Origin of the sequence: Caballeronia sordidicola (genome assembly GCF_001544455.2) — a bacterium.
GTDB classification, from domain to species: domain Bacteria; phylum Pseudomonadota; class Gammaproteobacteria; order Burkholderiales; family Burkholderiaceae; genus Caballeronia; species Caballeronia sordidicola.
In genome coordinates, this window is record NZ_FCOC02000015.1 from 57,672 (window position 1) to 115,342 (window position 57,671).

Here is a 57,671-nt window from a genome sequence, read left to right on the forward strand (position 1 = left end):
TGACGATCAACACCACGCAGGACACGAGCGAGAGCAGCACATTCCACGAGGAGAAGAAGTCGGGCTTGGGCGCGTTAAGCGGCGGCGGCATGAGCTACGGCAACAGCGAACAGAAGGACGCGGCGCGCGATAGTTCGGTTACTAACAACGCGAGTCTGGTGGGCAGCACCAACGGCAGCGTGAGCCTTGCGGCCGGCAACGATTTGCATGTGACGGGCAGTGATCTGATCGCGGCGAAGGACATCACCGGGAGCGGTGCGAACGTGACCATCGATGCGGCGACCGGCGCGACGCACCACGACGAGACGCACGAGCGTAAACAAAGCGGCTTCACGGCGGGCTTGGCGGGCGGCGTAGGCGATGCGTTGAACAATGCGGTGTCGCAATCGGAAGGCGTGAGCCGCGATTCGGGGAGCGGCGATAGTCGCGCAGCAGCGCTGCACAGCATCGCAGCGGCGAGCGATGCGTATACGGTTGGCAGCGCCGCGGTGGGTGCAGCCAAGGGCAAAGGCATGCCGGACATTGGCGTGCAGGTGTCGTTCGGCTCGGGTAAAAGCCGCAGCGCGTACAGCGAAGATCAGACACTCAACAGCGGATCGACGGTGCAGGCGGGCGGCACGGCGGCGTTCGTGGCAACGGGCGGGAGTGCGCCGGGATCGGGCAATCTGACAATTGCCGGATCGAACGTGAGCGCAAACGATGTGGTGCTGGCGGCAAACAACCAGGTGAACATCGTCAACACAACCGATACCGATTCAACGCGCAGTTCGAACAGTTCCAGGAGTGCGAGCGTGGGGCTATCGGCGACGACCGGTGGCGGCGCTGGTATCTCGGCCTCAATGCAAAACGCCCACGGCGATGCGAACAGCGACGCGGCGATACAAAACGCCTCGCATGTGACGGGCGCAAACAGCGTCACCATCGTGTCGGGTGGCGATACGAACATCACCGGTTCGCAGGTCAATGGACGCCAGATCACCGCCGACGTAGGGGGTGACCTGAACATGAGGTCGGTTCAGGACACGACCACGAGCGCCGCGCATCAGAGCAGCGCTGGCGGCGGCATCGGGATCAATCAGCATGGCGGCGGTGCCAGCTTCAGCGCGCAAAACGGCCATGGCGATGCGAACTACGCGGGTGTGAACGAACAAGCCGGTATCCACGCGGGCGAAGGCGGCTTTGACATCAATGTGAAGGGCAATACGGACCTCAAGGGCGCGGTGATCGCGAGCGATGCCACGCCCGATAAGAACAGCCTGACGACCGGCACACTCTCCTTCTCGGATATCCAGAACGAGTCGCACTACAGCGCGGCAAGTAACGGCGTGAGCGCGGGTATCGCAATGGGATTCAGTGGCAAGACGGTGGGGCCTGCCTCGGGCACCAATGGCGGCGGTATCTCGCCGATGCTGCCACAGGATGCGAACGGCGATGAAAGCGCCACGACGCGCAGTGCCGTGAGCGCAGGCACGATCACGATCACGGACGGCGCGCACCAGACGCAGGACGTGGCGAGCCTGAGCCGCGATACGACGAATGCAAACGGCGCGGTATCGAAGACGCCGGACGTGAATGCGTTGCTCGACAAGCAGGCCGACATGATGAATGCGGCGCAGGCCGCAGGCCAGGCAGTGGCGCAGCGCATCGGCGACTATGCGGACGCGCAGGCGAAGGCTACGGGCGATCCTGAGTGGCGCGAAGGTGGCGACAAGCGCGCTGCAATGCAAGCGGCGGGTGCGGCAGTCGTGGCGGGCTTGGGCGGTGGCGTCGGAAGCGCTGCGGGCGGTGCGGCAGGTGCAGCCGTCGGCTCGAAGATGGGTGATGCGCTCAACTCGCTGAGCGATTCGATTGCGGCGTCGAGCCCAACCGGGAATGCGGATATCGATAAGACCTTGGGCAACATCGTAGCGAACGTGGTGGCGACCGGTGCGGGCGCAGTCGGTGGTGGCGCGGGTGCGTTCTCTAGCTATGATGTGGACCGGTTCAATCGACAACTTCACCCTGACGAATACGCGATGGCGAAGAAGAATGCGCCGATCGTTGCCAAGGCACTTGGGATCAGCGTTCAAGAAGCCGAGGGCCGGATTGTGGCGGAGATATTGAGAAATTCGGATCAACAGACAGCGGCTGCGTCTGGCGGCAAGCACGATTACGAAGTGCGCAGTATTGTTGGATGCCAGAATCTGAATTGCGACGGCTACAAAACCGATCCGAACTTCGCTAATCACGACTACAACAGTCAGTACATCACGAGCAATCAGTCGGCGTATAACGAGGGGAAAAATCAGATTGGCATTGGCCAGACATATAACGATCTAGTGAAGGCCAACATGAAGAATGACCCTTTCGGCGCGACACTAGCTGGAGTAGGAATGATTGGCCTAGGTGTAGCCGCCGGAGGCGGGTTAGCTACCGCAGCGACAATGGCAACGGGCTCGACCATTAGTCTTGCGGCCAACGGCGGAGTACAAGCGGCCGGTGGTCAACCTTTCGAATGGACGAGCTTCGCCTTCGCTGGTGTGACCGGTGCCGTATCGTCAGGGATGGGCTTTGGTCCGGCGTTGCTGGTCAACGTGGGTGGGGCATTAGCTGGTTCTGCCGCCACCGGTCAAAACCCGAACGCCTCCATGGCTGGCGCTACCGCTGGAACGGCCATCGGTTATCCAATTGGCGCGAAGCTAGAAGGCAGTTTAAATAGCGTATTGAATCCGTGGTATCGCCAAGAATGGAAGGACGTCGGCATGGGAATCTCCGCATCTGTGCCTAAGAACGCTGTGCCTTCATGGTTTGGAGGATTTGGTGGCGGCGTCGTGCAAGAAAAAATTGGCGGAGCCACGCAAAACAAATTCGAGGGGAAAAAATGAAACCCAAAACTAGGTCTGATTTGTTCCGCTGGATTTATTTTGCATTGCTCTGGCTCGTCGGAGCGACCGCTATCGTAGTCCTGAGCGAATTCGCGGTGGGTCCCGCGTTGCAATGGTTGCTATATAACATGCCCTATCAGTTTCCAACGTGTGAGCGGGTTGGTCGAATGGCTCTGTTTATAATTTTTATGGGCTTCTTTGCCGGCACGATCACTTGGTTCTACGAGAAAAAGACTTCGAACCGCTAGGTGCTTTAAAACGATAAAACAGGATGAATTTAAATGAACCGAACGACATTTGACGAGATCACTATCAAAGACAACTTCGCCGTCGCACAGGTAGCACTTTATTTATTTGCGATCCTGCAAGTAGTGATGGCGCTGATGACGGCCACCGGATCAATTCCTCTTGGCATCGCTCCACAGGCCTTGACGATACAGCGCATATCGATAACCACAAACGCAGTAGTCAACATTCTGTGCTTTACGGTGGGATACGTGCTTTTAGCGCGATGCCTGACTCACTGCACAACGCTTGTCTGGCGCATCGCACTTGGCATATTCCTGCTCAACACCGGCATCGCCGTACTAGCGATCGCCGCCCAACCTAATCTCTATCCAGTGCTGACATGCGGTCTTTCTGTCGCCGGTGCGACCTCGGTATGGAACGGACGCGGTGCGATCAAAGACCATGCGGCGTCACTGCCGGTTGACTGACAGATTTAATCGCCAGTTGCATCCCCAGGAAAGGACGCTCGCCAAGCAACTTGCTGACAAGAGCGGTGGAAAATACACGCAAGCACAGGTCGAAGATCAGATGCGCATTATGGGTGGGTTGATCGGCGATTCGCGTGAATCGGGCGCGCCTTCAACATTGATTGGCCAAACGCCAAGCGATTCAGGCGCGCAGTGGCAGTACGCTGGTAAAACAGATGACGGAAAACCAATTCTGACGCAGATTACGGCGCAGCCCGATCAAGGATTGCAGAGCTACATTCTGACGAACGCTGGATCGATGCCGGGCGGTGACGTGCCGAATATTGTGTATGACCAGATCGGTAAAAAAGGCTTTAGCGTGGACTTACGGGGGCCGTTCACGAAGTTCGATCAGTCGGACGCGGATTATGTGCGCGATACGGCAGCGGGCGCGGCCTCAATGATTTCTACGAATGCGGGACGCATTGGTTCAGCAGCTGCAACGGCAGCAGTGCTACCAACACCTTATACGCCAATCTTCGAGGGATTAGCCTTTGGAGCAACTATTACAGGATGGGCCGCGGATTTCGCGGCGCAAATGGCTCGGCCCAATCCTGGCGCTTATGTGGCCGGGGGTATCGTGGACCTTACACTCGGTGGCATGGCGAATAAGTACCCGTTGGCGGGAACTTTCTTTACTGAATCTGGAAACTGGATCAAGAACACTACAGCGTTTAATGATGCCAGTAAAAAACTTAACGACGCGGCCAAAAACAAAAAATGAAAATCATAAGCAATGGCAATTTCACGGCTTGGTTCCGTATCCTCTTGTGGGCCGTTGGCATAGTAATAGCAGCGAGCTCTTATTTCTTTTTTACTGGTTTAGTCATGTTCATCGGTGTCGTGATTGGGATGCTTGTCCTAGCAACGGGTACGTATGCAGAGCGCGCCAGTTTGCTTCACATTAAGCCTTTCGACAACAGCTACGAGAAAGCTCGTAGGAGCTACGAAGCGAAGGATAGCGATCAAAGCAAGCCCTAATGACCACCATTTATCTGACGCACAGCGGCGCGCTCGTTGCAGGAAACGCGGTGAGCGTGCTGCGTCGTTATTAGTTTATGGAGTAGGCAAGATTGCAGACGCTGCGTTCACTGGCTTGGTGCGGTATATCCAAATCAAAAAGAACCCATAGCAAAACACCCAGTCTTGCGCAAAGTCCGTTGTTTGTGGTGGGTGGTTCAAGCTGGCGTGACGACAAGTTAGACCATCAAGCTTTTGGCGAGATCCAAGTGTCTCCACACTTTAGTTGTGTTATCACCCGCGTCCATCCTCCAAGATCGACGCCATATAACGCTCTGAAGGCCTTAACAAATTTGATCGACGTGCCTATCCAAGTCAGCCGATAGGCACGTCCGGCTACGCATTCAACCACTGGTCTCTTCTGCACGCATGCGCGGAAGAGACCTTACATAAAGAGGAATAAGGATGTCCAGTTCAAAAAACCTGCGTAAGAGCGTCGCACGCAAAGGCGCATCGACCGCGATTTTAATGCTCGTCGCCGCGCTGACTGCATGCGGTGGTAGTGGCAATGATGAAGCGTCGCGCAGCGCGAATGCTGCCGCCACGCCGCCTGACTCATCGACCACTCCCGCATCGGATTTACCATCGGCAAATGCAAACTTCTTTGACAGTATCTTTTTAGATGCCAGCGGTGCGGGCTACTATGAGTTCGGTGCGAACTATGCGAAGGGGTTTTATCCGACCGCAACTGGACGGACGCGATTGTATGTAACAGGAGACACTGACACGAATTTCAGTTTGTCCTCCACAGATATTTTTGGCCCTTATGCAGCGAATAGCGAAGATGGCTACCTCACGGCAGAGGGTGCGTTCATGTCGATTAATGCCAGACCGAGTGATATTGGCGATAATTCGCGTATTTTTCAGCGGTTGCCACAGGGCTACCAGTTAGGCGTAAATGGTATGTCGGGTCCGCTTTATGAAATCACGCTAACCGTGAACGATGTCGCGGAAGAAGCGGTTAATTCCGTGGTGGCACGCGACGAAGCCGGCGGCAACGGCTTGACTTTACTGCTTGGGAACGACACGACAGCAATGCCCGCGGGTGCGCAGACTTATCGGCAAATTGCCAAGACCCTGGTTTCCCATGTGGCCTTCAGCGCGTTCATTAGCAATCAAGGTTTCACTTCGCTAGAACAGGCTCAGGCGAGAAACGGCGGAGTAATCCAGACGCTGGGTGGTTATCGTTATCTTTCCTATAGCAAGCACGGCGCATTGGTTGAATACAACGGCACAATTTACGGCGGCCAAAAGTACGACGCAGGCGACGTCAACGATGCAAAACCCTCTGGCTACAACCGGATCGCAGCCGACTTCCTCGCACAGGAACAGCAAAAAATCGGATTGCCTCATTAAATAAGTGCAGCGTGACTAAGTGCGGCGGCGTCATGAGCCGTTGCTGTGCGACACGCCGATTCAGGAAGCAATCTACGCATGAAAATTCGCAAGAGGCTGGCGGCGCTGCCGCTCACAGCCCTGGTATCGCTCGCGTCGAACGCGCAGCACGCGCCTACGCCAGCCGATGAAGCCGCCGCCGCTCGTGCCAACGCCGAGCAGAACCAGCAAATCCAGCAGCAACGCGACGCACAGCAGCGCGACGCAACCGTGCAAGCGCCAGCAGTACGCTCGACCCTTCCAACATCCCCGGCCTTCCCGGTTTTGCCGAAGGAGGAACCGTGCTTTCGCATCGATACATTCAAGCTCGATGTGCCCGCAACGCTCTCCGATGCCACCCGCAGCAAGGGAGCCTCGGCCCTATCACTGGACCCGTTCGCCTTCGCGCGCCAATGGCTCGATCACTACACCGGCCAGTGCATCGGCAAGGCGGGACTCGACGCCCTGACAAAGGGACTGCAGCAAGCCATCCTCTCGCGCGGCTATGTGACCACGCGCGTGCTGCTACCCGAGCAGGACCTGTCAACGGGTACGCTGAACGTGGCGCTTGTACCGGGCGTTGTGCGGCATCTGCGCTTCGCCGACCCCGACACACGCGGCGCGTTGAAATCCGCGTTCCCCACCCGCGACGGCGACCTGCTGAACTTGCGCGACCTCGAACAAGGGCTGGAGCAGATGAAGCGCGTCGCATCGCAGGACGTGGACATGAAAATCGAGCCCACCGATACCCCCGGCGAAAGCGATGTCGTCGTGACCGTGAAGCGCGCAAAACCCTGGAGCTTCGTCGCCTCCATCGATAACTCGGGGACCGATGCGACCGGCAAATGGCAAGGCAATGTGAGCCTCGGCATCGACAACCCGCTCGGCCTGAACGACGTGTTCGCAGTCGGCGCAAATCAGGACTTGTCGTTCGGCAACAAGTCGCTTGGTTCGCACGGCTTCAACGGTTCGTACTCCGTTCCATGGGGTTACTGGATGGCAACGCTTTCCGGCGACACCAACACCTATTACCAGCAGATCGCGGGCGTGAACCAGACGTTTGTATCGAGCGGCAATTCGCAGACCGCTACGCTCAGGCTCGCGCGCGTGCTGAGCCGCGGCCAGAGCGATGTATTCGGCGTGGAGTTCCAGTTATCGAAGCGCTTCGGTGAAAGCTTCATCGATGACACCGATATTCCACAGCAGCGGCGCAACAATACGTTCATCGAAGCGGGGCTAACCGACCGTCACTACTTCGGCGCATCGCAGTTCGACGGCACGCTCGCGTACCGCCAGGGCATCGGTGGGCTTGGCGCGACAGATGACCCTGTACCCGATGGTCCGACATACCGCTTCCACATGGCCGTGCTCGATGCGAATCTTTCGATGCCATTTTCCATTGCCAACCACCCATTGCGCTACGTCACGACGCTACACGCGCAGTTCACCAACGACATGCTCTTCTATCTCGACGATCTGAGCATCGGTAGTCGCTACACTGTGCGGGGCTTCGACGGTGAAACCATGCTGGCAGCGGAGCGCGGCTTCTACTGGCGCAACGAAATGCAGTGGCCCATTTTGCAGACCGGACAAACGCTGTATGCGGGGATTGACTACGGGCGCGTGTTTGGACCGAACACGGCTTTCCTTGCCGGAACACAACTCGCGGGTGCGGTGGTCGGCATTCGGGGCGGACTTCCCGCGCGCTTTCTCGGCATCTCGTATGACCTGTTTGTTGGGACGCCGATTTATAAACCGAGTGGCTTCCCAACCGCACGCGTGACGGTTGGCGTACAAGCCACCGCGCAATTCTAGCGTGCCGCGGGTAACACGCGCGATGCCGCCCATGCATAAGAGCGCGCGGAGGAGCGCGCTCAAACCCTCCCCTGATTCTCTCCCACCAGCCGCCGCGCCAATGCAACTCCGCCCGGCATATCCAGCCGCAACGAAGCAAACGCGGCGCGTTTGACATCATCGGGAAGGGCCCAATCCCACTTCTCATTCTCGATGTTCTGGATCACGCTCAACGCGCGCGTCAAATCCGAAGCCGTCCGCGCACCGACCTTCTGCAGTACGCTCGTGACAGTCTCGAACTTCGATCCGGCGATGCTCACAACCGCACCCTGATTCCAGGCATCCAGATTTTCGGCACGCAGCAAGACGACCAGCGCGTCGTTGATCCAGTCGCCGGCCCATGTGGCGAGCATGATGTGATTTCCTTCGCTGAATATCGACCTGTTGGCAAGGTCGGCCGCAATAAAATATTTGCGTGCTTCCTCCAGAAGCTTCGCCGCTTTTGTATCGATGAAAACCACCGGCTCATCACTCGCCAAGACGCGCTTCATCTCGCGGCGAACTTCGTCGTGAACCATCGCGCTTGCGCCATCGAAAACCGGCGGCGCGCCGCCCCGATCCGCCGATACGAATACCGTCTTCCTCTCGGCATCCACTTCAAGAACGCGCCAGCGCTGCCCGCCGAAGATGATGCCCTGCCCCGGAATCAACGGACGCGCCACGGGCAAGGAGCCAAGCTGCTTGCTTCCAGCAACGATACGAAATTCGTCATCGCTTGAAAACGATGCGTAGAACTCGTAGTGATTGACGAGCTTTTCGCCGCGCACGCCGTGCAGCAGCAAGCCGCTCGCCTCCTGCACGATCAGGTCGGCTTTGCCGAGGCTGCGCAAAATGGCGGCGAACGTGGGTTTGTCGATCATGTCGAAGGGACCGTCCGCAACGAGCGTCTCCCACAATCCGGTTGCCGTGGCGCCGCCGCGCTCCGCAATCACCGACAACACTTGCTGCACGAACGTGGACGCATGCAGCCCGCGCGCCCTCGGCGGTTCCACCCATTTTTTCTGCAGCAGGAAAACGCCGGCTATCGACTGCACGAGTCCTTCGCGAATGCGGTCGGAAAAATCGGAGTGCGCGTTGAGTTCCGCTTCCACGCAGTAGCTGCGGAAAATCGCCGGCTCGCCTTTTCGTCTGCCCGAGCGTCCCAGGCGCTGCATCAACGCGGCCACCGATGGCGGCGGTCCAACCTGTGCCACGCTTTTCACCGCGCCAATATCGATGCCCAGTTCAAGCGTCGATGTACACACGGCTGTCGCCGGCCGGTCGCCCGCGCGCAACGCGTTCTCCGCGTCTTCGCGCAACTCCTTTGCAAGACTGCCGTGATGCGGCCAGAACTCGTTCGGATGACCATCGCGCTCGCATGCGCGGCGCAACAGGTCGGCGTAGAGTTCAACCTGCCGGCGGCTGTTCGGAAACACCAGGTTGTTCGCGCCGCGCAGCGCAAGGTACATCTGGTTGACAATCTCGAGCGTGCTGCCGGGCACGGCGTCCTCAAGCTGCGGACTGCGGATATCCGGTTGCATTTCAACGCGCGCCGGCGTCTGCACGAAACCCTTGATGATGAGCCGTATCTCCCGCGAACTTCCCTTCGATTCAATTATCTCAACCGGCCTCCCGGCTTTCGGCCGCAGAAACTGCGCCGCCAGTTGCATGTCGCCCAACGTGGCCGACAACCCCACGCGCGGCACGAACCGTCCGCAGATAAGATCGACGCGTTTGAGCAAAGACTGCAACTGCATGCCACGCTCGGAGCCAATGAACGCGTGCAGTTCATCCACGACGATATATCGAAGCGTGCCAAAAATCGCGGCAAGCGATGATCCGCGCGTGACGAACATGGCTTCCAGCGATTCGGGTGTAATGAGCAAGATGCCCGATGGCTTCCTCAGGAAGCGCTGCTTGCGGCTTGCCGATACATCGCCATGCCAGCCGACCACGGGGACCTCCAACGTCTCGCAGAGTCCGTCGAGCCGCGACCATTGATCGTTGATGAGCGCCTTCAAGGGGCTGATGTAAAGCACGCTCGCAACTCCGGGTTCGTCGCGCAGCAGGTTCGAGAGGATCGGGAAAAATGCCGCTTCGGTCTTTCCGGCCGCCGTGGCCGCGGCGATGATCACGTCGCGATCCGCGTCGATAAGCGCCGGCACCGAGCGCTCCTGCGCATCGCGCAACTCGGTCCAGCCTTCCTCCCAGATCCATCGGCGGATGCGTTCGTCGAGCAGGTCGAAACTTCGGGAATCAGTCGAGCCGGAAGCTGGCGAGTTCATCGTCACCGTCAGTGGGTGCAGCGGGAACGTTGGACGTCATGCCGCCGTCGTCGCGCTCGATTGTCAGGACATCGATCAATTCGCGCCAGTCGCGGCCGGGATTCTGCTCCAGCACCGCGAGAAAATTGATGAACGCCGTGATAGTGGTTCGCGGCGTGCGGAAATACGCCTCGCCAAGACGCGCCGCGCAATGCGCCATGAACGCAGGGATGGCCTCTTCGGGCACGAGCGCGCGGGTTGCGTCGCCAAAAGCGTAGAGCGTGCGGATCTTGTCGAGCAGCACGTAGAAATCCTCGGGCGTCAGACTTGCCAGGCGGATAACGGGCCCACTGTAATCGACCAGACCGTTGGTTGCAAAAGCGTTTTCGGCGAGACGCGATTGCAGCGCCGGATAGCTGTAGAGGCCGCGCTTGGTATCGAGCAGGAATTCGGGCGTGCCGCCCAGCACGAAGCCCAGGCCCTCGGCGGAGCCCTGCAGCGAGTCGTTGAGAATGCGCAGGATCTGCTCGTAGTTCGAGTTGCGCGCGTGAACGTTGGACAGCTTGTAGAGGTTCACGAGTTCGTCGAGACACACCATCAGGCCGCTATATCCCGCCATGCGCACAAACCGGCCAAGCAGCTTCAACTGATCGTAGATGGTTGCATCGTCCACGATGGTGCGCACGCCCAGTGCCGCGCGGGCGTCGGTTCGCGTGGAGAATTCGCCGCGCAGCCAGCGGACTGCATCGCTCTTGAGCTGCTCGTTGCCTTCCTCGAAACCCCGGCAATACGCCGCGATCACATCCGAGAAATCGTAGCCGTTGACCATCTCGGTCAACTGGCCCAGTTGCGCCCGGATGACTTCCTCGCTGGTTCGGCCCGACGCCTTCGCTTCGGTCTTCGCCTGCCCAATGAACTTCTCCACTACGCCCGCCAGCGCGCCGCCATCGGGCTTGGTGCGCGTGGACATGTTCTTCACGAGCTCCGCGTAGAGCGAGCGCGCCTGTCCGCCGGACGCATGCAAACGGCGGTCCGGATTGAGGTCCGCGTGCAAGGTCACGAGTTTCTTTTCGAGCGCGATTGCGCGAACGAGGTTCAGGAAGAACGTCTTTCCCGCGCCATACTCGCCCACGACGATACGAAAACTCGAGCCGCCATCGGCCACCCGTTCAATGTCCTTCATCAGCGCGTCGAGTTCCCTCGCACGGCCGACCTGAATCAGATGCTGCCCAATGCGCGGCACCACGCCGGCGCGAAGGGATTGCAGGACCGCGTCGCGGTCCCTTGGGCGAATCGTTGTCATGCAGCCAGCCTTTGAGCTAATTCCTGATTGATTTCTACAGGGTCGTCCCCGTCTGTCAGCGGCTCGTCCCAGTGATCGAGCGACGCCTCGTTGAGCTGTTCGACAGCGCCATCGAGCATCAGGTCGAGCGCCGATGCCGCCTCCTGCAATTCGTCGCGCGTCCACGATGCACGCGTAAGAAGCAGGCGCAGAAAATTCGAGTGGGCGTGGTCGAGCCCGAGCACCGGCGGTTGATCCGTCTCGGGCGTTTTTGCGGGCGCTGCTGTGTGCTGCTCTTCCACGAACACGTCAGCAAGGATTGCGGACACTCGCGCAGTCTCATGCTTCAACGCCGCAATACGCGCGGGATCGAGCGTAAAGCTCGGCGCCGCTTTCGCGCTTTGCGGCTTCTGATGAAGCGCGCTGTAAAGAAGTTGAGTACTGGTATCCAGCATTCGATAAACCTTCTCCAGCGCCTTCACTTTTTCCCGCGAAACAATGCCGTCTGCATTAGCAACCTGCACGAGCAGCGAAGCCAGTTCTTGTCGAACGTCCCCGCTCAACGGCTCCAACCGTTTCCTGAACCCCGCGATGGACGCGCGACTGGCAAGCTGCACACGGCTTCTCGCTCTCAAGCGCAACTTGAGTTCTTCTGAAAACTGCTGCCACGTGTCGATCCGTGTATCGATCACGGTGATTGCAGCATTCGACGCGCTGCCGTCAGCCGTGGCCACGGCCGCAGCGAGGTCGATCGCGACCGCGGCGATTGAGTATGTGTCGTCGACCGCAAGGACTTCGTCGCCTGGAGGCGCCATGAAAAGCGCCAGCGCGTCGCCCACTTTCGGCGTACGCGCGCCGAGCCTGACATCGGGTTCGATCACAATTGCGCTCTGCGAAAGCACGGCGCAAAACGCCGTGGTCTTGTCGCGCGTCATGTTCCCCGTGAACTTGAATCTGCCGAGAAGTTCGCCGAATGTCGAGACGTGTATAGGCTTTTCCTTCACTTCGTCCGCAAGCGCATCGAGCGTGTGCTGCATGGCGTCCGGCCATAGTTCGACGGGCAGCATCAACGTGGCGTCGAGCGTTCCCGCCGCGCCCGGAAACCTGCCCAGATAGCGGCTGTACGAGTCGAGCGCGCTCGCCGCTTCGTTCATCAGCGATTGCAGCCTGCCGCGCGGTCCGTTGATCGCGCCAATGTCCGGCAAGCCGACGAGGAATCCCGGTACCGGCAAATTCCTGAGCGCAATGAACGCGGGATCGGGACGCACTTCAAGCGTGGTGCGGTTCACCGAAAGCAGCATGCCGAGCCTGAAACGCTCGGCGTACTTGCGAATGAATACCTTATCGAACTCTTCCGGACAACGCGTGACGGCTGCACGGCGCACAAGCAACGGATCCATCTTCGCCCACGCGAGCGCCCAGTCGGCGGGCACCGGGTGTTTGTCGACGGCGGCTTGCGCGAAAGCCACGCGCACGTCCATGGGCACCTGATAACCCATCGCCAGGCCGCGCGGCGCAGGTTTGTCGTACATTTTCCCGTTTCGCGACGACATCAGGCCAACCGATTCCAGCAGATTGCGCAAATGCCTCTGCCATGAATAGTTTGCATCGATATTCAGCAAACGCCGCAGTTCCCGCGCAATCTCCGCGAATTCGGTTTCCCCGACCCGACCTGCCGCGCCGTCCACAAGCACGCGCCGCTCGAGCCCGTACAAGTAGAAAAACAGGTAACCGGTGTGGATATCGGATCTCTTGCGGTCCGAGGCAAGCCATTCCAGATAGGTCCGGCGCTGCTCGCCCGTAAGCGTGCCGTAGCTCAGTTCCTTGGAACCGAGCGCAACTACGGGATTCGCGCCCGTGTCGGCAACTTCCGCACGGGCGTCGATTACGCATGCTTCGATTGAACGGGGCGTCGAGCGATGAACATCCCCAAAATAAAACATGCCACCCGAGATGGAGATATCGCCGATTTCGACGATTTTTCCCGGCGAAATCCACGCTACTGAGGATGGCGAAGCATTTCCTGACGGCTTGATCGAGTGGCCAGTCGCGCCCGGGTTGTCCGCGATGGTTACTGACACCAACGTCTCGTCGTCGCTATTGCCGTATGCGTCGCGATCGTTGTAGGCGCCGGAAGAACTCCCCATGGAATAAACAGGCTCCTCGTGAGCGATATATCAAACCGGTGAATGGTTGCCGATGGTCAAGCCCGAACTCTCGTTTGATGCTTTCCTGTTGATTATATTACTTATTCCTGGAATTCACCGCACCCGCGGCGGCTTGTAGCGAGGGAACCGGCGATGCTCAAACCTGCGGCACGATCAGTTCCTGAGCCCTCGAAAGAAACATCTTCAGAACAGGCGAAGCATTCGACTTGCTGTAGCCGATCACCAGATCCACGGTCGGCGCATCGCCTTCCAGCGGCCGGCTGACGACGGACCACGGCAGCAGGTTGTTCGCGTACTCCGGCATGAGCGCCAGCCCTCGTGTGGACGCAACCAGCGACATTGCCATGGCGAGGTTATCGACGCCATGCTCAGGCGTGATGTCAATACCGCTTTCCTGCAGATATCGCGCGACCACGTCATGGAGCACCGCCGCCTTGTTCGTTGCCATGATGAGCGTCTCGCCGGTGAAATCCTCCGGCCGGATCGCCGTGCGCGCCGTGAGCGGGTGATCGCTTGGCATCAGCACGAGCAGCTTTTCCCGGCTGACCACGCGATAGTCCAGATCAAAGCCCGGTTCCGCCCGCAGGAATGCGAGGTCGAGCTTGCCGCGCGCGAGGGCGTCCGCGAGATCGGGCGAATAGTGGCTCGACACGGTGACATCGATATTCGGCAGTTCGTCGCGCAAAACCTGCATGGCGCACGGCAACCACGTCATTTCCTGCCCCGTCAGGAAGCCGAGCGCGAAAACCTGCTTCGCGGGGCGTGCGGCGCGACGCGCGGCCTCGATGGCGGCATCGACTTGCGACAAGGCGAGCCGCGCGTGATCGAGAAACGCCCTCCCCGCCACGGTGAGCTCGACGCCCCGCGCGCTGCGGCTGAAAAGCGCCGCGCCGACTTCGTCTTCCAGATCGCGAATCTGGCGGCTGAGCGACGGCTGCGACGTGTGCAGCCGCTGCTCGGCCGCCACTGTCAGGCTGCCCGTCTCGGCAACGGCCACGAAGTACCGCAAATGTCGAAGCTCCATACGCCCTCTTGAGTTATCCATGCTTTTCAGGCATGCCCACCAGCCTACAAAGTCTTTTTACTTTACACAAGCACGGCCTAGATTACGCATCAGAGCACGCCACGGCAGCAACTAAAGCGGCTTCAGCCATGCTTCATACCTATACCGGAGAAAAAATCATGACGCTTCACACCCACCACACCGCGCCGACCCGGTTCGTCGATGCCAACGGAATCCGCTTCGCGTACCGTCGCTTTGGCAAGACGGGCGGCGTTCCGCTTGTGTTCAACATCCACTTCACCGGCACCATGGACCATTGGGACCCCGCTGTGACGGACGGTCTCGCGCGGGATCGCGAAGTCATCCTGTTCAACAACGCCGGCATCTCCAGTTCATCCGGCGAAGTGCCGCACTCGATTGAAGAGATGGCAGCGAACGCCGCTGCGTTCATCAAGGCGCTGGAGCTTGAACAAGTCGATGTTCTCGGCTTTTCGATGGGCGGCCTCATCGCGCAGCAACTTGCACTGACCGAACCACAACTCGTGCGCCGCCTGATCCTGGTTGGGACCGGCCCACGCAGTGGCGAATCAATGGAGTCGCTGACGCCCGAAGCGCAGGAAATTTTCAGCGTGGCTTACGACGAGCCGGATCATCTTTGGCTGCGCGTGCATTTTTCTCCGTCGCAAGAAAGCCAGGCCGCCGGCCGCAAATTCCTGCAGCGCTTTCGGCTGCGCAGCGAAGAACGCGATCCTGAAGCCAACGAATCGGTCGCGCCAGCACAACTCGCGGCGCTCGCAAAATGGGGCGTACCGCGCGAAAACCCCTTCGATTACCTGAAGGCGATCTCGCAGCCCACGCTGGTGGTCAACGGCGACAACGACGTGATCATCTATTCGATCAACTCCTGGATCCTGCAGCAGAACATCCCGAACGCGCAGTTGATCATCTATCCCGATGCGAATCACGGTTCGCTTTATCAGTACCCGGAACGCTTTGTCTCGCACGTCACGCAGTTCCTGGACGAAGGCATCTGAATCGTTCAATCGTTTTCAACCGGCTCAAGGAGTTTGTCATGACCCATCTCAGCGGAAAGACCGCGCTTGTCACAGGCGCTTCACGCGGCATCGGCCGCGCTACGGCGCTCACGCTTGCCCGCGAAGGCGCACAAGTGCTGGTGCATTACAGCAGCGGTGAAAAGGAAGCCGAGGCTGTCGTCGCCGAGATTCGCGCGGCCGGCGGCAACGCGCAGAAGATCGCCGCCAATCTTCGCGATGCAGATGGCCCGCATATGCTCGCCGAGCGCGTGCGGGCAGTCGTGGGACAGCGGCTGGATATCCTGGTGGCGAACGCGGGGGTATCGAAGGCGGCGAGTATCGAGGAAACGACTGTGGAGGACTTCGACAACCTCTTCGCCGTAAACGTTCGCGCGCCCTACTTTCTCGTGCAGCAACTGCTGCCGGTGATGTGCACGGGCAGCAGCGTGGTGTTGCTGTCATCGCTGGCGGCGCATGCCGTGGTAGGCAAGCTGTCCGCTTACGCAGCGACGAAAGGCGCGGTCGATACGCTCGTCAAGCACTTCGCATTGGCGCTCGGTGAACGCGGGATTCGGGTGAACGCAATCGCGCCGGGCGTCGTTGCCACCGACATGTCGAGCTTCACGAAGACCGAGGAAGGCCGCAACGCCGCGACTGGCATGCAGGCGCTCAAACGCGTCGCGCAACCTGACGACATTGCCAGCGCAGTCGTGTTTCTAGCCTCCGATGCCGCACGCTGGGTGACAGGCGAAACCTTGCATGTGGACGGCGGCTCGAAACTTTAAATCCTGTTAGTTAGTTATCCATATCCATCATAGGAACTTCTAAAATGACTTCCGCACCTGTACTTCATGAATCGAAGAGTTCGCCGAACTCGCGCCGTGTGCGCATGTTCATCGCGGAGAAAGGTATCAGCATTCCCGTCCAGCCGGTCGATCTTGGCGCGAAGGAACAGTTCTCCGATGCGTACCGCGCAATCAATCCACGCAGCCAGGTGCCGGCATTGGCGCTTGCCGACGGTCCTGTGATTGCAGAAGTCCTTGCGATCTGGCGTTATCTGGAAGAAACGTATCCGGACACGCCGTTGCTCGGGACCACGCCGCAGTCAAAGGCGCTCGTCACCATGTGGGAACGCCGTGCAGAACTGGATGGCTTCGCGCCTGTCATGGAAGGCGTGCGTAACGCCGCTGCGGGACTGAAAGACCGGGCATTGTCGGGACCCCATGACTACAAGCAGATTCCCGAACTGGTCGAGCGCAGCAAACAACGCGTGGCGAATTTTTTCAACGACTTCAACGAGCGCCTGGCAACCGTGCGCTACGTCGCGGGCGATGCTTTCTCGGCCGCCGACATCACAACGCTCGCGACGGTCGACTTTGCGGCCAACGCATTGAAGATGCCGATTCCGGAAAGCCATGACGCATTGCGCCGGTGGTACGACGAAGTATCCGCGCGGCCGAGCGCCAAGGCGTAGAGAGCCAAAAAAGCATCATTCCGCCTGATGCTCTACTGTAGACACCGCACCACCACCTCAACCCGTTTCTTCTGGAGATTCACATGTCACGCACGATCAAATTCGCAAAAGCCGGTGGTCCTGAAGTGCTCGAATTCGTCGATACAGACGTCCCCGCGCCCGGTCCCAACGAAGTCCGTATCAACGTCAAGGCAATCGGCCTCAATCGCGCGGAATCGATGTGGCGTATGGACGCGTACATCGAACCTGTCAAATTTCCGGCTGGTCTTGGCTACGAAGCGGCCGGCACCGTGGACGCCGTCGGCAGCAATGTCACGGGCCTGGCGCGCGGCGACAAGGTGAACGTGATTCCATCGTTTTCAATGAACCAGTACTTCACCTATGGCGAAACGATCATCGCGCCGGACTATGCGGTCGTGCAGCATCCGGAATCGCTTTCGTTCGCCGAGGCCGCATCTGTCTGGATGATGTTCGTCACGGCCTATGGCGCGCTGATCGAAGATGCAAAGGTGACCCAGGGCGATTTCGTGATCGTGCCGGCGGCGTCCAGCAGCGTTGGACTCGCGGCCATCCAGATCGCCAACTACGCCGGCGCCACGTCGATTGCGCTGACACGTACGGCCGAAAAGAAACAGCAATTGCTCGATGCAGGCGCGGCGCACGTGATCGTCACCGACGAAACCAGCCTGCTCGATGAAATCATGCGCATCACCGAGGGCAAGGGCGCGCGCGTGGCCTTTGATCCGGTTGGCGGCCCGAACTTCGCGAAGCTGATATCCGCGCTGTCGTTTGGCGGTATCGCGTACATCTACGGTGCATTGAGCGAGGACGTCACGCCGCTGCCCGTGCTCGAGATGATCGCGAAGGTGCTGACGGTGAAGGCGCACAACATCTGGCTCACGAGCGGCGACGAAACTCGCCGGAAGGCTGCCGTCGAATACGTGCTCAAGGGATTCGAGAGCGGCGCGCTCAAGCCGGTCATCGACCGTACTTTCACGTTCGATGAAATGGTGGACGCGCATCGCTATCTGGAAACCAACGGCCAGTTCGGAAAGATCGTGGTCACGCTTTGAACAAGTTCGTATGAGGAGTGGAAAAATGTCCAGCAAGCCTGTTGTACTCATCACCGGCGCGTTGAGCGGCATTGGGCGCGCCGCCGCCTTCGCGTTCGCGCGTGACGACGCACGCGTCGTGGTCTCCGGCCGCAGGGCGGAAGAAGGCCGGATGCTGGCGGCGGAACTCGTCGCGCTCGGCGCGCAAGCGGAATTCATTCAAGCCGACGTGCGCTTCGAAGACGATGTCCGGAGGCTCGTGGATGACGCCGTAGAACGTTTCGGGCGGCTGGACATTGCCGTCAATTCAGCCGGTTCGGAAGGCGAATCGGCGCCGGTCATGGAGCAGACGCCGGAACGCTACGCGGCTGTTTTCGACACCAACGTACTCGGCACCTTGCTCGCCATGAAACACGAACTCCGTGTGATGTCGGCCCAGGGCAGCGGCAGCATCGTGAATATTTCTTCCACAATGGGCGTGCGTGGCGCGGCGGGCGCGTCCATATATACGGCGAGCAAGCACGCGGTCGAGGGCTTGACCCGGTCCGCGGCGCTCGAAGCGGCGGCGTTCGGCGTGCGGGTCAACGCGGTCGCGCCCGGTCCGGTAGACACCGCCATGCTCGACCGCCTTACGGCAAACGCTGAACGCAAGGCGGCATTTCTCGCGGGCGTGCCGCTCAAGCGGGCTGGAACGCCGGATGAAATGGCTGACGCCATCCGGTTCGTAGCGTCGGATAAGGCGAGTTTCATGACCGGCGAGGTGCTGCGCGTGAACGGTGGTCGAACTGCTTCGTAACGTGCTGGATTGCCGCGGTCGTGAGAACATGAAAGCCGGTTGAAATTATCGACGCCTACGGGTCTTCCCTGATCCGGCCCATGTCGATAACCGCCTTGTCGAATCGTCGTCGGGGCATGTCCAACTCTTTCATTGAAAGCGAGCACACCATGACTACGGGAACCATCAACCTACAGCGCGTCCTGCGCGCCACGCCTGAACGGATCTATCGCGCATTTCTTGAAGCCGACGGGTTGGCGAAGTGGCTGCCTCCCCACGGCTTCACCTGTCAGGTTCACCACATGGACGCTCGCGTTGGCGGCACGTTCAAGATGTCGTTCCGCAACTTTGGCACAGGCAACAGCCACACGTTCGGCGGCGAGTATGTCGAGCTCGTGCCGTTCGAGAAGATCCGCTACTGGGACCGGTTCGACAACCCGGAACTGCCCGGCCAGATGAACGTCACCGTCACGTTGCGGCAGGTGTCGTGTGGAACCGAACTCACGATCGTGCAGGAAGGCGTGCCCGAAGTCATTCCTGTGGAGATGTGTTATCTCGGCTGGCAGGAGTCGCTGCTTCAGTTGGCGAAGCTGGTCGAACCCGAGATCCCCGGCTGAACGGCGCCGGCACAGGACATTTCGGGTAGCCGCGGGCTGCCCGAACGCACGTTAAAAGCGCGATTACTTCTGCGTCCACATTGTCTTGCCAAGAAACGTCAGCGTCCGGTCCCACGCCAGTTGCGCCCAGACGGGATCGAACTGCGTTCTCGCGATACGGCCCGGCCCAACCGCCGTTTCGTTGGCGAACGCGTGATGCGCGAGGTATCGATGAAACTCGACATCGACGTTCGCATCGGCCAGTTTCTTCTCCAGCAGATCAACCGTTTCGGCCGGAAAGAATTCGTCTTGCGTGGCCCAGTGCCCGAGCACCGGCGCCTTGATCTTCGATGCATCGACGTATTCCAGCGGCGGGAAGCCGTACCAGACCACGCCAGCCGCGACCTCGGGAATGTTGCTGAGCGCCAGCAGCGTCAGCGCGCCGCCCATGCAGTAGCCGGTCACGGCCACGCGCCCGGACTGCGTCTGCAAATATTGCACTGCGCCGCGAATGTCCTGGCCGGCGGCGTCGCCAAAATCAAGCTGGGTCAGCAAGTGGTTCGCCTCCGCCTCCTCGACCGTAGACTTTCCGCGAAACAGGTCCGGCACCAGCGCGATATATCCGGCCTGCGCAAACCGGTCGGCGACACCGCGAATCTGGTCGTTCAAACCCCACCATTCCTGGATCACCACAATCGCCGGCGCGCCTTCGAGCTTGTGCGGCTTCGCGAGATAACCCTGGATTTCCTGCCCGTCGGGGCGCTTAAAGCTGATCATTGATCCTGGTGTCTGTTTCATGATTGGGTCCTTGGTTGAACGGGTGAACAGGTAAGCGAAAGCGGTAGCATAGCGCCAGCAGTGGAATATTGCGTGACCGAAACGGGCCCGGATTCATACGCCGGGCTGCGGGAAAAACTGACAACAACATCCTTGAACCCTGGCGACCTCATGACAATCGATCCATCCATACGCGCCGCTTTCACTCCGGGCGGACGCCTTCGTGCTTCCATCAACCTGGGCAATCCGATACTTGCAAACATGCATCCGTCGACAGGAAAGCCGTTTGGCGTATCGGTGGATCTCGCGCGGGAATTTGGCAAGCGCTTGGGCATGGAAGTCGAGTTGATCGTCTTCGATACCGCCAGCCAGTGCGTCGATGCTCTCGCCAGCGAGCGCGCCGACTTCGGTTTTTTCGCCATCGATCCAGTGCGCGGCGCGAGCGTTGCGTTCACCGCGCCCTATGTGCTGATCGAAGGCTTCTATCTCGTGCGCGAAGCATCGCCGCTTCGGGAAAATGCCGACGTGGATCAAGCGGCAAACCGCGTGGTCGTCGGCAAAGGCAGCGCGTACGACCTGTTCCTCACACGCGAATTGAAAGCCGCACAGATCGTGCGGGCGCCGTCGTCGCAAGCGGTGGTGCGGATGTTTATCGAGCAAGGGCTGGAAGTTGCGGCCGGCGTGAAGCAGCAACTCGAAGCCGATGCCGCGCAGATCCCCGGCCTTCGTCTCTTCGATAAGCGCTTCATGGTGATACAACAGGCAATGGGAACACCGAAAAGCCGGGGTGAAAATGCGGCGCGGTATCTGGCGGCGTTTGTCGAGGAAATGAAAGCGTCGGGGTTTGTTGCGAATGCGTTGAAGCGGCACGAAATCAACGGTGCGTCGGTGGCGCCGGCCAGCGTTTAGATACAACAAGACTGTCCCACTTATAGCTCATGCTTCGATTCGAAAACCTGTGCAAACGCTACGACGATTGCGTCATCTTTTAGACCCTTTCTGATATATAGCGGGCGCGGGATGCTTGGCGCTGAACGATAAAAGCGGCAGCGGCACAACACCCTGCCCGGCCTTCTCGCTGGAACGATCGCGGCCGATCTAAGCGATGTGTGGAGAAATCGGCAAACTGATCGCCTGCCGGCACCCTGCTGCGACTCCCCAATACGCCAATCCCACAGTTATCTCAACTGGTGGAACCCTTCCAGGTCATTTAGGAAATATCTGATCCATTAAGCGGGAACGCGCCCATTAAAATTGCGCGCCGTTAAAAAGTATTTTCATTCTTGACGCACTGGACGACATCGTTGCTTCGATCGTTACTTCGCAATCAGAACAAATCCAAGATCCGATTACATGAGTTTAAGTCGCGACGCGTGCCATACACTGTTTGCCGTCGCCGCAGGACTCGCCTTCCTAAGCGCAGCTGGGTTTAGTACCGCTCAAGTCAGGGCCCCAGGCATCGACGCGCAACGGCGTCAGGACGAGCAGCGCCAGCAGACCGAGGAGCGGGCCAACGAGCGCCCGAGCGTACTCACTGAAGCGCCCTCGTTACCGGTAATTGATCTGGCTTCATTGCCACAGGAAACGCCATGCTTTCCGGTGCGCGAACTGCATCTGCTGCACAACCCGTTTAGTTGGCTCGATGCACGGTTGCAGCCAGTCATCGGTGCCTGCATTGGCAAGCAAGCGATTCGCGTCATTGGCGAAGCAGCCAACAACGCGCTGATCGAGCGCGGCTATATCACCTCGCGGGTGTTGATCCCGGAACAGAATCTGGCGACCGGCGTTCTGAACATGGACGTGGTTGCCGGACGCATCGGCGCGGTGCGCGTTGCCACATCGGATGACTGGACGAACGCGCAGGGGACGCCATCGACGTCCACCGACGCGCCCACCCTCCCCGCTTCAGCAGCTTCCACACCTAGCCCGGCCATTGGTCCCGAAATCGGCTGGTCGCGCATGGTGCTGCCCACTTATCCGGGGGCAATTTACAACCAGCGCGATGCCGACCAAGCGCTCGAATCGATACGTCGCCTGAGCGGTCAGGCCGATACCGCCTTCGATATTCAGCCCGGCAATGCCCTGGGCGAATCGGTGCTGCTTATCAAACCCGCTGCCGATCCGCTCACGAGCAAACGCTGGCACGCCACTATTGGCGCTGATAACTACGGCATCGATTCAACCGGGCGCTTCAATCTGAACGGGACTTTCACGTTCGATTCTCCGCTGCATTTATACGATCAACTCACGCTCTCAGGCAGCACGAACGCAGACTTCACGGATCACCAGAAAGCCTCGCGTTCGGGCGCGGTGAACTGGAACGTGCCGCTGGGCTACGCGTCGTTCTTCGTGAACGCAAGCACGTCGCGTTATCTGCAAACGGTGGCCGGATACATGGAGCCGCAGCAGTATCGCGGTGACAGCGCCGAAGTCAATGCGGGAATCGGGTTTGTACCCTATCGCAGCGCTTCGGCACGCACCAGCGTCCAAGCGAAGTTATATCACCGCTTCAATCACGCTTACCTTGACGATCAAACACTCGACTATCAAGCGCGTGACCTGATCGGCGTCGAAGCCACGCTTTCGCACCAGCAGTTCATCGGGCCAGCGGTGGTAAGCGGCGGTGCGGGCTGGCGGCAAACCTTGTTGGGTGTAACCAAACTTCCCGGCTCGGTGCTCGGCGAGCCCGGCTGGGACAGCAAGACAAAAATCCTGACCGGCAATCTGCAAGCGACGATTCCGTTCACCGTTGCAAGCCAGAGCCTGCGCTATAGCGGCCAGTTCAACTGGCAACACGCGTACACGCGGCTGATTCCAAACGACGACTTCACTATCGGCTCGCCTTACACGGTGCGTGGCTTTGACGGCCAAACCACGCTCGCTGCCGAAAGCGGATGGGTGTGGCGCAACGAACTGGGATTGAGCGTCGCGGGGCAAATGCCGTTCGTCGCGTTCGATACGGGGCGCGTGAGCGGACCGAATGTGGAGTATCTGCTCGGTCAGACGTTGATGGGCGCAGCGCTTGGCTTGCGCGGGCACCTTCCGGCAAGCCGGTACGCGGCAATCGATTACGAACTCACGCTCGGCTGGCCGGTAGTCAAGCCCCGTGGGTTTCCAAGCGGCCCGGCGCTGATGTTCCAGGCAAGCACGCTGTTTTAGCTTCGCGTTAGCTTGGCGCGAAACACGATAAAGCTCGATACAGAGCATCACAAAGACGAGAGAGAAAAAGAATGAATCAGGGACGTTTCCGGCTGGTATTCAACCGTTTGCGAAGCATGATGGTGGCAGTCGCCGAATTCGCAAGCGCACATGGCAAAGCGCAGGGCGAAGCCGACGCCGCGATCAATCCGGTCGCGCCCGAAAGCGGGAACGAAGCGTCTCCCTGCTCCCTCTGGTTTGCTGCTCGTGCATGCGCGTTCGCCGCGCTGTGCGTGTTCGGTCTGCAACCGCTGCTTGTGGAACCCGCGTATGCGCAGGCAAACCTCCCGGTTACGCCCGACCGTAACGCAAGCGGTGCACATCCCGCAGTGGGCGTGGCTGGAAACGGCGTTCCCGTGGTCAATATCGTCGCACCGAATGCTGCGGGTACAAGCCATAACAAATACACGGACTACAACGTCGGCCAAAAGGGCCTGATTCTCAATAACAGCGGTCAGAACAGCCAGACGCAAACCGCAGGCTGGGTGCAAGGCAACCCGTTCATGGGCAACCAGAGCGCGCGAACGATTGTGAACGAAGTCACCAGCGGCAATCGCTCGCAATTGCTCGGCATGACTGAAGTCGCGGGGCGTGCGGCCAATGTCATCATTGCCAATCCTGCGGGAATCTACTGCAACGGCTGCGGCTTTATTGCCGCGCCGCGCGTGACCTTGTCCACAGGCGTGCCGGTTCTCGATGCCAACGGTGCGCTCGCGCGCCTGAATGTCGCGCAAGGCGGCATTACTATTGACGGACAGGGGCTTGACACGCGTGGTGCCAGCCAAACAGACCTGATTGCGCGAGCCATGCAGATCAACGGCCAGATCTGGGCGCAGCAACTCAACGCTACTACGGGCGCGAATCAGGTGAGCTACGCCGATGGCAGCGCCACGCCCATTCCCGGAGCGCGCCCGCGTCCGGTAGTCGCCATCGACGTCTCTGCGCTGGGCGGCATGTATGGCAACAATGCGGTGCGGCTGGTGGGCACCGAGCTTGGCGTAGGCGTGAATCTCGGCGGCACGCTCAACTCGCTCACTGGCGACATTCAGGTCACAAACAATGGCGACGTGACGATCGCGCCCAAGGGTGCACTGCTCGCGGCAAACAATGCACAGGTCAGCGCCACATCGATTACCAATGCTGGAACGGTCGCGACCGATGGCGAGGTTGCGCTTATCGCCATGGGCGCATTGACCAATACCGGCACGGTCACCGCGCGCACGAATCTGAGCAGCACAGGCCAGAGCGTGTCAAACACGGGCACGCTGGCAGGCGGCATCGCTACCGATGGCACCGTGAACGCCAAGGGAAGCGTGAGCGCCGTTGCATCGGGCGTCGTGCAAAACAGCGGCGCGATTCAGGGCGGTGAGAATGCGTTGGTGCAAGCCGCAAGCGCCGACCTATCGAATGGCTGGATTCACGCGGGCAATGTCGCCACGCTCGCGGTTGCGGGCGACGTTCTGCACACAAACGCGACGCTGGATGCGCCCGCGCTTGACGTGCGGGTTGGCGGGACGCTTACCAATCAGCACGGCTCGATTGCGAGTCAGGCACCGTTGAACCTGGCGGTGGGCGCAGTTGATAACCGCGACGGCGCGGTGTCCTCGCAAGGCGCGCTGAATATCGATACCGCGAGCGTGCAGAACGCGGGCGGCCAGCTTGTCGCACAGCAGGATATAGCCGTGCGTGCAGCGGCTATCGGCAACCAGGGCGGCACGATCGGATCAGTGACGGGCGCGGCGGCGGTATCGGCGAATGTGCTTGATAATTCGAGCGGCACGATCAGCGCCGCGCAGGCTTCTAGTGTCACCGCGAGCAACCTGACGATGCACCAAGGCCAGATCAGCGGCGACTCGGTCAACGTGGCAGCAGATTCGCTCGACACGCAAGGCGGCAAGATCATCGCGGTTCACGATGTACGCGTTTCGGCTACGGCGAACCTGAATAATTCAGCGGGCACGATTGGCTCGCAGCAACGCGATGCAAGCATCACCGCAGGCGGCGCTTTGGCGAATGTCGGCGGCACGATTACCAGCGCGAATAACACCACGACGCTAACACAATCGCTCGATAATTCCAGCGGCATTATCAGCGCGAGTCGGACATTGAATGTCACGGCCAGTCGCGTGACCAACGCATCCGGCCAGATGAGCGGCGACCGGGTCAACGTCGCGGCCAATACGCTTGATACGCACGCTGGGCAGATCATCGCGGTCCATGACGTGACGGTATCGGCGAGTGGAGATCTCAACAATTCATCGGGCACCATCGGTTCACAGCAGGGCAACGCGAATGTCGCTGCGGGCGGTGCTTTGTCCAACGCAAACGGCACAATTGCCGGTGCCGCCAACACAGGCATCACCGCCGCCGCACTCGATAACACCAGCGGCATTATCAGCGCCGCGCAAGACGCTTCGGTCCACGCGGCAAGCGTGAACAGCGAAAATGGGCAGATCGGCGGCGATACCGTCAATGTCGTCGCAAACGCGCTTGATACACGCGGCGGCAAGATCATCGCCACGCATGACGTGAATGTGCAGAGTTCCGGCGATATCGACAATTCATCGGGCACCATCGGGTCTCAGCAGTCCGGTGCAACCATCATTGCAGGCGGTGCGCTCACCAACGTCGATGGTTTGATCACCAGCAGCGACACCACTACGATACGGGCGCAATCGTTTGACAACACGCGGCGTGATCGGCGCATCGAAAGCGACGAGCGTCGATACCGGCAGGCTCACGAATGCCGCAGGTCAAATCACGGGCGATACGGTGAACGTCGCGGCTACGTCACTCGACACACACGGCGGGAAGATTGTCGGCGTTCATGACGTGAACGTAACGGCCACAGGTGACGTGAATAACGCAGCAGGCACCATCGGTTCACAGCAATCCGGTGCAACCGTCATTGCAGGCGGCGCGCTCGCCAACGTCGATGGTTTGATCACCAGCAGCGGCAACACCACGACACGGGCGCAATCGTTTGACAACACACGCGGTGTGATCGGCGCATCGAAAGCCGCGAGCGTCGATACCGGCAGGCTCACGAATGCCGCAGGTCAAATCACTGGCGATACAGTGGCCGTGAACGCGTCCACGCTCGACACGCACGGCGGGCAGATCGTCGGCGTACATGACGTGAATGTAACTGCCACAGGTGACGTGAATAACGCAGCGGGCACCATTGGGTCTCAACAGGGCGACGCCACGATTTCCGCTGGCGGCTCGTTGTCGAATACGAGTGGCGGACTGATCGCAAGCGCGGGTAATACCACGCTCACGGCCCGCTCGATCGATAACGCCGCAGGGGTGATCAGCGCCGCGCATGCGCTTACCCTTAATGGGCCGCTTACTTCGAATGCCGGTGGCGAACTCAACGGCGACACCGTAGACCTGCACGTCGATGGCGTCTTGAACAATCGCGCGGGCCGCATTGTGGGTACGCGGGTCACGAATATCGACGGTGCAAGCAGCGTCGATAACACTGGCGGCACGTTGGGCACCGCGCTTGGCGACTTCTCGCTGGCCGTAAACGGAACGGTTGCAAATGCCGGGGGCACGATTGCCAGCGGCGGCGACACCACCGTCAGCGCGCAGGATTTCGACAACACCGATGGCACGCTTGCCGCCGCGAAACAGGCGACGCTTGCGGCCAACTCGGCCACCAACACACGCGGCCTGATCAGCGCCAACGCGGTACAGGTCGATGTCGCCCAAGCGTTGAATAACGCTTCCGGCCAGATCGCTTCCGCCAGCACAAGCAAACTCGACGCCGCCAATATCGATAACACGTCTGGCCTCATCTCCGCTCAAGATACGCGAATCAAGACAGAGACACTGACCAACGATCAAGGCGCGATCATTGCAGGCAGCACGCTTGCCCTTGATACGGCCCGCATCAGCAACCGCGCCGGCAGTCTCACCTCGGCAGGCACCGCTACGGTCAATAGTTCTGGCGATATCGATAACACGGCGGGCACGATTGCCGCGAATGACAGCGCAATAGTCAGCGCGAACAATCTGCAAAATGCGGGCGGCGTGGTGGGTTCGGTGACCGGCGCACTGTCAGTGAACACCACGGGCACGTTAAACAACGATGCGGGAACGCTCGCCTCTGCCGACGCCACCACGTTGAACGCGGACACGCTGACCAACCACGGCGGCACAATCAGCGGCCAGCGTGTGACGCTCACCACGCGGACCACCGATAACAGCAACGGCGCCATTGTCGGTACGGCAGGCGACGTATCGGTCGATACCAAGCAAGGCCTCACTAATGCGCAAGGCGTGATTCAGGCTGCCGATGCGTTGAGCGTGGATACGCAAGGCGCGTCGCTCGACAATCGCGGCGGCTTGATGACGGGCACGACACAGGTCTCCGTCAACGCAGGCCAAGTCGATAACAGCGCGCAAGGTGCAATTTCGTCGGCGGATACGTTGAACGTTCATGCGGCGAATCTGGTGAACGATACCGGCAGCATGACCGCGCAGAACGCCTTGACCGTCAGCACAGACGGCGGGCTATCGAACCGGGGCGGCACGCTCGGATCGAACGGCGCGGCAACGCTCACCGCCGACAACGTGGATAACGACGCCGGGCTGATTCACGCAGGCGGCGCGCTTGACATGAACGCGCGTGTCACTTCGAACACAAACACAAACTCGCCGGGTCAGGGCATGGAAGGCGGTACGGTTTCCATCACCACGACCGCGCTCGATAACACGCAAGGCGCGATCCGTTCCGATCAATGGACCGCCGTCAACACAGGAACCTTGGACAATTCGCAGGGCGAGATTGCATCAACCGGCGCACTCGATATTGCCGCCACGGGCGACGTGACCAACACGCAAGGCGATTTGAACGGGGGCACGCACGCCAACATCTCGGCGCTTGCCCTGACAGGCGACGGCACGATCCAATCACAGGGCGACGTGAATCTATCGTTGCAAAGCGACTTTGCCAACACAGGTTCTGTGCAGGCCGATCACGATTTGAACCTGAACACCTCAGGCGATATTGCCAATAGCGGCTCGATCACGGCGGGTAATGCACTGACCGTCTCCGGGCAGAACGTGACTAACACGTCCACGGGCGTGATCGCGGGGCAAGCCAGCACGCATGTGATCGCCGCGCAGAACGTGAACAACGACGGCCTGATCAATGGCGGCGACACGCGCATCGACGCGCAAGCCGTGACGAATACCGGGCGCATCTACGGTGATTCGATTGCCGTGGGCACAGGCACGCTCAATAACGACATAAACGCCAAAGGCACCGCGGGCGTGATTGCCTCGCGTGGCGATATCGACTTGGGCGTGGGTACGCTCACGAACCGCGAAGGCGCATACATTCTCGCGAACGACGATCTGCGCGTCGGCGGTGCGCTCGATGCAAGCGGCCATGCTACGGGGAGCGCCGCGCAAGTCACGAACGACTCCGCGACAATCGAGGCAGGCGGCAACCTGACAATCGATGCAGGCCGCATCGATAACCTGAATTCGCATTTCGCCACTGCCACGACCACCACCAGCACGTCGCCGCAGTATTACTACATGCAACCGGGCTCGGACGTGCTGCTTGCCGCAGCCGACACATGGTTCTATCTCAACGAGAGCAACCACCTGCACGCCCTGATGCCGGGCACGATCAATCCGAAGGACACGTGGCAGACGCAAACCGAATACTGGACCATGCTTCTACCCTCGACCCAGTATCCACAGGCGCGCTATGGACCACCCTTTAACTACGATGGCGACACCACGCCCAACCGTAGTGGCGAGGACGTGCAACTTGGCAAGGGTCTTCATTCGATTCCCTACCCGGTTCAGGCAGGGGGCAAATCGTGGACCACGGTGTACCCCGTGGGCTTGGCCTACGCACCCGAGACGAGCTATCCAGTCGGCGGTGGTGACAATGCGCAGATGATCACCGCGCCCGAAACCTTCGCCTACTCGGTGGACAATCCAATATGGTCCGTCTTTGGCGTGACCCCGCCGCCCGCCCTGCCGCCGGAGCCTGCGACCACATGCAAGCCGTCCGATGCCGCGTGTTTCGCCGCCTGGGAGACGGCACATACAGCGTATGTCGCGCAATACGTGGCGCTCAATGACGCCATCGCCGCATTCGATATCGACTTCAAATCGCGGCTGGTAAGCAACTTCGACATGCTCACCATCAACGCTCAGACGACGACCGAGGATAGCGTCACGTCGAGCGCGCCCGGCCAGATACTGGCGGGCGGCGATCTGTCGATCAATGGCAGTTTGAACAACGACAAAAGCCAGCTTGCAGCCGGTGGCGACTTTAACGGCACAGGGCCGCAGACGATCAATGCGGACGCATTGGGCGTGAAGCGGACTATCGCGGAAGGCACCGTCATTTCGTCACAGGCCCAAGGCGGCGGGCGCAAGTGGAGCAGCGCGCAGCCGTTCAGCAAGACGCTCGATGATCAAGTGATCAATCTGTCGATCCTGCCGACCACGGCGAGCGTCACGCCGGGAACCATGCGCAGCGTGCCGGTCGCAAGCGACAGCGCGACCGGCGTGGGCGGTGCGCTCAGCATTGCTTCTGGCAGCGCACAAGGCGCATCCTTGAGTGGCGTTGGCGGGGCAGCCAGCATCGATAGCGTAAACGTCGCAGCAGGCAACGCAGGCGCAATCAACGCGCCGGGCGCGGTCACGGTGAACGCACCGGGCGCGAGCGCACTCAATACGCCCGCGACCAGTACAACCGCCGCACCACCGCCAAGCGCAGGTCCCACGGCCAACCTTGGCGGCGAAGTCATCCGCACGATCACACCGCCCTTGCAATTGCCGAACAATGCGCTGTATCGCACGCAAAGCGATCCGGGCAGTCATTACCTGATCGAAACCGATCCGGCCTACGCGAACTTCAAGACATGGATATCGGGCGACACGATGATTCGTGCCTTGAACCAAAACCCCGATAACGTCATCAAGCGCATCGGCGACGGGTTCTATGAACAACAACTGGTCGCGCAACAAGTGCTGACGCTGACCGGGCAGCGTTTCATCGGCGACTACACCAGCAACGAAGCCGAGTACAAGGCGCTGCTGAATGGCGGCGTGCAAGCCGCGAGCGCGTTTAACCTGACGATCGGCACGGCGCTGACCGACGCACAGATGGCCGCGCTCACGAGCGATATCGTCTGGCTGGTCAAGCAAACCGTGACCCTCGCCGATGGCAGCACGCAGGACGTCCTCACCCCACAGGTGTATCTGCACGCCCACGACATGGACGTGACGGGCACGGGTGCGCTGATATCGGGCAAGAACGTGAGTATCCAGAATAGCGGCGACGTCACGAACTCGGGCACGATTGCAAGCCGTGGCGTCACCATTGTCAGCGGTGAGAACGTCAGCAACGTGAACGGCACGCTTGCTGGTTCAACGCTGATTGCACACGCGAACACGGACCTCACCAACCTCGCCGGCAAGATCGTCGCGGACAATGCGTTGATCACAGCGGGACGCGATATCACCATCGGCAGCCAAAGCTGGAGCGCAAATGGGCTGAACACGACAACGAGCGGCATCGGTGCGTTGAGCACGATCAACGCGGGCAACCTCGCCATCGGCGCTGGTCACGATCTGACGATCACCGCGAGCGCCTTGAACGCGACGGGCAACCTCGCGCTCGCCGCTCTCAACGATGTGAACCTCAAGACGCTCACGGTCAGCGACAGCATTCAATCCACATGGGACAGCAAGAACCAGCGCGGTACGTCGCAAAGTGCGGACGTAGGTGCGCAGATCGACGCGGGTGGTGACGTATCGATTGCAGCGGGGCATGACGTGAACGCGACCGCTGCAAATGTGGTTGCTGGAAACGCGCTGAACGTGACTGCGGGCAACGATATCAACCTGAGCGCAGGCACGCAAAGCCGCAGCGTGAACGAAGATCACTATTCGGAATCCCACGGCTTTCTGTCGCGCACCAAGACCACCACGCACGACGCCAATGCATCAACCGATGCCATCGGCACGACCTTGTCGGGCGATACGGTGAATGTGGCCGCAGGTCACGATCTGACAGCGAAGGCCGCAACCATTGCGGGCACAGGTGACGTGAACCTGTCGGCAGGCAATAACATCACGGTGACTACGGCCGCTACGTCATCGCTCGATGCGCACTCGAAGGAAACGAAGAAATCGGGCTTCGGTTCGGGTGGCGGCTTGTCGTTTGGCACCAGTAGCCAGAAAGATACGAGCAACGATACGGTGGCGGGTGAACAAGGCAGTCTGATTGGCAGCACAACGGGCAGCGTGCACATGCAGGCGGGCAATACGCTGCACGTGACCGGGTCGGACGTGATTGCGGCACAGGACGTAACGGGAATTGCGGCGAATGTGACCATCGATGGGTCGCAAACGAACCGCCATCACGACGAGACGCATGAATCGAGAACCACAGGCTTCTCGATTACGGCCAGCGCCCCGGTGATCGATGCCGCGCAGAACACGCTTCAGCAAGGAGGCGCGAGCGGCAGGAGCGAGGACAGCCGGGCGAGTGCCTTGCATGCGATGGCAGCGGCGAGCGGTGCCTATGATGCAGCAGGCGCGGCGCAGGACTTGGCTGCGGGCAATATTCCCGATGCGAAGATCGAGTTGAGTTGGGGAACATCCAGCAGTAAATCGACCTTTAGCGAAGATCGCACGAACAATACCGGTTCGACGGTGACCGCGGGCGGCACGGCGGCGTTCGTTGCCACGGGCCAAGGTCGGAATCAAGGCAATGTCAACATCGCCGGGTCCGATGTGAACGCCAATAACGTGATTCTGAGCGCGGCCAATCAGGTCAATCTCACGAACAGCACGGATACGGACAGCACGCGCAGCACGAACGAGTCGAAAAGCGCGGGCGTGGGGGTATCGGTCGGAACCGGGGGAGTTGGTGTCGATGCGTCGATGTCCAAAGCGCATGGGAACGCGAACTCCGATTCGACGGCGCAAAATAATACGCACGTTAATGCGGCCAATAATGTGACCATCGTCTCGGGCGGCGACACGAACATCATTGGCGCAAACGTGAACGGGAAAAGCGTCACAGCCGATATTGGCGGGAATCTGAATATCGCGAGCGTGCAAGACACAAGCACGAGCAGCGCGCAACAGAACAGTTCGGGTGGAGGCTTCGCGATCAGTTCAAGCGGTGCATCGGGCAGCTTCAACCACAGCGCGGGCAATGCGAGCGGTGACTATCGGAGTGTTGAAGAACAGTCGGGTATCCATGCGGGAGCGGATGGCTTTAATTTGAACGTGAAGGGCAACACGGATTTGCATGGTGCGGTAATCGCAAGCGATGCTACAGCCGATAAAAATACACTGACCACAGGCACCCTCACCTTCTCCGATATCGCGAACCATTCGAGCTACGATGCGAACAGCTTCGGCATCACGGCGGGCGGCGGAGTTGGCAGCGGCGGTAACAACTACGCGACGCATGGAACGGACTCGGTGCATAACTCGGGTGGACTCCTGCCGACGTTTGCAAGCGACAGCGGCAGTTCGAGCGCCACCACGCGAAGCGCGATCAGTGGCGGTACGATCAATATCACGGACCAGGATCATCAGACGCAGGACATTGCAAACCTGAGCCGTGACACGACCGGCGCGAACGGCGCGGTATCGAAGCTGCCTGACGTGAACAATCTGCTGAACCAGCAATCCGATTTAATGTCGGCGGTGGGCGCGGCAAGCGAAGCGGCATCGAAGCGTATTGGCGAGTATGCGGACGGCAAGAGGCAAGACGCGCGCGACGCAGCACAAGCCGCAAAGGACGCGGGCGATATGGCGGCCTACGCGCGTTACTCCGCCGATGCGGCTTCATGGGACGAAGGCGGCAGCAATCGCATTGCACTGCACGTCGCCAGCGGTGGGCTGGTGGGCGGCCTTGGCGGTGGCGGCGCGGGAAGTGCTGCGCAAGGCGCGGCTGGAGCGGGTCTTGCAGCGTGGACGGCGGGAGACTTGAACCGCGCAGCCAACGGCACGCGCGATGCGTTGGGCGGTGGCGACGCGGCGCAACTGGCGGGTAACGTAGCAGCGAATATCATCGCGGGCGGGCTTGGCGGGTTGGTCGGCGGAGGCACAGGGGCGACCGCCGCGAGCAATGCAGACTTCTATAATCGCAGCACGGGTAATGGCGAGGGGAGCGGCAGCACCGATAATTCTGCGTTCGGCTGGATTGGTGATCAGTTCGCAAGCGCGGGGCGTGGTGCGGCGAACCTTGCAAATCAGTTCGCGGCGTTGGTCAATGCGAATGGCGCACAAGGGCCGTATCTTGATCCGAACGACCTGAACGGCCCGGGCGGGAATTCGAAGCCACCTGCGGCGGGTGGCGCGGCAGTACCGGCTGTGGTGTGCGTGCCGCCGGTATGTACGATTGCGGTTGCGCCGACGCCGGGAACGCCGGGGTATGTGCCTGGTAATGCGACGTTTAATAGTGGCAGCGACGGAGATAATGCTCGTCAAGCAAACCCATCGAAAGCGGACAGCCCTGTTTGGCGAGAGCTTAATAGTGCTGGCAACGGTGTAAAGACAGACGGGAAGCTGTTTTATGAATGGGACCACACGCATAACGATATTGAGGTTTACAACAAACGAGGTGTGCATTTAGGCTCGATGGACCCAGTAACGGGCGATATGTATAAAGACGCCGTTCCTGGTCGAAAGCTCAACAATCGGTAATGCCATGAAAACACACGATTTACTGCAAGATCTGATTGAGGGACTCATCACTGATGAGCAGGCCGAAGAAATTTCTGATGAGGTTCTGGCAGATATGGACAGGACTATCCCGGTGCATGACGCCTTAGGTATGTCTCGAAGCGAGTGGACTGCATATGCACACGGGGTCGAGTTCCACGAAATCGCGAATTGGCGTGCTCACGGATGGCCAAATCGGTGCTTCGTCTGCGGGCAGCTAATTAATATTGAAAACTTCGGATGGCTTGCACGAGAACACGAAGGCCGAATGCAAATGAAGCACGTTGTTTGCCCCAAAACGAGCTAGTTTAGCGAAGATCGTACAAACAACACGGGTTCGACGGTGACAGCAGGTGGCACGGCGGCGTTCGTTGCCACGGGCGGAAACGTCAACATCGCCGGTTCCGACGTGAACGCCAGCAACGTGATCCTGAGCGCGGGCGTGGGCGTATCGGTGGGAACCGGTGGAATTGGTGTCGATGCGTCGATGTCCAAAGCGCATGGCCGTGCGAACTCCGATTCTCAATCTCAGAACAACACCCATGTCAATGCAGCGAACGCGGTGGTGATCGCGAGCGGTGGCGATACAAACATCATTGGCGCGAACGTGAATGGCAAAAGCGTAAACGTGGACGTGGGCGGCAATTTGAACATCGCCAGTACCCAAGACACGAGCACGAGCGCGGCGCATCAGGACAGTACCGGTGGCGGCTTCGCGATCAGTTCAAGCGGTGCATCGGGCAGCTTCAACCACAGCGCGGGCAATGCAAGCGGTGACTATCGGGGCGTTGAGGAACAGTCGGGCATTCGTGCAGGAACCGGTGGCTTTGACATTACCGTGAAGGGCAATACGGACTTGCACGGTGCGGTGATCGCAAGCGATGCCGACGCGTCGAAGAACAGCCTGACGACCGGCACCCTCTCCTTCTCCGATATCTCAAACCATTCGAGCTATGACGCGAACAGCTTCGGCATCACGGCGGGCGGTGGAGTTGGAAGCGGCGGCAACAACTATGCGACGCATGGAACGGACTCGGTGCATAACTCGGGTGGACTCCTGCCGACGTTTGCAAGCGACAGCGGCAGTTCGAGCGCCACGACGCGAAGCGCGATCAGCAGCGGTACGATCAATATCACGGACCAGGATCATCAGACGCAGGACATTGCAAACCTGAGCCGTGACACGACCGGCGCGAACGGCGCGGTGTCGAAGCTGCCTGACGTGAACAACCTGCTTGAAAAGCAATCCGACATGATGAGTGCGGTGGGCGCGGCAAGCGAAGCGACATCCAGGCGTATTGGCGAGTATGCGGATGGCAAGAGGCAAGACGCGCGCGACGCAGCACAAGCCGCAAAGGACGCGGGTGACATGGCAGGCTACGCGCGTTACTCCGCCGATGCGGCTTCGTGGGAAGAAGGCGGCACGAACCGAATCGCGTTGCACGTGGCCAGCGGTGGGCTGGTGGGCGGCCTTGGAGGCGGCGGCGCAGGAAGTGCTGCACAGGACGCCGCTGGGGCGGGTCTTGCAGCGTGGACGGCGGGAGACTTGACGATGCGCACTCGAAGGAAACGAAGAAATCGGGCTTCGGGTCGGGTGGCGGCTTAATGGTTGGGCGTCTCCAGCAGCGCCTTCGAAATCGTTGTAACGCCTGGGCCGGCAGGATCGGGATTGCCGAAGCGCGGCAGGCTGCCGTCGGTGCGAGCGCGTTCGAGTTCCGCACGAACCTGCTCGCGGCTCTTGGGGCCTTGCGGCGGTTGTATCGGTTGCATGGGTTGAGGCTCAGGCTGAATGGTCCGTTGCATGACCGGTGATGCCGCAATCACAGGCGCTGACGCTGGGGCGACCTCAGGCATGACTTTATTTACAGCATCGTCTCGGAATGTCACCGCATCCGAAGATGCGGATTTCTCGTTCTGCTCCCGAATCCGAACTACCGGTTCGACTGGTGAGTTCCTTGCTACTACAGCGCCGGCCCGGATATCGCCAGATTTGCGTGCGCGAAGTGGCACGCGGTTGGCCCGCTCGCGTGCTGGCCCGGCTCGATTAATTACGCGGGACGTCCGAGGAACGGGGCGGGATTCGGCTTGCTGAATCGTGGGCTCCCCCTTTGCAAGCGCCGCAGGTGGCGCCGTGTGCGTCAGCGGCATTCGCGCATCAAGGTCATGCTGGAGCGCGATAGCTTGCGGGTTGTTGATGTCGAGCGCGCGCGCCGCGCGCAGCAACACGTCTGCTGACGCAAGGTCGTTGCGGTGCAGGCTGTCGCGAACCGCCTGAAGAATTCGCGCTGGCGATGGATCGGGAGGCGCATCCTTTGACATGTTGCCGGACGTACGCGGCATGTCACGGATGTCCGCCGCAGAACTATCGTCGCCATCACTTGCGGACTGATCGTGATGAAGGGCGGTTTGCATCAGTCGCGGCAGATAAACGGTACCGGCAAGCGCAGCGATGAAGACGCCTGCAAGAGCCAACCTCTTTGGATGAGTAATCATGACGTATGCCCTGTAATGCGCGGACGTATTCGTCCGCGAGACCGCATCAACGCATCAACGCATCCGGTCCCCAGGAATATTTGGCAGAGACAATCTTCTTCGAGCCCGAGCAACCCGATGTCCTGCCACGAGCAACCTAATCGAGTGGTTACGCCGTTGAACGGCTTATGGATGCGCCAATCTCTAGCGCCTTTCAGACATCGATGACCTGATCATTCGCGCACTGCGCCGTGCCACTCATTGTTCCGATAAACGCCGTTGCACTGCGGGAATAACGATATTGCAACGCCGCATGCCTACACCGCTACCCTGCCGTTCAAGCGTCGTTTATCCGATTTACGCATTACCTTCGGCGTGGATGTGCTTTGTGAAAGCACCGCGCCTTGATACAGTCGCGCCGAAGCGTTTTGGCGATAATTGCCGAAAAGCGAATAATCAACAATCAAGCTTTTAAGGAGTCGCTAACATGAAAATTCTCAAGTGCCTGCTTTTGGCCGGCGTCGTACAGTTGACCGCTCTTTCAAGCGCCTTCGCGGCGGGCGACCTGGCGGGCATCAAGAGCGCCGGTGTCATCAAGATCGGCACCGAGGGGACCTATGCGCCTTTCACGTACCACGATGCATCGGGCAAGCTCACAGGCTTCGACGTTGAAATAGGCGAGGCGATCGCCAAGCGCATCGGCGTGAAGCCGGAGTTTGTGGAAGGCAAGTGGGACGGCCTGATCGCAGGGCTCGATGCCAACCGCTACGACGCCGTCATCAACGAAGTCGCCATCACCGACGCCCGCAAGGCCAAGTATGATTTCTCCACTCCGTACATTGCCTCACACGCGGCGCTGATCGTGCGTTCGGACAATACCTCCATCAAGAGCTTCGACGACCTGAAAGGCAAGAAGTCCGCCAACACGCTCACCAGCAACTTCGGGAAGATCGCCAAGGATCATGGTGCAGAGGTAGTGGGCGTGCAGGGCTTCAACGAATCGATCGACCTGCTGACCTCCGGCCGCGTGGATGCGACCGTGAACGACAGCCTGTCCTTTCTCGACTTTAAAAAACACAAGCCGGATGCGAAGGTAAAGATCGCGGCCATCAGTGATTCAGCCGACAGCGAGTATTCCGGCGTGATCATTCCGAAGGGCAACCCGCAGCTTCTGGCCGCCATCGACAAGGCGCTTGCCGATATCAAGGCAGACGGAACCTACAAGCAAATTTCGCAGAAGTATTTTGGCCGGGACGTATCGAAGTAATATCGCGATCAGCTTCACCACCATTTCCTTTCAGGGATTCGCGATATGCCGGCCTGGCTGCATCTGATGGGCGAGTCACTGTGGCCGCTTCTATACGCAGGACTCGTGTTCACAGTGCCGCTCACAATCGCATCGTTTGCGCTTGGCCTTGCGCTGGCCTTCACGGTCGCACTCATCCGGCTCTTTGGGCCACAATGGGCCGTGAAGGTTGCGCAATTCTACGTATGGCTGATTCGTGGTTCACCGTTGCTTGTGCAACTCTTCGTGATCTTCTACGGACTGCCAAGCGTCGGCATTGTGCTTGATCCGTTGACCGCCGCGATCATCGGCTTCACGCTGAATGTGGGTGCATATAACTCGGAAGTGATCCGCGGAGCGATCGAGTCGATTCCCACCGGACAATGGGAAGCAGCTTACTCCATGGGTATGACACGCACGCAAGCGCTGCGTCGGACCATCATGCCGCAGGCGTCGCGCGTTGCACTGCCCGCGCTCGCTAACGCATTCATTGCGCTCGTCAAGGACACCTCGCTCGCAGCGGTTCTGACAGTCCCCGAGATCTTTCAGGCAGCCCAGCGGATTGCATCGGTCACCTATGAACCGCTCATCCTTTACACGGAAGCGGCCTTGATCTACCTCGTGTTCAGTTCTGTGCTGTCATCGGCCCAAGTCCGGCTCGAAAGAAGACTCGGTCAACATGCGCTTTTCAAGCGGAGCCAATAATGATTGCGCTTGAAAAAATCCAGAAGTCCTTTGGCGCACACGAGGTGCTCAAGTCGGTCGACCTGACAATCGCGCAGGGCACGGTAACGGCGCTTATCGGGCAGTCGGGAAGCGGCAAGAGCACGCTTCTGCGTTGCGTGAACCTGCTTGAAGTGCCTGAAGCAGGGTCACTCAGACTGGGGGACGAACGGATCGAGTTCAGCCGTACCGAACAGCCTTCTCGCGAAGCGGTGCTAAGGATTCGCCGCAAGACGGGCATGGTGTTCCAGAACTTTCAGTTGTTCCCGCATCGCACCGTGATACAGAACGTGATGGAAGGCCTGATTACTGTTCAGCGATGGGACAGGGAGCGCGCGCGTGCACGCGCGGGCGTGCTTCTGGAGAAGGTGGGCATTTCGCAAAAGGCCGACGCGTGGCCGGTCACCCTGTCCGGTGGACAGCAGCAACGCGTGGCGATCGCGCGGGCGCTTGCGCCGTCTCCCGACATTCTTCTATGCGATGAGCCAACCTCGGCACTGGATCCTGGACTTGCGGCCGAAGTCATCGATGTATTGAGCCAGCTTGCCAAAGAAGGGATGACCATGCTGTTTGCGACGCATGACCTGCGTCTCGCGGCATCGATATCCCGCGAAGTCGTTTTCCTGAGCGGCGGCACGGTGGTCGAGTCGGGGCTGTCGGAAGAGGTCTTCGCCCGGCCGAAGCATCCGGAAACGGCGGCGTTTATTTCCGTGCTTGGCCGGTAAGCGCGATAGATGTACCAGACGCATCAGGTTACAGCGCACCATGCCGGGGCGGCAGTTTATCGTTGAGATAAAAGTTGCCCACGGCGTGATATTTCCAGCGCACCGGATCATGCAAGGTATGCGTGCGCGCATTGCGCCAGAAACGGTCGAGGCCAAGGCCGTCGAGCGTGGCGGCCGTTCCCGCAAGTTCGAACAGGCGCGAGCCGGCATCAAGGGAAGCTGTGGTCGTGAGCGCCCGGGCCTCGGCAACGGCGATGGAAGCCTCCGCCACCGAACGCTCCGTCGGATCGGCCTGGGCTGCATCGACTGCACGGGCGGCTCGCCGGACCAGCGCCTCTGCCGCCCGGATCTGCACCGCGAGTTCGCCGACCTGGGCGATAGTCAGCGGGTCAGCGGCGGCATGCGCGACTTTTGCATCGATCCAGGGCCGGGACCGCTCGCGGATAAATGGCACCATGGCAGCAAATGCGCCCCGAGCCTGCCCCAGGTCGATGGCCGCATGGATGATCTGCGCGAAGGGACCGATCGTGGTGGGACGCTCGAACGATGTCTGGAAAGGAACGACCCACTCGGGCTGTACCGGAACACGCTTGAACTCGACCGAGCCGCTGCCCGTCACACGCTGGCCAAAGCCGTCCCAGTCGTCGGTCACGCTCACGCCTTGCGCCGCGCGTGGCACGAAGACGAGGTAAGTGACGTCTTGGCCGTCTTCGTCGGCGACAACGAGCGTGGGGATCCAGTGCGCATACAGGGCGCCAGTGCAATAAAACTTCTGTCCATCGATATACCAGTCACCGGCCGCACGCGTGAGCCGCGTGCGGCGTTTGAAGTCCTTCCGGCCAATCTCGGCAAGCGCATTGCCAAAACGTTCGCCCGCCAAGACACGCTCGTAGAAAAAGCGGCGCTGAGCGTGCGTTCCACCCACGCGCAAAACCTCCAGCGCGTAGTAGTGGTTTTGCGGAATCTGCCCGAGCGATCCGTCGGCAGCGGAGATCGTGGCGACGACTTCCGCCAGGGCACCGTTGCTCACGCCTGCCCCGCCATAGGCGCGTGGCACGGTCAATCCCCAAAGTCCGCTCGATACAAACGCGTCGAGTTCAACCCACGGCAAGCGGCGTTCACGATCACGCAGCGCGGCATCGATTGAAAACTCATCCGCGAGCCGTTTTGCGACGTTCAGCGCCTGCGCGTCGTCATGAATCAAGTCGGGCACGCGAGCCGGGCGTGCGGGGAACGCCTGACCTTGCAACGTGGCTGCCGCGCTTCTTTCGGCGTGGGAAAATGCCATGGCTTAGTTCCAGGAGTGCCGCGCGGGCAACACGTCGTTGAGATAGTAGTTGCCGATCAGATGCGTCTTCCAGCGCACCGGATCATGAAGCGTGTGAGTACGCGCGTTGCGCCAGTGACGATCCAGATTGTGGGCCGCACGCGTCGCCGACGATCCGGCCAGTTCGAACAGTTTTTCGCTGGCCGCAAGCGCAATGCGCGTGGTCAGTATCTTGGCCTCGGCCACGGCTATCGAAGCGCGGGCGCTCAGCCCGGCGTCGACCGGTTCCGACGCGATTGCATCCAGCACGCGGCCGGTTTCGATCAGGACTTCGCGAGCGGCGTGCAGATCTATCTGGAGGCGGCCAACATCTGCAATGATGTAAGGGTCGTCCACCGCACGTTCCTGACCCGAATCGATCCACGGCCGCGCGCGTTCGCGGACGAAAGACATGGCATCAGACACCGCTGCTTCTGCAATGCCCTGATCTATGGCCGCCTGGATCAATTGCGAGGTCGGCCCATACAAGCCCGGTCGATCGGCGAGCTGCCAGACAGGAAGCACGTCTTGAGGGTCGATCGGGACGTGATCGAATACCACGCTGCCACTGGCAGTGGTCCGTTGACCGAACGAACTCCAGTCATCGATTACCGTCAGGCCCGGCGCGTCCCTTGGCACCCACACCTGGACCGCGCGACCCTCGTCGTCAATTGCGCGGGTCGGCACGCGATGCGCGAACAAGGCGCCCGTGGAGTAGAAACGGCGGCCGTCGAGGCGCAGTCCTTCGGAGGTCGTGCGCAGACGGGTAGTGCCTTGCAGAATGTTGGACGATTCTGCCGAGCGGCGCTCTGGTCCCGCATTGCCCAAACGACGCCCCGCCAGGACCTCGTCGTACAGGCGCCGCTTCTGCGCAGGCGTACCGATCTCGCGAAGCACGCCCAGTACACCGAAATGATTCTGGGGTATCTGCCCCAACGCCGGATCGGCCGCGCACAAAATGACGAATACTTCGGCCAGGGTCGCAAGCGATACGTCGGCGCCACCGTACTCGCGCGGTATGGTGATAGCGCCAAGGCCGCTTTCTGACCACAGGTCGAGTTCGTCCCAGGGAAGCAGGCGTTCGCGATCCCGCCTCGCCGCGCCGGGCGAGAAGATTAGGGCCAGGCGGCGAGCTGTATCCAGCGCGTGTGCGTCATCGGAAATATGCTGGATACGGTTTGGATCGGGAAGCGTGGGCAAGCGGTGTTCAGCGCCCGGAGTGTCGATGTTCGGCATGGATGTTGTGGTTTCAGAACGAGGGATGGCGCGCGGTGCCTGCGCCAGCAGACGTCGATATGCAAGTGCTCGAACTCAATTGACACGGACATAGGATTTTTCGTTGAGCGCCCGCCCTACTTTCTCCGCCTCATAACCCTTCAATACAAACGACAGCACGCTTGCCTTGTCGATCGCGGTTCCGAGCAAGCGGACACCCGCCACCGGCTGCAACACGCTCGTCGCGTACTCGAGCAGTTCGTGTTTGTAGCGCCCGATATTCTCTATGCCAACCTGCACGACGCCTATGCCTGTTGGCCCAAACAATCCGCAGAAGAATGCAACCGCTTATAGCCACCAGATACCACTATGCGAGAACCCGATGGAAAGCCGAACCAATAAAAAGTCATTTCTAAAGAAGAGCTGGAGAACCTGATGCGACGCGGCCCGGGTTGCCGGAGTTTTGCTTGATCGATAGACCTGGCCGCGCAATTAAAAATGTCGGAACCATTGCGGGCATATGCCGCGTCCTGCTTTCGTTGTGAACTTTAATTGGTTCTCTCCAACGGCTGGCGCCGTTAGATTGTTGGGCTATTCAAAGAAGCCTTAAGGACCAGTCCATGAAATCCAGCCGGGGCGCAGTACTGTTTCATTCTCTCAGCCGCGTGGCGGCCCTTTGCGTTACGTTGCTCGCCGCCACGGTTGTGTCGTATCCGGCAATCGCGCAGGCGGCCGCGCCCGAGGAAATCAAACTCGACTATGCCTACTATTCGCCCGAAAGCCTGGTGATCAGGCAGCAAGGCTGGCTCGAGAAAGAGTTCGCGCCGGACCACACCACGATCAAGTGGGTTCTGAGCCTTGGCAGCAACCGTGCGCTCGAATACCTGAACAGCGGCGCAATCGATATCGGATCGACCGCCGGTCTCGCGGCGGTGCTCGGCCGGGCGAACGGCAATCCAATCCGCGCCGTATATATCTTCTCGCGTCCTGAATGGACGGCTCTCGTGGTGCGCCGGGACTCTCCGCTCAAATCGGTAGCCGATCTCAAGGGCAAGAAGATTGCAGCGACGAAAGGCACGGATCCGTTTCTCTTTGCACTGCGTGCGCTGCATACGGCCGGGCTGACGCGCGACGACGTGGAGATCGTGAATCTGCAGCATCCCGACGGCCGCACCGCACTCGCAAGCGGGCAAGTCGATGCATGGGCCGGACTCGATCCGCACATGGCTGCCGCACAAGTCGACGACGGCGCGCGCCTCTTATATCGAAATGTCGATTTCAATACGTATGGATTCCTGAATGCACGCGAAGACTTCATCAAGGAACACCCGGATACGCTCGCGCGCGTGTTGAAGGTGTACGAGCATGCGCGGGTGTGGATCGGCACGCATCCGGATGAAACGGCGAAGATTATTTCGGAAGAGTCGAAGGTGTCGCTGCCGGTTGCGAAGCTGCAATTAAGCCGTAACGACTTCAGCCAGCCGCAGCCGGGAACAAAGCAGATTGACGCGCTGAAAGCGGCAGCGCCGATTCTTACCCAGGAGCAGTTGGTCAAACCGGGAACGGATCTGAACCAGGTGATCGACGCCCTGATCGATGTCAGGATCGCCCAGCCGGTCATTGCGTCGGCTGGTGGCAAGTAGGCAGGCCGGGGCATTGGCGATGGCACCGGACGATTCGCTCACGCTGTCCAGCCCTCTGTCCACGCCAGAGCGCAAGCCAAAGTCCGCGCTGCAGCGCTGGCGCATGGCGGGCCTTCTGCTACCGGTCGCATTCCTCGCGCTGATGGAAGCGCTGGTACGCCTGCACGTCGTTCCCGAACATCTCGTGCCCGCTCCCAGCACGATCGCCGAAGCGCTTTGGCAACTTGGCGGCGACCGGCTCGGGCGGCATATCGGCGCAAGCAGCTTGCGGGTTCTCGCCGGCTTCCTGCTTGGCACGGCGGCCGGCATCGCTTTCGGAGCGACAATGGGCCTGAGCCGCCGGCTCGACGCGCTGTTCGATCCGAGCTTTCAGGCGTTGCGCTCCATTCCTTCGCTTGCGTGGGTTCCGGTCCTGCTTCTATGGATGGGTATCGATGAAGCGCCCAAGATCACGCTCATCGCCATTGGCGCATTCTTCCCCGTGCATCTCGCCGTCGTGGCGGGTATTCGCGACGTGGACCGCAAGCTTGTCGAGCTTGGCGAAGTGAATCGTTTGAGCCAGACGGAGCTGTTCATGCGCATTCTCCTGCCTGCATCGTTACCGCAGATATTCACAGGGTTGAGAACCGGCTTGAGCCTTGCGTGGATGTTCATGGTGGCCGCAGAGCTGATCGCGGCCACCCGTGGTCTGGGATATCTGCTGAGCGATGGCCGCGAGACAGGGCGCCCCGACCTTGTATTCGGCGCGATTCTTCTGCTGGCGCTGCTCGGCAAACTCAGCGACACCGTGCTCAAGTTTGCCGAGAACCGCGTGCTTTCGTGGCGCGACACCCGTGTCTCGAACGAATGCTGACGTTATCCCAAGACACGCTGCTCGAGGTCCGCCACTGCGGCAAACGCTACGATACGCGTACCGTTCTGGACAGCGTTTCGCTCACGATCAGGCAGGGTGAAATTGTCAGCCTCGTTGACCCGAGCGGCTGCGGAAAAAGCACGTTGCTACGCATTGTCGCCGGGCTTGATCGCAACTACGACGGCGATATATTGCTTGAAGGCGTGCGTCAGCAAGGGCCATCCAGCCGGGTAGGCGTCGTTTTCCAGGAGCCACGCCTGTTGCCCTGGCTCGATGTCGCTGACAACGTCGCCTTCCCGGCAGGGTCTCGCCAGGGCAGCGATCCGCGCGTCGGCGAACTGCTCGCACAAGTGGGTCTCGCGAACGCGCGTTCTTCGTTGCCCAAGCATTTGTCCGGTGGCATGGCGCAGCGTGTGGCTATAGCACGCGGCCTTTTTACGAACCCTGATCTCTTGCTGCTGGACGAACCATTCAGTGCAGTGGACGCCATTACCCGGATGCGTCTGCAAGACCTGCTGCTATCGCTCGTAAGCGGCCGCAAGACGGCGACACTGCTCGTCACCCATGATCTGGACGAAGCACTTTATCTCTCTGATCGTGTACTGCTGATGACACCAACGGGAAACCGCGGCGCTGGCCACATCGCACGCGAGATCGCGGTTCCCGGCGGACGGCCACGCGAACGCAACGGCTCGTGGCTCGCCACAGCCCGTGGTGAGTTGCTGGATAGCCTTGGTGTAAGCAGTTTGTGAGCTGGACTGCGCTCCCACGTGATTCAGAGCGCGCAACAATAGCAGCGTTAGCGATGGTTAAAAAGCACGAAATAGCCGCTGTATGAACAATAAATGCGCTGCAGCAAAAAGTCGATTCATACGAATGCGCCAAGAGTTCAAGATTTTCGGCCATGGCGGCACCTTGCACTGTCGGATCGCCTATGCTTCATTGCAGCATAAAACAGATTTGAACATTCAAGACTCACCGCGATATTTCAATTCGCCCTGGGCGACATGCCAGCTGGCGGTCATCGCCGCTTTGTGATCAAGCGCCATGTTCAATTCTCTTGCATCGCAAGCGAGGAGAGATATACCGATGAGCACACCCGACGAACTAGGCAAGCGAACACATTCAATTCATTTGCGGTTCGGGGCTGCACTCAGAAATCTCCTTCCCGCGCAATTTGCCAGCAAGGAACAAACATATTTTCCCGGTAAGGCCGCTGCAAGAAAAAAGCGCGTTACCGTACGCGATCGTGTAGTTCATGGCATAAAACGCTTTCTTCCCGATTCCGTATTCGTTCTTCTTTCGCATCGCAAGAGAGTTGGGCGATTTCCCAATCTAAAGAATCCCGCAACGTTCAATGAAATCATTCTTGACCGTTGCCTCCACCCGGACCCGCTTTGGAGCACGCTGACCGACAAGCTCGCCGTTCGCGAGTACGTGAAAAGCAAAGTGGGAGAAAAGCATCTGATCCCATTGCTTGCAGCACCTGAGGTCTTTACGCAAGAAGTGTTCGATTCGCTTCCCGCTTCATTTGTCATGAAAGCGAACCACGGATGCGGATTCGTCAAGGTGGTCAGGGACAAGTCTTCCGTGTCGTTCGAGCAACTCAACGAACTCGCCGATGAATGGTTGTCCACCAACTTCTATCTCGCCTCGCGCGAACGGCATTACCGGTCGATAAAACCCCGGATCTACTTCGAGAAGCTGCTACTCGACCGAAGCGGAGCGGTGCCTGCGGACTTCAAGATGAATATCTTCGGACGCAAACAGGGCGACCCGATCATTTATACGGGCGTGGTCTCCGACCGGTTCGGCAGTCCGAGGCACGATTTCTACGACGCCCAGTGGAACAGGCTGGACATCGTGTTGGGCGAATATCCTTGCAGCACGGTCCCGGCCCCGCCGCTGCCCAATTGGGATGAGGTCGTGCGGATCGCCACCTTGCTCGCTGACGGCCTCGGTTACGTGCGTGTGGACCTTTATGCGCCAGACAATGAAATCTTCTTCGGCGAATTGACGTTCACACCAGGCGCGGGCGTCTCCCGTTTTTCGCCTGACCACTACGACTACGAATGGGGGCGGCTCATCAAGGAAATGCCGCCGTCACAAGTTGCTAGTGGAACGCGCGAAACCCTGCCCCAGGCATTGGAACAATAATGAGCGTGAAAAGATGCCTGGATGAAACGCGCGCGCTTATTCCTTAAGGTGCGCGACGTTTGCTGCGGTTCTGTTGACCTCTGTCGGTTGCACGGTTTCTTGTTCCCAGGCCAGGACGCCTGAAACGACGGTGCGACATCTTGAAGACGAGGCATACATCAACTTATTAGTAATACGAAATAGCCATTGACGAGGTTGACCATGGCAACAGGCCTGTCAGATTCAGAACGTCTGTCTCTTGATGAAGTATCAACCGACACGGGTTTTTCAAAGGTCATCGACTGGATAGAAGATTTTCTTTGCGCCCCTAATACCGAACTGGGACGGCTTGGCGATGTTTGCCCGTTCGCAAAAGCGGCAATGCTGAAGCGATCCGTCGAGTTCTACAGGAATCGTTCGAAAAGCGTTCCAGGTCTATTAGCGGACCTGGAGTTGCATATGGAAGAATTCCTGCAAAGCGGCGCACTGCAGGACATTTACCGGTGCAGGATTATTGTGCCTACTGGATTCGATAACGCTGTAGGCGCAGTAGAATATGTGCAAAAGCAGCTAAAGCCCGCGTTTGTAGAACGACATTTGATGATCGGTCAGTTTTTCCAGGGTTGCGAGGAACCCGGGCTATGGAACAAGGCGTTTCGCCCACTCCAGGCACCGGTTCCGCTGATTGCTATCCGAAGCATGGTGCCAACGGATATTGCATTCCTGTACGGTAACGAAAGTTACGTGCGCGCCTATCTGGAAAAATTTGGAAGGCGTGGAAGTATCGCCCTTCGGCAATTTGAGACTGCAATGGAGGCACATAAATGAATTCGTCGAAGGTCGAGATATTTGCGGACCAGGTCTACAGAAACAGTATTTTTATCGAAAAGCTGGATTTGAGTTTCTCGCAGTTTTTCGTGAAGTCGCCGTCTGGCGCTCTCCTCTGCATAGAGACCGGAATGAGGGGCGATTTTCCGCTGCTCAAGTCGAACCTGCTTTCTGCAGGAATAGACGTCGAAACGGTAAGCGGCGTGATCGTGCCTCACTTTGAGGCCGATGAAATGGGTGCTCTTCCAGAATTCATTTCGCACAATAAAAATCTGGTTGCCTATGCTCACCCCATCTGCTCGCATGCACTCGCTGACGTTTTCTCCGTCAAGACAAAGCCTCTGAAAGACGAGGCGCCGACCACAATCAACGGCGAAGTCGTCATTCCAATCTTCACAAAACACGTACATCAGTGGGATGCGCTGGTCATCTATCTGCCCCGGCTCAAGGCGCTTTTTTCATCCGACATCTTCATGAGATTTGGATCAACGGAAGAGAGATCAGGGGATCCGGTGCGCGACATCGTGACGTCGATAGAAAAGTCCGGATACCTTCCATCCATCGAGTATTTGCACGCCGCATTGAACAAGATCAAGAAGTACGAGATAGATTCGATATTTCCAATGCACGGTCCTGCTATTCACAATGACGCTGCGGCAACAATCAACGGACTCATTGAATATTGCGTAAAGGACCGGCAAAAGGAAACAGTTGAAGGATAATAAAGTCCTACTAACGAATTTTCGAATCCATACGTTAAGCGCGGCGTCACCTTGAGCTTTCGTCTTGACGTACGCCGCGCTCATCCGCACAACCTGGTGTCCTAACCGCGCCGTTTCTTCGACAGAACAATAGTCTCGAAGAGTTCGTATTCCGGCGTCGGCGTCTGGTCCGCGCCCGGCGCGTGATAGTAGTTCATGGTGATGGTGGTATTGCCATGCCGTGTGCCCGGATCGTGATCGAATACGGCGATACCGTAGCCGGTTCCCGTGTCTCGCTGCGCTGACCAGATCGCATCTTCCACCGCATCGGCCGGGCGGCGCAAGAAGGTATTGGCCGACGTGCCGGGAATGGGCCGATTCGGCTTTGTGAACACCTGCGCTTGCGGATTGCCGGTCCCGGCGTCCAGTCCGTAGACATCCAGCGGCGCACTCGTGCCGCCACCGCCGAGAATCAGGTGGACAGTGCCGCGCGATGTGTCTATAGGCTCGTTCGCATTGCGAGACGTCATGGCCGGTCTCGGTTGCAGCGTATCGACACGCTCGCCCGTGACGGCATCGAAGCCTGCATGGTGATTGCAGCCGCGCACCGGATGACTGCGCTCGTAGTCATGATCGTGACCGCAGAGCACGAGGTCCACGCCATAGCGATCGAATAGCGGCAGCCACGCTTCACGAATGCCTTTGTCGGAGCCATTGCCGGTCTTCGATGAACTCAGCGCATCCTGATGCATCTGCACGATGATCCAGTCAATGTCGTCGTCCTGCGCCGCGTGGCGCAACGTTTTTTCGAGCCAGCGCGTTTGCTCGCCCTTGCTATAGCCGCGTATATAGAACGAAGTGCCAGGATCGATGGGCGGATTCCCTGTGCTCGCAGCCGGCACGAGCGGAGCCGGTCCCGCCACGAAAGCAGCGGCGTCCTGATACACGACATCGTCGGCATCCAGCGATACGAACAGGATCGAGCTGACACGAAAGCTATACCAGCGGCCCCGGAAACGCGTACCGTTGTCCGGCAGGGTATAGCGCGTGAGATACGACGCCAGGCCTTGCTCGCCATTGTGAAACTCGACTTCGTGATTTCCCGGACAAGGCATCCACGGACGATTGGCCGCCGACGTTTGCGCGTTGTTGCCAAAGTCGCGCCACACTTCCGGCTGATGCGTGGGGTTGAGATTGGCGTAGCAGAGATCGCCATTCAGCAAATGAAACAACGGCTGGAAGCGTTCGACGGCTTGTACGGCAAAGCGGCTCTGCGGCGACGAGAGCACCCAGCCGGTATTCGGCGTGGCGAGGTCGCCATAGCTCGTGAAGCGAAACGCCGCGCGGCCGTGCGGCGCGGTTTTGAATGAGGCGCTGAACGGCTGTGCGGTGTTGCTGTCGTTATCGGCGGTGACTTCGTATTGATAGGCCGTATCCGGCTCGAGACCATGAATCAACGCGTGGTAAGTGCAGACAATTTCACCGTTCAGCCCATCGGTATAGGTACGCTGAACGCCGTGCACGATCCTTGCATGGCCATTGCCAGCCGTGCTCACCCGTACGCGCGGATTGGCGGCCGGCGCGAGCGAAGCCCAGCTCACCACGACTTCCCTCGACGGATCGTCGCCCCAGGTCAGGTGAATCTGCTCGGGCGTGCCGTCCGGCGTTGTATCGGCTGCGCGCGCCGAGCCGGTCATCGTGGTTGCGGCGCTCGCGAGCGAAGACGCGCCCGCCAGCTTCAGGAAACCGCGTCTTGAAACGGTCGCGGCAAGGTCGGATGTGGTTTTGTTCGGCATGTCAGGGTCTCGCTCCGGGATTGTTGGGCCGACAACAGAACCCATTATTACGAGCGGTATTACCTCGTTGTGACACCTTCAACAAAGCTTTCATCTTCAGCATGACCGGCCTTGGCCATCCCTCCCCTCGGCCACCCTCTGCGCAATAAACTCCCTCAACCATCTGTGCGCGGCATCCCGATGCGATCTCTCATGCCAGAACATGGCCATCTCGTAGCCGGGTACATCGACCGGCGGTTCCACCACGCGCAGCGTGCCTACATTGCGGACCAGCCGCGAGGGCATCATCGCGACAAGATCCGTGCTTTGCAGCACCTGCATCATGAACAGGAAGTGCGGCACGGAAAGCACGACCCGGCGCGTGAGCCCTGCCTCGGCAAGCGCTTCGTCCGTGATGCCGCGAAACCCGCCGCCATCCGTCGATACGATCACATGGTCGAGCGCGCAAAATTGCGCAAGCGTGGGACGGCGCTTCAGGCGCGGATGTCCCGCGCGGCCAGCCAGCACGTATCGCTCGCTGAACAGCACTCGCCTGTGCATGTCTTCAGGCGCGCCGTCGCTGGTATGAAGTGCAATGTCGATTTCCCCACGCTCCGCTTGCCGCGCAATGCGTGAAGGCACCATTTGCACAATCGCCAGCCGGGTGCCGGGCGCGGCCGCGCGCAAACCGGCCAACGCAGGTAACACGACAGTCGATTCCGCATAGTCGGCAGCGGCCACGCGCCACGTGTTGCCCGCTTCGGCGGGATCGAAAGGGCTGGCCGGCGACACCGCGCGTCCGAGTGCCTCGAGCGCTTCGCGCAAGGGTTCGCGCAACTGGTCGGCTCTTGCCGTGGGCCGCATGCCGCGAGGTCCCGGCAACAACAAAGGGTCGCCGAACACATCGCGCAACTTGGCGAGATGAACGCTCACCGACGGCTGCGAAAAATTCAGGCGCTCCGCCGCGCGGGTCACGTTGTGCTCCGAAAGCAGGACGTCGAGCGTGAGCAGAAGATTGAGGTCCAGACGTCTTAGATTATTCACAGTTATACCTGGCATGTTGAATATTCATTTCCAATATACCGGACGAAGATGCATGCTGCCTTTTTTCAGCACGGAAGACTCAAGCCATGAATGTTCTAATTGTCTATGCGCATCCCGAACCGAAATCACTGAATGGTTCACTCAAGGATTTTGCGGTCAAACATCTTGAAGATGCCGGCCATGTTGTGAAGGTTTCGGACCTGTATGCAATGAAGTGGAAAGCACCGCTCGATGCCAGCGACAGCATGGACGGACAGGCGTGCGAACGTTTCAATCCCGCGCTCGATTCGAAGCTTGCGTTCGAAAATGGCCGGCAGGCCAAGGACCTTGCAGAGGAACAAGACAAGCTGCAATGGGCCGATGCAGTCATCCTGCAGTTCCCGTTATGGTGGTTCTCCATGCCGGCAATCCTGAAAGGATGGGTGGAGCGCGTCTATGCATATGGCTTCGCCTATGGCGTAGGCGAGCACTCGGACACGCACTGGGGCGACCGTTATGGCGAAGGCACGCTGGCAGGGAAACGGGCGATGCTGATGGTCACCACGGGCGGCTGGGAATCGCATTACAGCGCCCGCGGTATCAATGGTCCAATAGACGACATCCTGTTCCCCATTCAGCACGGAATCCTGTATTACCCAGGCTTCGATGTGCTGCCGCCATTCGTGATCTATAGGACGGACCGGGTCGGCGAAGCGGGATTCACGAAAGCGTGCGAGACGCTCGCAGAACGTCTCGATAAACTCTGGACCACCGAGCCAATCGCATTTCGCCCGCAAAATGCCGGCGCGTATGACATCCCGGCGCTCACGTTACGCGCAGATATTGCGCCTGGCCAGACCGGCTTCAGCATGCACAGCGAGCAATGATCCAGCGTCAGGCCTGATCGAGAAACCCCATCAGCCTCAACGCGTTCCTCTGACTCTGGTCTTCATAATTGGTGTTGAAGACCACATGCGTCATATCGACGGCTTTCGAGATTTCGATGATCTGGCGGGCAAGCGGATCGAGTTCGTCGTCGTTGTACTCGTAATTGAATCGCGACGATGACGCCGTCATGCCCTTGATATTCCAAGTCTCATGGTTGCGCCCATGCAGACGGATCAGCGCGAGTCCGGGATGCGTTGTTTCCCAGATTGCCGGAATGCTGTTGGTCGATCCTTGCGGTTCATCGACCACCACGTTCACCAGTCCGCGCTCGCGCTCCATGGCGAGCGTGGAATGGCGGCGTTTTTCGTCGAACCACGTCTGGTTGCGGAATTCGACGGCCATGGTACAGCCGTCCATCACGCTCATGACGTCCGCGCAATGTTCGACATGCCGGATGCCGTGCGGATTGCAGATCACCCACGGCGCGAACTGGAAATGCACCACGCCGAGCTTGCCCGAAGCGCGCAGCGGTTCAATGGCCTCGAAATACCGGCACCACAATTCCTGCTGCAATTCCGCCGATAAATCCTTGTAGTACAAGCTCGTCTTGCCGTTGCGCGGCAAGTGCGGCTGCAAGTCGGCCGGAAACATGTCGCGCGCGGTCTGGTGTCCGGTGAAAAGCCGGAACGCCTTGATATTGAACACGAATCCTGGCGGCGTTCGCTGCGCCCACGCCACGGAATTCGCGGGATTCGGCATGGCGTAATAGCTGGAATCCACTTCGACAATGGGAAAAATGGACGCGTAATGCCGCAAGCGCGCCTCTGCGCTGGAACACCCCGGCGGATAAAAACGCTTGCACCTGACAAGCGTGGGATCTGTCCACGAAGCCGTCCCGACCAGAATGCCCACCGCATCTACTCCCGACAATTTTTGGGTGACGGTCTCCTGCTCCGTGTTTAAAAAGGGGCAGTTCCCGCCGGATCAAATTCAAGTAAAGTACTGTACATCCATACAGTTAAATTTACCATGTCAGCCCTGCCAAAAAACGTCGAAGAGATTCACCCCGCCTTGTGGCGCGGGTCGCAACTCGCGCGCGCGCATGGGCAGACGGTCGATACGGGCTACGCCGTACTTTCCGCCGAATTGCCGGGCGGCGGCTGGCCAGTGGGAACGCTGACCGAACTGCTGGTTCAGCAGCCGGGCGTGGGCGAAATCCGGCTGCTGTGCCCGGCGCTCGCCGCCGTGAGCAAGCGTCCGATCGCGTTCGTGCAGCCGCCTCATATTCCGAACGCGCCTGCCTTTGCCTATCTGGGCGTGCCGCTCGACAAACTGCTCCAGTTGCGCGCGGCAAAAATGGCCGATGCCCTCTGGTCGGCCGAGCAGATTCTCAAGACCGGCAGTTGCGGAGCGCTGGTTTTCTGGCAGCAACATGCGCGCCCCGAGTCGCTGCGGCGGCTGCATCTGGCGGCTCAATCGTCTGAAACGCTGTTCCTGATGGTGCGCCCCCTCGCCTGCGCGCCGGATTCGTCGCCGGCTACGTTGCGGCTGGCGGTGCGCCCCGCGGGCAGCGGCATTGCTGTCGATATCATCAAACGCAAAGGCCCGATCCGCGCCGAAAGACTGTCCGTCACCCTGCAACCTTCTCCCATTTTGATGAGTCCCCATGCCCGTGTACGTCGGCATCCATCTACCGCGGTTGTCGCTGGAAGTGTTCCGTCCACGCTGGTCGCTTAGGCCCGAACACGGCTGCGTCGTCCTCGACCACAACGCGGTCCTGATCGCGGACCTGGGCGCTCGCGAGGCCGGCGTGTGCGTGGGCATGAAGCGCGGCGGCGTGCTCACGTTGTCGCCCGGCACGCTGATGTTCGAACGCGATTCAGGCAAGGAACAGGACGTGATGCGCGAAGCCGCTTTTTCGCTGATGAAATTCTCGCCCATGGTCGCGTTGTGCGACGAGGAAACCATTGTCATGGACGTCACGGCGAGCTTGCGGCTTTTTGGCGGTATCGTGAGGATATGCCAGCAGATACGGGATATTGTCGATGCGATCGGCCTGAGCACGCGCGTGAGTACAGCGCCGACGGGTCAGGGCGCGTGGCTGCTTGCAAAAAGCGCGGGCCGTGCCCACGCTCAACGGCGCGTGCTGAAAATGGCGTCGCTCGAACGCAAGCTCGGCAGGCTGCCGTTTCAATCCGTGCAGGAAGTGCGCGCGTTCACCGACTGGTTTACAGGGCTCGGCTGCAAGACGCTTGCCGACATCCGGCGCCTGCCGCGCGCGGGCCTGAAAAAGCGCTGCGGCGTCGCGCTGCTGGATTCACTGGATCGCGCTTACGGCATCGCGCCCGAACTGTACGAGTGGCTCGCCGTGCCGCCGGCGTTCAGCGCGCGCATCGAGTTGCCGGATCGCATCGAAAATGCGGAAGCCATGCTGTTTTCCGCGCGCCGGCTGATCGTGCAAATGTGCGGCTGGCTGAGCGCGCAGCAACTCGCGCTCACGCACGCCACGCTTGCGCTCGAACATGAGCGCGGGCGCAATGCCATCGACCCGACGATCATCCAGATTGCGCTCGCCGAACCGGCCTGGCACGAACACCATCTCGTGCGCCTGTTCAAGGAGCGGCTCGGCCGCACGGAACTCGTGGCGGCGGTGATTGCCCTGCGGCTCGACGCCGCGAAGATACAGGCGGCCGAACCGCCTACCGAGACGCTTTTTACCGAACCCGGCGGCTCGCCCGAGGACCACAACCGGCTGCTGGAATTGCTGGTTGCGCGGCTCGGTGCAAAGAACGTGCTGCGGGCGGCGCCTTCCCCGGATCATCGGCCGGAATGCGCGAACCGCTGGATTTCCGTGACCGACACCACCCTGCCCGCCAAGCCCGAAGACATGCCGTCCGGTCTGCCGCGCCCCGCGTGGCTGCTTGAAAAGCCGCTGCAGCTCATGATGAAAAACCATCGGCCGTTTTATGGTTCGCCATTGAAGAACGTGTCGCCTGCCGAGCGCATCGAAGCCGGATGGTTCGATAACAACCTGACAAGCCGCGATTATTTCGTCGCGCAGGCGAGCGATCAAAGTTGCTACTGGATTTATCGCGAGCGGCTGGGCAGTGCGGAGGCCGACAATCCGCACTGGTTTCTCCACGGCCTTTTTGGATGACGTGCCGTGGATACGACCTTCTCCACGCTGCCCGCGTATGCGGAGCTTTTCGCGTTTTCCAATTTCACATTTCTCCATGGGGCATCGCGTGGAGAGGAGTTGGTCGCGCGCGCCATGCAGCTGGGTTATGCCGGCCTCGCGATCACCGACGAATGCTCGCTCGCGGGCGTCGTGCGTGCACATGTGGAGGCGAAGAACCTCGGCTTTCCGCTCGTGATCGGCTCGTATTTCAAGCTCGTCAATGCGGATCGTTCGCCGGCGTTCGGGCTTATCTTGCTGGCGCAAAACCGCGAGGGCTACGGCAATTTGTCCGAGCTGATTACGCTCGCGCGCATGCGTTCAAAGAAAGGCGAATACCTGCTCACGCCAAGCGATCTCGCGCACCCCGATAAAAAGTTCGCCCATCTTCGCGGCATGCCGGATTGCCTTGCCATTCTCGTGCCCGACTTTCCGGCAAAGGAAGACGCGCTCGATGCCCAGGTCGAATGGCTCGACCGCACGTTTTCACAACGCGCGTGGGTTGGCTTGACGCTGCATCAGCGCGCGCTCGACGACATTCATCGCGGCATTGTCGAGCAGGTTGCGTGGCGTCACAAGATACGCGTGGTCGCGACCGGCAACGTGGTGATGCACGTGCGTTCACGCAAGCCGCTGCAGGACACCATGACGGCGATTCGCGTCGGCAAGCCGGTGAGCGAATGCGGCTACGATCTTGCGCCAAACGCCGAACAGCATCTGCGATCCCGTTTGCGGCTGGCGAATCTCTACCCCGAATACACGCTGAGTGAAACGCTGAACGTGCTCAAGCACTGCACGTTTTCTCTCGATGAACTGCGCTACCTGTATCCCGACGAAATCGTCCCGCCGGGTTATACGCACGCGGCTTATTTGCGGCAGGAAACTTACATTGGTGCGAACCAGCGTTTTCCGCAGGGTATTCCTCATCAGGTTCAGGCACAGATCGAATCCGAACTCGAGTTGATCGAGTACATGAAATACGAGGCGTACTTTCTTACGGTGTATGACCTCGTGCGCTTTGCTCGCAGCCAGAATATTCTTTGCCAGGGACGCGGTTCCGCCGCGAACTCGGCGGTCTGTTATTGCCTCGGCGTCACGGCCGTCGACCCGTCACGCAGCACCATGCTGTTCGAGCGGTTCATCAGCAAGGATCGTGGGGAACCGCCGGATATCGACGTCGATTTCGAGCATCAGCGGCGCGAGGAAGTGATCCAGTACATCTACAGGAAATATGGGCGGGATCGCACGGCGATTGCGGCGGCGGTATCGACATACCGGCCGCGCGGCGCATTGCGTGAAACGGGCAAGGCGCTGGGCGTCGATCCGCAGATCGTGGATCGCGTGGCGAAGTCGCATCAGTGGTTCGATAACAGCCAGGACTTGCTGCAGCGCTTCGCCGAATCCGGACTTGATCCGGAAAATCCGTTGATTCAATCGTGGGCGTCGCTGGCGGCGCAATTGCTGAATTTTCCGCGGCATTTGTCGCAGCATTCCGGTGGGTTTGTAATCAGCCGGGAAAAGCTGACGCGGCTGGTTCCCATCGAAAATGCGGCCATGGCGGATCGCAGCGTTATCCAATGGGACAAGGACGATCTGGAGGCGCTTGGGCTTTTGAAAGTCGATGTGCTTGCGCTTGGCATGTTGTCCGCGATCCGGCGCACGCTCGACATCATTTCGGAGAAGCGCGGTGAACGCTTTACCATGCACGACATTCCGCCTAAAGACGAAGCGACCTACGACATGATCTCGCGGGCGGACACCATTGGCGTGTTCCAGATCGAGTCGCGCGCGCAGATGTCGATGTTGCCGCGACTCAAGCCAAAGACATTCTATGATCTCGTGATCGAGGTTGCGATCGTTCGCCCGGGTCCTATTCAGGGCGGCGCGGTGCATCCGTACTTGCGCCGGCGTCAGAAGCTGGAGCCGGTGACCTATCCCAAGGAAGACCTGAAAGTCGCGCTGGAAAGAACCCTGGGCGTGCCGATCTTTCAGGAACAAGTGATGCAGATCTCGATGATCGCCGCTGGCTTCACAGCCGGTGAAGCCGATGCATTGCGCCGCGCCATGGCAGCCTGGAAACGCAAGGGCGGGCTCGATAAATATTACGACCGCATTGTGAGTGGCATGGCCAGGAACGGCTATACAAAAGCCTTTGCAGAAGGTATTTTCGAGCAGATCAAGGGCTTCGGCGAATACGGTTTTCCTGAAAGTCACGCAATGAGTTTTGCGTTGCTCGTGTATGTCAGCAGTTGGTTGAAGTGTCATGAGCCTGCGGCGTTTCTCGCCGCCATGCTCAATTCGCAACCCATGGGTTTCTATTCTCCGTCGCAACTCGTGCAGGACGCGCGGCGCCATGGCGTTGTCGTGCTTCCCGTCGATGTGACGATCAGCGGCTGGGACTCGGTGCTCGAGAACCATGCCAATGGCTATAAGTCTGCGGTGCGGATGGGTTTATCGTTGCTGCGCGGAATGCGCGACGGTTCGGCGGAGCACATTGAAACAGCGCGTTCGGTGCGTCAGTTCACGAGCGTAGGTGATCTCGCGCAACGGGCGCAACTCGACCGGCATGATCTGCAGGTGCTTGCCGCGGCGAATGCGTTGAAATCGCTGGCGGGGAATAGGAGGGAAGCGCTTTGGCAATCGGTCGCCGCGGTGCCCGAGAAGGACATGCTGAACGACGCGCGGGTGGACGACGCAACGCCCATGCTCGGCGCGCCATCGGAAGCCGA

The 57,671-nt window shown here is 59.7% G+C and carries 39 protein-coding genes and 3 pseudogenes (2 of these 42 cut by a window edge); 30 read left to right on the top strand and 12 right to left on the bottom strand.

What is annotated here, in order from left to right; genetic code table 11:
* The 5 genes from AWB64_RS21515 to AWB64_RS21545 all read left to right on the top strand — a co-directional run.
* Positions 1-2,864, top strand: the end of a protein-coding gene (locus AWB64_RS21515; protein ID WP_075643319.1) for a two-partner secretion domain-containing protein. It extends 8,287 nt beyond the left edge of the window; 2,864 of the gene's 11,151 nt are visible here — the last part of the coding sequence; the start codon falls outside the window, past its left edge; its stop codon occupies positions 2,862-2,864.
* A 281-nt stretch (positions 2,865-3,145) separates the two neighbouring features.
* Complete coding sequence (locus AWB64_RS21525) at positions 3,146-3,580, top strand: hypothetical protein (protein ID WP_060857465.1); 435 nt, start codon at positions 3,146-3,148, stop codon at positions 3,578-3,580.
* On the top strand, positions 3,540-4,343 hold the full coding sequence (locus AWB64_RS21530; protein WP_157766670.1) for a hypothetical protein: 804 nt from the start codon (positions 3,540-3,542) through the stop codon (positions 4,341-4,343). Before AWB64_RS21525 ends, AWB64_RS21530 begins: the two co-directional genes overlap by 41 nt.
* Before the next feature lie 701 nt (positions 4,344-5,044).
* Entirely contained in the window at positions 5,045-5,995 is a 951-nt protein-coding gene (locus AWB64_RS21540) for a hypothetical protein (protein ID WP_060857468.1), read from the top strand.
* A 78-nt stretch (positions 5,996-6,073) separates the two neighbouring features.
* Positions 6,074-7,828 carry a ShlB/FhaC/HecB family hemolysin secretion/activation protein gene (locus AWB64_RS21545; RefSeq protein WP_060857469.1) on the top strand — a complete coding sequence of 585 codons (1,755 nt, stop codon included), beginning with the start codon at positions 6,074-6,076 and terminating at the stop codon, positions 7,826-7,828.
* 59 nt (positions 7,829-7,887) lie between these two features.
* Here the strand turns inward: AWB64_RS21545 and AWB64_RS21550 are convergent, their stop codons facing one another.
* The 4 genes from AWB64_RS21550 to AWB64_RS21565 all read right to left on the bottom strand — a co-directional run bounded on the left by AWB64_RS21550 (position 7,888) and on the right by AWB64_RS21565 (position 14,584).
* Positions 7,888-10,131 carry a DEAD/DEAH box helicase gene (locus AWB64_RS21550; protein WP_060857470.1) on the bottom strand — a complete coding sequence of 748 codons (2,244 nt, stop codon included), beginning with the start codon at positions 10,129-10,131 and terminating at the stop codon, positions 7,888-7,890.
* A complete protein-coding gene (locus AWB64_RS21555) occupies positions 10,103-11,413 on the bottom strand; it encodes an ATP-binding protein (protein ID WP_060857471.1) in 1,311 nt (436 codons plus the stop codon). Before AWB64_RS21555 ends, AWB64_RS21550 begins: the two co-directional genes overlap by 29 nt.
* Positions 11,410-13,539: a tellurite resistance TerB family protein gene (locus AWB64_RS21560; protein WP_060857472.1), complete on the bottom strand. Its 2,130-nt coding sequence runs from the start codon at positions 13,537-13,539 to the stop codon at positions 11,410-11,412. The genes AWB64_RS21555 and AWB64_RS21560 overlap by 4 nt, the downstream gene beginning before the upstream one ends.
* A 157-nt stretch (positions 13,540-13,696) precedes the next feature.
* Positions 13,697-14,584, bottom strand: a complete 888-nt coding sequence (locus tag AWB64_RS21565; RefSeq protein ID WP_060857473.1) for a LysR family transcriptional regulator — start codon at positions 14,582-14,584, stop codon at positions 13,697-13,699.
* 158 nt (positions 14,585-14,742) lie between these two features.
* Here AWB64_RS21565 and AWB64_RS21570 point away from each other — a divergent pair, with 158 nt between their 5' ends.
* The 6 genes from AWB64_RS21570 to AWB64_RS21595 all read left to right on the top strand — a co-directional run bounded on the left by AWB64_RS21570 (position 14,743) and on the right by AWB64_RS21595 (position 19,515).
* A complete protein-coding gene (locus AWB64_RS21570) occupies positions 14,743-15,597 on the top strand; it encodes an alpha/beta fold hydrolase (RefSeq protein ID WP_060857474.1) in 855 nt (284 codons plus the stop codon).
* A gap of 38 nt (positions 15,598-15,635) precedes the next feature.
* Positions 15,636-16,382: an SDR family NAD(P)-dependent oxidoreductase gene (locus AWB64_RS21575; protein WP_060857475.1), complete on the top strand. Its 747-nt coding sequence runs from the start codon at positions 15,636-15,638 to the stop codon at positions 16,380-16,382.
* Between the two features lie 44 nt (positions 16,383-16,426).
* Positions 16,427-17,071 carry a glutathione S-transferase gene (locus AWB64_RS21580; protein ID WP_060857476.1) on the top strand — a complete coding sequence of 215 codons (645 nt, stop codon included), beginning with the start codon at positions 16,427-16,429 and terminating at the stop codon, positions 17,069-17,071.
* A gap of 83 nt (positions 17,072-17,154) precedes the next feature.
* Positions 17,155-18,144, top strand: coding sequence for a zinc-dependent alcohol dehydrogenase family protein (locus tag AWB64_RS21585; RefSeq protein ID WP_060857477.1), 990 nt, complete (start codon positions 17,155-17,157; stop codon positions 18,142-18,144).
* Between the two features lie 25 nt (positions 18,145-18,169).
* Positions 18,170-18,919: an SDR family NAD(P)-dependent oxidoreductase gene (locus AWB64_RS21590; RefSeq protein ID WP_060857478.1), complete on the top strand. Its 750-nt coding sequence runs from the start codon at positions 18,170-18,172 to the stop codon at positions 18,917-18,919.
* A gap of 149 nt (positions 18,920-19,068) precedes the next feature.
* Positions 19,069-19,515 carry an SRPBCC family protein gene (locus AWB64_RS21595; RefSeq protein WP_060857547.1) on the top strand — a complete coding sequence of 149 codons (447 nt, stop codon included), beginning with the start codon at positions 19,069-19,071 and terminating at the stop codon, positions 19,513-19,515.
* A 63-nt stretch (positions 19,516-19,578) separates the two neighbouring features.
* On the opposite strand, the gene AWB64_RS21600 is transcribed toward AWB64_RS21595, so the two are convergent.
* Positions 19,579-20,292, bottom strand: a complete 714-nt coding sequence (locus AWB64_RS21600) for a dienelactone hydrolase family protein (protein ID WP_060857479.1) — start codon at positions 20,290-20,292, stop codon at positions 19,579-19,581.
* Between the two features lie 150 nt (positions 20,293-20,442).
* Between AWB64_RS21600 and AWB64_RS21605 the strand changes: the two genes are divergently transcribed.
* From AWB64_RS21605 to AWB64_RS21625, 6 genes and pseudogenes are all read left to right on the top strand, one after another.
* Positions 20,443-21,180 (top strand): ABC transporter substrate-binding protein, encoded by a 738-nt coding sequence (locus AWB64_RS21605; protein WP_060857480.1) that lies wholly within the window; start codon positions 20,443-20,445, stop codon positions 21,178-21,180.
* Between the two features lie 444 nt (positions 21,181-21,624).
* A complete protein-coding gene (locus tag AWB64_RS21610) occupies positions 21,625-23,430 on the top strand; it encodes a ShlB/FhaC/HecB family hemolysin secretion/activation protein (RefSeq protein ID WP_063493257.1) in 1,806 nt (601 codons plus the stop codon).
* A 71-nt stretch (positions 23,431-23,501) separates the two neighbouring features.
* A pseudogene (locus AWB64_RS31005) lies at positions 23,502-25,895 on the top strand (two-partner secretion domain-containing protein); the annotation flags it as partial.
* A gap of 253 nt (positions 25,896-26,148) precedes the next feature.
* The gene (locus AWB64_RS32320; RefSeq protein ID WP_082850575.1) at positions 26,149-34,176 is read left to right on the top strand and encodes a hemagglutinin repeat-containing protein; all 8,028 of its coding nucleotides are present in this window, start codon (positions 26,149-26,151) and stop codon (positions 34,174-34,176) included.
* A gap of 4 nt (positions 34,177-34,180) precedes the next feature.
* Positions 34,181-34,501: a hypothetical protein gene (locus AWB64_RS32325; RefSeq protein ID WP_060857483.1), complete on the top strand. Its 321-nt coding sequence runs from the start codon at positions 34,181-34,183 to the stop codon at positions 34,499-34,501.
* Positions 34,502-35,743, top strand: a pseudogene (locus tag AWB64_RS21625) (hemagglutinin repeat-containing protein); the annotation flags it as partial.
* Positions 35,744-35,796: 53 nt separating this feature from the next.
* Here the strand turns inward: AWB64_RS21625 and AWB64_RS32610 are convergent.
* Positions 35,797-36,687 (bottom strand): DUF4148 domain-containing protein, encoded by an 891-nt coding sequence (locus tag AWB64_RS32610; protein WP_060857485.1) that lies wholly within the window; start codon positions 36,685-36,687, stop codon positions 35,797-35,799.
* Between the two features lie 466 nt (positions 36,688-37,153).
* Here AWB64_RS32610 and AWB64_RS21635 point away from each other — a divergent pair, with 466 nt between their 5' ends.
* Genes AWB64_RS21635 through AWB64_RS21645 form a run of 3 tightly spaced genes read left to right on the top strand, consistent with a single transcriptional unit; the run spans position 37,154 to position 39,399 of the window.
* The gene (locus tag AWB64_RS21635; RefSeq protein ID WP_060857486.1) at positions 37,154-37,933 is read left to right on the top strand and encodes an amino acid ABC transporter substrate-binding protein; all 780 of its coding nucleotides are present in this window, start codon (positions 37,154-37,156) and stop codon (positions 37,931-37,933) included.
* Between the two features lie 45 nt (positions 37,934-37,978).
* Positions 37,979-38,656, top strand: a complete 678-nt coding sequence (locus tag AWB64_RS21640) for an amino acid ABC transporter permease (protein ID WP_060857487.1) — start codon at positions 37,979-37,981, stop codon at positions 38,654-38,656.
* A complete protein-coding gene (locus AWB64_RS21645) occupies positions 38,656-39,399 on the top strand; it encodes an amino acid ABC transporter ATP-binding protein (RefSeq protein WP_060857488.1) in 744 nt (247 codons plus the stop codon). The genes AWB64_RS21640 and AWB64_RS21645 overlap by 1 nt, the downstream gene beginning before the upstream one ends.
* A gap of 28 nt (positions 39,400-39,427) precedes the next feature.
* Here AWB64_RS21645 and AWB64_RS21650 read toward each other — a convergent pair whose 3' ends face one another.
* The 3 genes and pseudogenes from AWB64_RS21650 to AWB64_RS21660 form a co-directional block, all read right to left on the bottom strand.
* Positions 39,428-40,687 carry an SfnB family sulfur acquisition oxidoreductase gene (locus AWB64_RS21650; RefSeq protein ID WP_075643321.1) on the bottom strand — a complete coding sequence of 420 codons (1,260 nt, stop codon included), beginning with the start codon at positions 40,685-40,687 and terminating at the stop codon, positions 39,428-39,430.
* 3 nt (positions 40,688-40,690) lie between these two features.
* Entirely contained in the window at positions 40,691-41,941 is a 1,251-nt protein-coding gene (locus AWB64_RS21655) for an SfnB family sulfur acquisition oxidoreductase (RefSeq protein WP_060857489.1), read from the bottom strand.
* Between the two features lie 96 nt (positions 41,942-42,037).
* A pseudogene (locus AWB64_RS21660) lies at positions 42,038-42,223 on the bottom strand (aminotransferase class V-fold PLP-dependent enzyme); the annotation flags it as partial.
* Between the two features lie 317 nt (positions 42,224-42,540).
* On the opposite strand from AWB64_RS21660, the gene AWB64_RS21665 reads away from it, so the two are divergent.
* The 6 genes from AWB64_RS21665 (at position 42,541) to AWB64_RS21690 (ending at position 48,102) form a co-directional block, all read left to right on the top strand.
* Complete coding sequence (locus AWB64_RS21665) at positions 42,541-43,563, top strand: aliphatic sulfonate ABC transporter substrate-binding protein (protein WP_082850576.1); 1,023 nt, start codon at positions 42,541-42,543, stop codon at positions 43,561-43,563.
* Between the two features lie 19 nt (positions 43,564-43,582).
* The gene (locus AWB64_RS21670; RefSeq protein WP_060857491.1) at positions 43,583-44,416 is read left to right on the top strand and encodes an ABC transporter permease; all 834 of its coding nucleotides are present in this window, start codon (positions 43,583-43,585) and stop codon (positions 44,414-44,416) included.
* A complete protein-coding gene (locus AWB64_RS21675; RefSeq protein WP_063493258.1) occupies positions 44,410-45,168 on the top strand; it encodes an ABC transporter ATP-binding protein in 759 nt (252 codons plus the stop codon). The genes AWB64_RS21670 and AWB64_RS21675 overlap by 7 nt, the downstream gene beginning before the upstream one ends.
* A 337-nt stretch (positions 45,169-45,505) precedes the next feature.
* Positions 45,506-46,573 (top strand): ATP-grasp fold amidoligase family protein, encoded by a 1,068-nt coding sequence (locus tag AWB64_RS21680; RefSeq protein ID WP_082850577.1) that lies wholly within the window; start codon positions 45,506-45,508, stop codon positions 46,571-46,573.
* A gap of 201 nt (positions 46,574-46,774) precedes the next feature.
* Complete coding sequence (locus tag AWB64_RS21685) at positions 46,775-47,380, top strand: DUF6875 domain-containing protein (RefSeq protein ID WP_060857492.1); 606 nt, start codon at positions 46,775-46,777, stop codon at positions 47,378-47,380.
* Positions 47,377-48,102 (top strand): oxygen-binding di-iron domain-containing protein, encoded by a 726-nt coding sequence (locus tag AWB64_RS21690; protein ID WP_060857493.1) that lies wholly within the window; start codon positions 47,377-47,379, stop codon positions 48,100-48,102. The genes AWB64_RS21685 and AWB64_RS21690 overlap by 4 nt, the downstream gene beginning before the upstream one ends.
* 101 nt (positions 48,103-48,203) lie before the next feature.
* Here AWB64_RS21690 and AWB64_RS21695 read toward each other — a convergent pair whose 3' ends face one another.
* Positions 48,204-49,877, bottom strand: a complete 1,674-nt coding sequence (locus AWB64_RS21695; protein ID WP_060857494.1) for a purple acid phosphatase family protein — start codon at positions 49,875-49,877, stop codon at positions 48,204-48,206.
* 96 nt (positions 49,878-49,973) lie between these two features.
* Positions 49,974-50,900, bottom strand: a complete 927-nt coding sequence (locus tag AWB64_RS21700; RefSeq protein ID WP_208603297.1) for a LysR family transcriptional regulator — start codon at positions 50,898-50,900, stop codon at positions 49,974-49,976.
* A gap of 86 nt (positions 50,901-50,986) precedes the next feature.
* Here AWB64_RS21700 and AWB64_RS21705 point away from each other — a divergent pair, with 86 nt between their 5' ends.
* On the top strand, positions 50,987-51,766 hold the full coding sequence (locus AWB64_RS21705) for an NAD(P)H-dependent oxidoreductase (protein ID WP_060857496.1): 780 nt from the start codon (positions 50,987-50,989) through the stop codon (positions 51,764-51,766).
* A gap of 7 nt (positions 51,767-51,773) precedes the next feature.
* On the opposite strand, the gene AWB64_RS21710 is transcribed toward AWB64_RS21705, so the two are convergent.
* A complete protein-coding gene (locus AWB64_RS21710) occupies positions 51,774-52,679 on the bottom strand; it encodes a DUF72 domain-containing protein (protein WP_060857497.1) in 906 nt (301 codons plus the stop codon).
* Between the two features lie 117 nt (positions 52,680-52,796).
* Here AWB64_RS21710 and imuA point away from each other — a divergent pair, with 117 nt between their 5' ends.
* The 3 genes in view from imuA to AWB64_RS21725 are tightly spaced (at most 6 nt apart) and all read left to right on the top strand, a layout consistent with a single transcriptional unit that may run on beyond the window.
* Entirely contained in the window at positions 52,797-53,504 is a 708-nt protein-coding gene (gene imuA / locus AWB64_RS21715; protein ID WP_060857498.1) for a translesion DNA synthesis-associated protein ImuA, read from the top strand.
* Positions 53,434-54,924, top strand: coding sequence for a Y-family DNA polymerase (locus AWB64_RS21720; protein WP_157766672.1), 1,491 nt, complete (start codon positions 53,434-53,436; stop codon positions 54,922-54,924). The genes imuA and AWB64_RS21720 overlap by 71 nt, the downstream gene beginning before the upstream one ends.
* A 6-nt stretch (positions 54,925-54,930) precedes the next feature.
* Positions 54,931-57,671, top strand: partial view of an error-prone DNA polymerase gene (locus AWB64_RS21725; protein WP_060857499.1) — the 5' portion only. The gene runs 409 nt beyond the window's last position; the window shows 2,741 of its 3,150 coding nt (coding positions 1-2,741); the start codon lies at positions 54,931-54,933; the stop codon falls past the right edge of the window.

Excerpts from the sequence above, each read along its gene's own strand:
- AWB64_RS21550 (WP_060857470.1), bottom strand. The coding sequence starts at position 10,131 with ATGAACTCGCCAGCTTCCGGCTCGACTGATTCCCGAAGTTTCGACCTG.
- AWB64_RS21635 (WP_060857486.1), top strand. The coding sequence starts at position 37,154 with ATGAAAATTCTCAAGTGCCTGCTTTTGGCCGGCGTCGTACAGTTGACC.
- AWB64_RS21655 (WP_060857489.1), bottom strand. The coding sequence starts at position 41,941 with ATGCCGAACATCGACACTCCGGGCGCTGAACACCGCTTGCCCACGCTT.
- AWB64_RS21685 (WP_060857492.1), top strand. The coding sequence starts at position 46,775 with ATGGCAACAGGCCTGTCAGATTCAGAACGTCTGTCTCTTGATGAAGTA.
- AWB64_RS21590 (WP_060857478.1), top strand. The coding sequence starts at position 18,170 with ATGTCCAGCAAGCCTGTTGTACTCATCACCGGCGCGTTGAGCGGCATT.
- AWB64_RS21560 (WP_060857472.1), bottom strand. The coding sequence starts at position 13,539 with ATGGGGAGTTCTTCCGGCGCCTACAACGATCGCGACGCATACGGCAAT.
- AWB64_RS21645 (WP_060857488.1), top strand. The coding sequence starts at position 38,656 with ATGATTGCGCTTGAAAAAATCCAGAAGTCCTTTGGCGCACACGAGGTG.
- AWB64_RS21695 (WP_060857494.1), bottom strand. The coding sequence starts at position 49,877 with ATGCCGAACAAAACCACATCCGACCTTGCCGCGACCGTTTCAAGACGC.
- AWB64_RS32325 (WP_060857483.1), top strand. The coding sequence starts at position 34,181 with ATGAAAACACACGATTTACTGCAAGATCTGATTGAGGGACTCATCACT.
- AWB64_RS21605 (WP_060857480.1), top strand. The coding sequence starts at position 20,443 with ATGACAATCGATCCATCCATACGCGCCGCTTTCACTCCGGGCGGACGC.
- AWB64_RS21525 (WP_060857465.1), top strand. The coding sequence starts at position 3,146 with ATGAACCGAACGACATTTGACGAGATCACTATCAAAGACAACTTCGCC.
- AWB64_RS21595 (WP_060857547.1), top strand. The coding sequence starts at position 19,069 with ATGACTACGGGAACCATCAACCTACAGCGCGTCCTGCGCGCCACGCCT.
- AWB64_RS21640 (WP_060857487.1), top strand. The coding sequence starts at position 37,979 with ATGCCGGCCTGGCTGCATCTGATGGGCGAGTCACTGTGGCCGCTTCTA.
- AWB64_RS21650 (WP_075643321.1), bottom strand. The coding sequence starts at position 40,687 with ATGGCATTTTCCCACGCCGAAAGAAGCGCGGCAGCCACGTTGCAAGGT.
- AWB64_RS21570 (WP_060857474.1), top strand. The coding sequence starts at position 14,743 with ATGACGCTTCACACCCACCACACCGCGCCGACCCGGTTCGTCGATGCC.
- AWB64_RS21585 (WP_060857477.1), top strand. The coding sequence starts at position 17,155 with ATGTCACGCACGATCAAATTCGCAAAAGCCGGTGGTCCTGAAGTGCTC.
- AWB64_RS21610 (WP_063493257.1), top strand. The coding sequence starts at position 21,625 with ATGAGTTTAAGTCGCGACGCGTGCCATACACTGTTTGCCGTCGCCGCA.
- AWB64_RS32610 (WP_060857485.1), bottom strand. The coding sequence starts at position 36,687 with ATGATTACTCATCCAAAGAGGTTGGCTCTTGCAGGCGTCTTCATCGCT.
- AWB64_RS21705 (WP_060857496.1), top strand. The coding sequence starts at position 50,987 with ATGAATGTTCTAATTGTCTATGCGCATCCCGAACCGAAATCACTGAAT.
- AWB64_RS21675 (WP_063493258.1), top strand. The coding sequence starts at position 44,410 with ATGCTGACGTTATCCCAAGACACGCTGCTCGAGGTCCGCCACTGCGGC.
- AWB64_RS21565 (WP_060857473.1), bottom strand. The coding sequence starts at position 14,584 with ATGGAGCTTCGACATTTGCGGTACTTCGTGGCCGTTGCCGAGACGGGC.
- AWB64_RS21555 (WP_060857471.1), bottom strand. The coding sequence starts at position 11,413 with ATGACAACGATTCGCCCAAGGGACCGCGACGCGGTCCTGCAATCCCTT.
- AWB64_RS21670 (WP_060857491.1), top strand. The coding sequence starts at position 43,583 with ATGGCACCGGACGATTCGCTCACGCTGTCCAGCCCTCTGTCCACGCCA.
- AWB64_RS21600 (WP_060857479.1), bottom strand. The coding sequence starts at position 20,292 with ATGAAACAGACACCAGGATCAATGATCAGCTTTAAGCGCCCCGACGGG.
- AWB64_RS21545 (WP_060857469.1), top strand. The coding sequence starts at position 6,074 with ATGAAAATTCGCAAGAGGCTGGCGGCGCTGCCGCTCACAGCCCTGGTA.
- AWB64_RS21665 (WP_082850576.1), top strand. The coding sequence starts at position 42,541 with ATGAAATCCAGCCGGGGCGCAGTACTGTTTCATTCTCTCAGCCGCGTG.
- AWB64_RS21680 (WP_082850577.1), top strand. The coding sequence starts at position 45,506 with ATGAGCACACCCGACGAACTAGGCAAGCGAACACATTCAATTCATTTG.
- AWB64_RS21575 (WP_060857475.1), top strand. The coding sequence starts at position 15,636 with ATGACCCATCTCAGCGGAAAGACCGCGCTTGTCACAGGCGCTTCACGC.
- AWB64_RS21690 (WP_060857493.1), top strand. The coding sequence starts at position 47,377 with ATGAATTCGTCGAAGGTCGAGATATTTGCGGACCAGGTCTACAGAAAC.
- AWB64_RS21720 (WP_157766672.1), top strand. The coding sequence starts at position 53,434 with ATGCCCGTGTACGTCGGCATCCATCTACCGCGGTTGTCGCTGGAAGTG.
- AWB64_RS21580 (WP_060857476.1), top strand. The coding sequence starts at position 16,427 with ATGACTTCCGCACCTGTACTTCATGAATCGAAGAGTTCGCCGAACTCG.
- AWB64_RS21540 (WP_060857468.1), top strand. The coding sequence starts at position 5,045 with ATGTCCAGTTCAAAAAACCTGCGTAAGAGCGTCGCACGCAAAGGCGCA.
- imuA (WP_060857498.1), top strand. The coding sequence starts at position 52,797 with ATGTCAGCCCTGCCAAAAAACGTCGAAGAGATTCACCCCGCCTTGTGG.